At 62.7% G+C, this 54968-nt stretch carries 60 protein-coding genes (2 of these 60 only partly in view); 30 read left to right on the forward strand and 30 right to left on the reverse strand.

Features of this window, described 5'->3' with window-relative positions; translation table 11 throughout:
* Positions 1-296, reverse strand: partial view of a TonB-dependent receptor gene (locus AC0Z42_RS02665; protein ID WP_485466677.1) — the 5' portion only. It extends 2233 nt beyond the left edge of the window; 296 of the gene's 2529 nt are visible here — the first part of the coding sequence; its start codon is at positions 294-296; its stop codon lies off the left edge, out of view.
* Positions 297-583: 287 nt separating this feature from the next.
* Here AC0Z42_RS02665 and AC0Z42_RS02670 point away from each other — a divergent pair, with 287 nt between their 5' ends.
* The 6 genes from AC0Z42_RS02670 to AC0Z42_RS02695 all read left to right on the forward strand — a co-directional run bounded on the left by AC0Z42_RS02670 (position 584) and on the right by AC0Z42_RS02695 (position 7508).
* Positions 584-1468, forward strand: coding sequence for a GGDEF domain-containing protein (locus AC0Z42_RS02670; RefSeq protein ID WP_485466678.1), 885 nt, complete (start codon positions 584-586; stop codon positions 1466-1468).
* An 8-nt stretch (positions 1469-1476) separates the two neighbouring features.
* A complete protein-coding gene (locus AC0Z42_RS02675) occupies positions 1477-2502 on the forward strand; it encodes an AraC family transcriptional regulator (RefSeq protein ID WP_485466679.1) in 1026 nt (341 codons plus the stop codon).
* A 133-nt stretch (positions 2503-2635) separates the two neighbouring features.
* Positions 2636-4048, forward strand: a complete 1413-nt coding sequence (locus AC0Z42_RS02680) for a class I SAM-dependent methyltransferase (RefSeq protein ID WP_485466775.1) — start codon at positions 2636-2638, stop codon at positions 4046-4048.
* A complete protein-coding gene (locus AC0Z42_RS02685) occupies positions 4048-5403 on the forward strand; it encodes a sensor histidine kinase (RefSeq protein ID WP_485466776.1) in 1356 nt (451 codons plus the stop codon). The genes AC0Z42_RS02680 and AC0Z42_RS02685 overlap by 1 nt, the downstream gene beginning before the upstream one ends.
* On the forward strand, positions 5393-6502 hold the full coding sequence (locus AC0Z42_RS02690; RefSeq protein ID WP_485466680.1) for a response regulator: 1110 nt from the start codon (positions 5393-5395) through the stop codon (positions 6500-6502). The genes AC0Z42_RS02685 and AC0Z42_RS02690 overlap by 11 nt, the downstream gene beginning before the upstream one ends.
* A complete protein-coding gene (locus AC0Z42_RS02695) occupies positions 6495-7508 on the forward strand; it encodes a response regulator (RefSeq protein WP_485466681.1) in 1014 nt (337 codons plus the stop codon). Before AC0Z42_RS02690 ends, AC0Z42_RS02695 begins: the two co-directional genes overlap by 8 nt.
* 3 nt (positions 7509-7511) lie before the next feature.
* Here AC0Z42_RS02695 and AC0Z42_RS02700 read toward each other — a convergent pair whose 3' ends face one another.
* Positions 7512-8039 (reverse strand): SRPBCC family protein, encoded by a 528-nt coding sequence (locus AC0Z42_RS02700; protein ID WP_485466682.1) that lies wholly within the window; start codon positions 8037-8039, stop codon positions 7512-7514.
* Between the two features lie 140 nt (positions 8040-8179).
* Between AC0Z42_RS02700 and AC0Z42_RS02705 the strand changes: the two genes are divergently transcribed.
* From AC0Z42_RS02705 to AC0Z42_RS02715, 3 genes are read left to right on the forward strand one after another with little or no spacing between them, the layout of a single operon-like run.
* The gene (locus AC0Z42_RS02705) at positions 8180-8965 is read left to right on the forward strand and encodes a DNA/RNA non-specific endonuclease (RefSeq protein ID WP_485466683.1); all 786 of its coding nucleotides are present in this window, start codon (positions 8180-8182) and stop codon (positions 8963-8965) included.
* 18 nt (positions 8966-8983) lie between these two features.
* Positions 8984-9238 (forward strand): hypothetical protein, encoded by a 255-nt coding sequence (locus AC0Z42_RS02710; RefSeq protein ID WP_485466684.1) that lies wholly within the window; start codon positions 8984-8986, stop codon positions 9236-9238.
* An 8-nt stretch (positions 9239-9246) separates the two neighbouring features.
* The gene (locus AC0Z42_RS02715) at positions 9247-9582 is read left to right on the forward strand and encodes a hypothetical protein (RefSeq protein WP_485466685.1); all 336 of its coding nucleotides are present in this window, start codon (positions 9247-9249) and stop codon (positions 9580-9582) included.
* Here the strand turns inward: AC0Z42_RS02715 and AC0Z42_RS02720 are convergent.
* Together AC0Z42_RS02720 and AC0Z42_RS02725 are read right to left on the reverse strand one after the other, a co-directional pair.
* On the reverse strand, positions 9579-9971 hold the full coding sequence (locus tag AC0Z42_RS02720) for a hypothetical protein (RefSeq protein WP_485466686.1): 393 nt from the start codon (positions 9969-9971) through the stop codon (positions 9579-9581). The two genes, AC0Z42_RS02715 and AC0Z42_RS02720, sit on opposite strands and share 4 nt — an antisense overlap.
* 18 nt (positions 9972-9989) lie before the next feature.
* Positions 9990-11123, reverse strand: coding sequence for an FAD-dependent oxidoreductase (locus AC0Z42_RS02725; RefSeq protein WP_485466687.1), 1134 nt, complete (start codon positions 11121-11123; stop codon positions 9990-9992).
* A gap of 81 nt (positions 11124-11204) precedes the next feature.
* Here AC0Z42_RS02725 and AC0Z42_RS02730 point away from each other — a divergent pair, with 81 nt between their 5' ends.
* The 3 genes from AC0Z42_RS02730 (at position 11205) to AC0Z42_RS02740 (ending at position 13371) form a co-directional block, all read left to right on the forward strand.
* Positions 11205-11885, forward strand: a complete 681-nt coding sequence (locus AC0Z42_RS02730; protein ID WP_485466688.1) for a TetR/AcrR family transcriptional regulator — start codon at positions 11205-11207, stop codon at positions 11883-11885.
* A gap of 235 nt (positions 11886-12120) precedes the next feature.
* Positions 12121-12852: an MFS transporter gene (locus tag AC0Z42_RS02735; protein WP_485466689.1), complete on the forward strand. Its 732-nt coding sequence runs from the start codon at positions 12121-12123 to the stop codon at positions 12850-12852.
* 12 nt (positions 12853-12864) lie between these two features.
* Complete coding sequence (locus AC0Z42_RS02740; protein WP_485466777.1) at positions 12865-13371, forward strand: MFS transporter; 507 nt, start codon at positions 12865-12867, stop codon at positions 13369-13371.
* On the opposite strand, the gene AC0Z42_RS02745 is transcribed toward AC0Z42_RS02740, so the two are convergent.
* The 5 genes from AC0Z42_RS02745 to AC0Z42_RS02765 form a co-directional block, all read right to left on the reverse strand.
* On the reverse strand, positions 13334-16204 hold the full coding sequence (locus tag AC0Z42_RS02745) for a M16 family metallopeptidase (RefSeq protein WP_485466778.1): 2871 nt from the start codon (positions 16202-16204) through the stop codon (positions 13334-13336). The genes AC0Z42_RS02740 and AC0Z42_RS02745 overlap by 38 nt on opposite strands.
* A gap of 100 nt (positions 16205-16304) precedes the next feature.
* Positions 16305-16637 carry a hypothetical protein gene (locus AC0Z42_RS02750; RefSeq protein WP_485466690.1) on the reverse strand — a complete coding sequence of 111 codons (333 nt, stop codon included), beginning with the start codon at positions 16635-16637 and terminating at the stop codon, positions 16305-16307.
* Position 16638: 1 nt separating this feature from the next.
* Positions 16639-16926: a type II toxin-antitoxin system Phd/YefM family antitoxin gene (locus AC0Z42_RS02755; protein WP_485466691.1), complete on the reverse strand. Its 288-nt coding sequence runs from the start codon at positions 16924-16926 to the stop codon at positions 16639-16641.
* A 66-nt stretch (positions 16927-16992) separates the two neighbouring features.
* Positions 16993-17985, reverse strand: coding sequence for a sensor domain-containing diguanylate cyclase (locus AC0Z42_RS02760; protein ID WP_485466692.1), 993 nt, complete (start codon positions 17983-17985; stop codon positions 16993-16995).
* Between the two features lie 91 nt (positions 17986-18076).
* On the reverse strand, positions 18077-18916 hold the full coding sequence (locus tag AC0Z42_RS02765; protein ID WP_485466693.1) for a sensor histidine kinase: 840 nt from the start codon (positions 18914-18916) through the stop codon (positions 18077-18079).
* Between the two features lie 278 nt (positions 18917-19194).
* On the opposite strand from AC0Z42_RS02765, the gene queE reads away from it, so the two are divergent.
* From queE to AC0Z42_RS02805, 8 genes are all read left to right on the forward strand, one after another.
* Positions 19195-19830, forward strand: coding sequence for a 7-carboxy-7-deazaguanine synthase (gene queE, locus AC0Z42_RS02770; protein ID WP_485466694.1), 636 nt, complete (start codon positions 19195-19197; stop codon positions 19828-19830).
* A 10-nt stretch (positions 19831-19840) separates the two neighbouring features.
* Entirely contained in the window at positions 19841-20287 is a 447-nt protein-coding gene (gene queD / locus AC0Z42_RS02775) for a 6-carboxytetrahydropterin synthase QueD (RefSeq protein WP_071077189.1), read from the forward strand.
* Positions 20280-20792, forward strand: a complete 513-nt coding sequence (gene tadA / locus AC0Z42_RS02780; protein ID WP_485466695.1) for a tRNA adenosine(34) deaminase TadA — start codon at positions 20280-20282, stop codon at positions 20790-20792. Before queD ends, tadA begins: the two co-directional genes overlap by 8 nt.
* 211 nt (positions 20793-21003) lie before the next feature.
* A complete protein-coding gene (locus AC0Z42_RS02785; RefSeq protein ID WP_485466696.1) occupies positions 21004-23379 on the forward strand; it encodes a TonB-dependent hemoglobin/transferrin/lactoferrin family receptor in 2376 nt (791 codons plus the stop codon).
* Between the two features lie 34 nt (positions 23380-23413).
* Positions 23414-24577 (forward strand): hemin-degrading factor, encoded by a 1164-nt coding sequence (locus AC0Z42_RS02790; RefSeq protein WP_485466697.1) that lies wholly within the window; start codon positions 23414-23416, stop codon positions 24575-24577.
* A gap of 80 nt (positions 24578-24657) precedes the next feature.
* Entirely contained in the window at positions 24658-25575 is a 918-nt protein-coding gene (locus tag AC0Z42_RS02795; RefSeq protein ID WP_485466698.1) for an alpha/beta fold hydrolase, read from the forward strand.
* A 36-nt stretch (positions 25576-25611) separates the two neighbouring features.
* Positions 25612-26535: a muramoyltetrapeptide carboxypeptidase gene (gene ldcA / locus AC0Z42_RS02800; RefSeq protein WP_485466699.1), complete on the forward strand. Its 924-nt coding sequence runs from the start codon at positions 25612-25614 to the stop codon at positions 26533-26535.
* Entirely contained in the window at positions 26532-27704 is a 1173-nt protein-coding gene (locus tag AC0Z42_RS02805; protein ID WP_485466700.1) for a DUF418 domain-containing protein, read from the forward strand. The genes ldcA and AC0Z42_RS02805 overlap by 4 nt, the downstream gene beginning before the upstream one ends.
* Before the next feature lie 3 nt (positions 27705-27707).
* Here AC0Z42_RS02805 and AC0Z42_RS02810 read toward each other — a convergent pair whose 3' ends face one another.
* The gene (locus AC0Z42_RS02810) at positions 27708-28427 is read right to left on the reverse strand and encodes an SOS response-associated peptidase (RefSeq protein ID WP_485466701.1); all 720 of its coding nucleotides are present in this window, start codon (positions 28425-28427) and stop codon (positions 27708-27710) included.
* Between the two features lie 136 nt (positions 28428-28563).
* Between AC0Z42_RS02810 and AC0Z42_RS02815 the strand changes: the two genes are divergently transcribed.
* Positions 28564-28788 (forward strand): hypothetical protein, encoded by a 225-nt coding sequence (locus AC0Z42_RS02815; RefSeq protein ID WP_485466702.1) that lies wholly within the window; start codon positions 28564-28566, stop codon positions 28786-28788.
* Between the two features lie 184 nt (positions 28789-28972).
* Here AC0Z42_RS02815 and AC0Z42_RS02820 read toward each other — a convergent pair whose 3' ends face one another.
* From AC0Z42_RS02820 to AC0Z42_RS02845, 6 genes are all read right to left on the reverse strand, one after another.
* Complete coding sequence (locus AC0Z42_RS02820; RefSeq protein ID WP_485466703.1) at positions 28973-29179, reverse strand: hypothetical protein; 207 nt, start codon at positions 29177-29179, stop codon at positions 28973-28975.
* Positions 29180-29262: 83 nt separating this feature from the next.
* Complete coding sequence (locus tag AC0Z42_RS02825) at positions 29263-29481, reverse strand: DUF2158 domain-containing protein (protein ID WP_485466704.1); 219 nt, start codon at positions 29479-29481, stop codon at positions 29263-29265.
* Positions 29482-29586: 105 nt separating this feature from the next.
* On the reverse strand, positions 29587-30159 hold the full coding sequence (mntP, locus tag AC0Z42_RS02830; protein ID WP_485466705.1) for a manganese efflux pump MntP: 573 nt from the start codon (positions 30157-30159) through the stop codon (positions 29587-29589).
* A gap of 59 nt (positions 30160-30218) precedes the next feature.
* Positions 30219-31064, reverse strand: coding sequence for an undecaprenyl-diphosphate phosphatase (locus AC0Z42_RS02835; protein WP_485466706.1), 846 nt, complete (start codon positions 31062-31064; stop codon positions 30219-30221).
* 67 nt (positions 31065-31131) lie between these two features.
* The gene (locus AC0Z42_RS02840; RefSeq protein WP_485466707.1) at positions 31132-31983 is read right to left on the reverse strand and encodes an alpha/beta hydrolase; all 852 of its coding nucleotides are present in this window, start codon (positions 31981-31983) and stop codon (positions 31132-31134) included.
* A 39-nt stretch (positions 31984-32022) separates the two neighbouring features.
* Positions 32023-32388, reverse strand: a complete 366-nt coding sequence (locus AC0Z42_RS02845) for a hypothetical protein (protein ID WP_485466708.1) — start codon at positions 32386-32388, stop codon at positions 32023-32025.
* A gap of 166 nt (positions 32389-32554) precedes the next feature.
* On the opposite strand from AC0Z42_RS02845, the gene AC0Z42_RS02850 reads away from it, so the two are divergent.
* On the forward strand, positions 32555-32809 hold the full coding sequence (locus AC0Z42_RS02850; protein WP_485466709.1) for a hypothetical protein: 255 nt from the start codon (positions 32555-32557) through the stop codon (positions 32807-32809).
* 267 nt (positions 32810-33076) lie between these two features.
* Positions 33077-33460: a response regulator gene (locus AC0Z42_RS02855; RefSeq protein WP_485466710.1), complete on the forward strand. Its 384-nt coding sequence runs from the start codon at positions 33077-33079 to the stop codon at positions 33458-33460.
* Here the strand turns inward: AC0Z42_RS02855 and AC0Z42_RS02860 are convergent.
* Complete coding sequence (locus AC0Z42_RS02860; RefSeq protein WP_485466711.1) at positions 33429-35081, reverse strand: DUF6138 family protein; 1653 nt, start codon at positions 35079-35081, stop codon at positions 33429-33431. The two genes, AC0Z42_RS02855 and AC0Z42_RS02860, sit on opposite strands and share 32 nt — an antisense overlap.
* 235 nt (positions 35082-35316) lie before the next feature.
* Here AC0Z42_RS02860 and AC0Z42_RS02865 point away from each other — a divergent pair, with 235 nt between their 5' ends.
* Positions 35317-36009: a DUF3334 family protein gene (locus AC0Z42_RS02865; RefSeq protein ID WP_485466712.1), complete on the forward strand. Its 693-nt coding sequence runs from the start codon at positions 35317-35319 to the stop codon at positions 36007-36009.
* Positions 36010-36032: 23 nt separating this feature from the next.
* Here the strand turns inward: AC0Z42_RS02865 and AC0Z42_RS02870 are convergent, their stop codons facing one another.
* Positions 36033-36584, reverse strand: a complete 552-nt coding sequence (locus AC0Z42_RS02870) for a DUF2939 domain-containing protein (protein ID WP_485466713.1) — start codon at positions 36582-36584, stop codon at positions 36033-36035.
* 162 nt (positions 36585-36746) lie between these two features.
* On the opposite strand from AC0Z42_RS02870, the gene AC0Z42_RS02875 reads away from it, so the two are divergent.
* The 4 genes from AC0Z42_RS02875 to AC0Z42_RS02890 all read left to right on the forward strand — a co-directional run bounded on the left by AC0Z42_RS02875 (position 36747) and on the right by AC0Z42_RS02890 (position 41229).
* Complete coding sequence (locus AC0Z42_RS02875) at positions 36747-38345, forward strand: ABC-F family ATPase (RefSeq protein WP_485466714.1); 1599 nt, start codon at positions 36747-36749, stop codon at positions 38343-38345.
* A 111-nt stretch (positions 38346-38456) separates the two neighbouring features.
* Positions 38457-39590, forward strand: a complete 1134-nt coding sequence (gene nadA / locus AC0Z42_RS02880) for a quinolinate synthase NadA (RefSeq protein ID WP_485466715.1) — start codon at positions 38457-38459, stop codon at positions 39588-39590.
* Positions 39587-40453, forward strand: a complete 867-nt coding sequence (gene nadC, locus AC0Z42_RS02885) for a carboxylating nicotinate-nucleotide diphosphorylase (RefSeq protein WP_485466716.1) — start codon at positions 39587-39589, stop codon at positions 40451-40453. Before nadA ends, nadC begins: the two co-directional genes overlap by 4 nt.
* Positions 40453-41229: a substrate-binding periplasmic protein gene (locus tag AC0Z42_RS02890; protein ID WP_485466717.1), complete on the forward strand. Its 777-nt coding sequence runs from the start codon at positions 40453-40455 to the stop codon at positions 41227-41229. The genes nadC and AC0Z42_RS02890 overlap by 1 nt, the downstream gene beginning before the upstream one ends.
* A 3-nt stretch (positions 41230-41232) precedes the next feature.
* On the opposite strand, the gene ypfJ is transcribed toward AC0Z42_RS02890, so the two are convergent.
* Both ypfJ and AC0Z42_RS02900 read right to left on the reverse strand, forming a co-directional pair.
* Positions 41233-42129: a KPN_02809 family neutral zinc metallopeptidase gene (gene ypfJ, locus AC0Z42_RS02895; protein WP_485466718.1), complete on the reverse strand. Its 897-nt coding sequence runs from the start codon at positions 42127-42129 to the stop codon at positions 41233-41235.
* Between the two features lie 112 nt (positions 42130-42241).
* Positions 42242-44764 carry an excinuclease ABC subunit UvrA gene (locus AC0Z42_RS02900; RefSeq protein ID WP_485466719.1) on the reverse strand — a complete coding sequence of 841 codons (2523 nt, stop codon included), beginning with the start codon at positions 44762-44764 and terminating at the stop codon, positions 42242-42244.
* A gap of 103 nt (positions 44765-44867) precedes the next feature.
* Between AC0Z42_RS02900 and AC0Z42_RS02905 the strand changes: the two genes are divergently transcribed.
* Positions 44868-45215 (forward strand): nuclear transport factor 2 family protein, encoded by a 348-nt coding sequence (locus AC0Z42_RS02905; RefSeq protein WP_485466720.1) that lies wholly within the window; start codon positions 44868-44870, stop codon positions 45213-45215.
* 54 nt (positions 45216-45269) lie between these two features.
* Here AC0Z42_RS02905 and AC0Z42_RS02910 read toward each other — a convergent pair whose 3' ends face one another.
* The 6 genes from AC0Z42_RS02910 to AC0Z42_RS02935 all read right to left on the reverse strand — a co-directional run bounded on the left by AC0Z42_RS02910 (position 45270) and on the right by AC0Z42_RS02935 (position 49905).
* Positions 45270-46046, reverse strand: coding sequence for a peptidylprolyl isomerase (locus tag AC0Z42_RS02910; protein ID WP_485466721.1), 777 nt, complete (start codon positions 46044-46046; stop codon positions 45270-45272).
* 88 nt (positions 46047-46134) lie between these two features.
* Entirely contained in the window at positions 46135-46914 is a 780-nt protein-coding gene (locus AC0Z42_RS02915; protein WP_485466722.1) for a peptidylprolyl isomerase, read from the reverse strand.
* Positions 46915-47028: 114 nt separating this feature from the next.
* Complete coding sequence (locus tag AC0Z42_RS02920) at positions 47029-47322, reverse strand: BolA family protein (RefSeq protein ID WP_485466723.1); 294 nt, start codon at positions 47320-47322, stop codon at positions 47029-47031.
* Complete coding sequence (locus AC0Z42_RS02925) at positions 47319-47948, reverse strand: septation protein A (RefSeq protein ID WP_485466724.1); 630 nt, start codon at positions 47946-47948, stop codon at positions 47319-47321. The genes AC0Z42_RS02920 and AC0Z42_RS02925 overlap by 4 nt, the downstream gene beginning before the upstream one ends.
* Before the next feature lie 67 nt (positions 47949-48015).
* Positions 48016-48417 (reverse strand): peptide-methionine (R)-S-oxide reductase MsrB, encoded by a 402-nt coding sequence (gene msrB / locus AC0Z42_RS02930; RefSeq protein WP_485466725.1) that lies wholly within the window; start codon positions 48415-48417, stop codon positions 48016-48018.
* Between the two features lie 9 nt (positions 48418-48426).
* Positions 48427-49905: a protein adenylyltransferase SelO gene (locus AC0Z42_RS02935; protein WP_485466726.1), complete on the reverse strand. Its 1479-nt coding sequence runs from the start codon at positions 49903-49905 to the stop codon at positions 48427-48429.
* A gap of 189 nt (positions 49906-50094) precedes the next feature.
* Here AC0Z42_RS02935 and AC0Z42_RS02940 point away from each other — a divergent pair, with 189 nt between their 5' ends.
* Complete coding sequence (locus tag AC0Z42_RS02940; protein ID WP_485466727.1) at positions 50095-51741, forward strand: 3-(methylthio)propionyl-CoA ligase; 1647 nt, start codon at positions 50095-50097, stop codon at positions 51739-51741.
* A 115-nt stretch (positions 51742-51856) separates the two neighbouring features.
* Here AC0Z42_RS02940 and AC0Z42_RS02945 read toward each other — a convergent pair whose 3' ends face one another.
* The 4 genes from AC0Z42_RS02945 to AC0Z42_RS02960 all read right to left on the reverse strand — a co-directional run.
* Positions 51857-53359, reverse strand: a complete 1503-nt coding sequence (locus AC0Z42_RS02945; protein ID WP_485466728.1) for a chemotaxis protein CheW — start codon at positions 53357-53359, stop codon at positions 51857-51859.
* Complete coding sequence (locus AC0Z42_RS02950) at positions 53346-53879, reverse strand: chemotaxis protein CheD (protein ID WP_485466729.1); 534 nt, start codon at positions 53877-53879, stop codon at positions 53346-53348. Before AC0Z42_RS02950 ends, AC0Z42_RS02945 begins: the two co-directional genes overlap by 14 nt.
* Positions 53880-54704 carry a CheR family methyltransferase gene (locus AC0Z42_RS02955; protein WP_485466730.1) on the reverse strand — a complete coding sequence of 275 codons (825 nt, stop codon included), beginning with the start codon at positions 54702-54704 and terminating at the stop codon, positions 53880-53882.
* Between the two features lie 63 nt (positions 54705-54767).
* Positions 54768-54968 carry the end of a methyl-accepting chemotaxis protein gene (locus AC0Z42_RS02960; protein ID WP_485466731.1) on the reverse strand. Its footprint extends 1446 nt past the window's final position, so 201 of the gene's 1647 nt are visible here — the last part of the coding sequence; the start codon falls outside the window, past its right edge; it ends in the stop codon at positions 54768-54770.

The raw sequence follows: 54968 nt of genomic DNA on the forward strand, positions 1-54968 counted from the left end.
CCTTCGCCCTGGTCACGCTGCACGGAAACGCCGGGCAGGCGGGCCAGCGCCTCGGCCGCGTTCTTGTCGGGCAGGCCGCCGATATCGTCGCTGCTGATCACGCTGACGATATTGTCGGCCTTTTCCTGCGCCGCAATCGCGTTGCGCAGGCTGGAGCGCTGGCCACTGACGACTACTGTAGCGGACTCGTCCAAAGTTTGAGCCAGGGCTGGCGCGTTACAAGCGGCCATCACGGCCAGGGCCAGCGCGGACCGGCGCAGCGGGGTGGACATCGAAGAAGCAGTGCAGGTTTTCATGTGGGGCTCGGTAGGGTAAGAGGAAGGAACCGGGCGGATTCTAGGCAGCAAATATGACCGATGCATGACAGCGCTTGCCGCAAACCCGGGCTGGCGGCGGCTTTTGCGCATGGATGAGCTGAAATGACCCGGCCGGGCAGGGGCCGGGGTGGCGGCGCGCTGTTTTTGCAGCGACTTTCGCTCTTGCCGTGAGCCGTTTGCACCTGTGCCCACCGCGCCACGCGCATGTCATCGTGCTGTCATGGCTGGCCGGTATGGTGGTCGCACTTGTCAAAAAGGGTAACGCCATGCTGCAACTTCACCGCAACAGTCTGATCGCCGCCGTGCTGGCGCTGCCGGTCTTTTTCCTGCTGTATTCCACCCTGGGCGTGGCCAAGCCGTTTCACGCCTGGAAATGGATGGACATCGTCTGCGAAGGCGGCACGGCCGTGATGGCGGGCATCTGGTTTTTGTTCACCCTCAGCAGCCGGCCGCGCGGGCTGGTGACGCGCCTGCTGGCCGGCGGCCTGTGCGCCATCATGCTGGGCTCGTGGGCCGATTGTCTCGATGAATTTTTTGCCGTCGACAAGCAGGCGCTGTGGGACAACTGGCTCGAGGCGCTGATCCCGTTCGGCATGCTGCTGGTGACGGTGGGCATGTATTACTGGCGCCATGAACAGTTCCGCCTGAACGAACACCTGCAAAAACGCGAGCGATTGTTCCGCGATCACCGCGCGTTCGACCGCATCACCCAGCTGGCTGACGCCAGCTATCTGCGCACCCAGCTGCGGCTGGAACAGGAGCGCCGGCCCGGTGTCGATTGCGCGCTGGTGCTGCTCGATATCGACAAATTTCACTTGATCAACCGCGAACACGGCCATGCCGAAGGCGACCGCGTGCTGCAGGCGGTCGGCCATATGCTGCTGTTGAATTTGCGTAATGACGACCTGCTGTGCCGCTATGCAGGCGACCGTTTTGCCGTGCTGATGCCGGGCGTGGCGCGCGCCGATGCGGTCGAGGTAGCGCGCCACCTGTGTTATATGGTCGGCCAGATGCGCCATTTTGCCCGCGATGGCGAAGTGCGGCTGAGCTTGCGCCATGCCTGTTCGATGACTGATGGCGTGCCCGAAGTGGTGCTGGCCGAGCTGAGCCGCGCGGTGGAAACGCCGCTGCGCGCTGCGGCGCCTGCTTGAGCCGCCCGGTGAAGCTGACACAGGCCAATGACCCCGGCATTGCGGCGCGGCACCAGCCGGCGCTGGTGCTGGGCTATGCGCGCTCGCGCGATGCACCCGCCGCGCCGCTGCTGCGCGGCACCGGTCTGGGCAGTGCCGATGATGCCTTGGACGACAGCCTGCTGTCGGCCAGCCAATACCTGCAATTGCTGGGCAATGTGGCGCGCAGCCTGGCCAGCAGCGACACCAGTTTCATGCTGGGCCAGCAAATGCTGCCGGGGCACTATGGCGCCGCCAGCCATGCGCTGCTGCAGGCGCAGAATCTGCGCCAGGCCTTGGCCGTGCTGTGCGCCAGCCATACACGCTTGAGTCCGCTGCTGCAGCCGCGCCTGCGCGACGCCGGTGCCCTGCAGGTGCTGTACTGGACCGACGCCTTCGGCGCGCCGAGCCAGCTGCCGTTCCTGGTTGAAATGCACATGACGGCATTGAGCGCCATGTGCCGCTGGCTGGCCGGCGAGGCGCTGCCATGGCGCTACTGTTTCAACCGCGCGCGGCCGCGCCATGTCGAGCAGCACGAGGTGCACCTGGGCATGGAGCTACGCTTCGAATGCCAGCTCGACGCCATGCTGATCGATACGGCCTGGCTGGACCGGCCCTGGCCGCGCGGCAATGCCACCGCCGCCGCGCTGGCGCAGCGCGCCGCCAGCCTGGAAGCGGCGCCTGCACCCAGCCTGCTGGGCGGCCTGTACGACTACTTGCTGCGCGAACTGCGCCGCGCACCGACCCTGGAGCGCACCGCGCAAGATTTCGGCGTCAGCCCGGCCACTTTGAAGCGCCACCTGGCGCGCCACGGCAGCCACTTCCAGGCCGAGCTCGACCAAGTGCGTGCGCACCAGGCGATCTACCTGTTCCAGGCCCATGGCTACGATAACGATGCGGTGGCCGCCTACCTGGGGTTTCACGACGCCACCAATTTCCGCCGCTCTTTCAAGCGCTGGACCGGGCAGACGCCGCAATTGCTGCGCCACGCGCTCGGTTTGTTCGTATCGGGATAAGCGGCCGGCCTGTGCGTAAATAGGTTCCTGAGTGAACAATTGCCCTTCCGGCTACATCCATAGTACACTCGACAAGAGCCAGAAAAGGCGCTGGAAAACGGCCAGCCCGGCCACCAACCTGATAACCTCAATCGTGTATTCACAATCGCAAATCGATCCAGTCGTCAGTTTCCGCAATACCGAGGGTGAAGTGGTGCGCGGCACGATTTTCAACCTGCAGCGCAATTCGCTGGTGATGGAAATCTATAATCCCCATTCGATCGTGCAGGTAAGCGAAATGCTGGCCGAGCTGACCGTGCGCATGGGCGCCAGGAACGCCTACGTTGGCAAGGCGGTGGTCATCAGCAGCGTCAATACGGGCCTGACCGCGATCGTTTCGGTGACCTTGATCGATGAATGGCGCGAGCTCAGCGAAGTGGTGGTGATCAAGGGCGCCATCGGCCGCGAATCGTCGGCCTTTATCGCGGGCTGGAGCGAACGCTCGCGCATCGGCCGCGACTACCAGATCGTCGTCAACGAGATGCGCGCGTTTTTGTCGGAAGTGGCGCGCTGGGTCGAGCAGGTCGACCTGTCCGATTCGCTGCCGAAAGAAAATGGCCGCCTGCGCAACGATATTTTCGATGAGCTGGCGCAGCCGCTGATGGCGCAGACCCAGCTTTACTTGCGCCAGCTGGAAGCGGCCGCCGCGCAAGTGCCCGACGAACATGCGCCGGCCCACCGCGCCTTTGCCCAGGCCGCCCTGCATCCCTTGATACTGCGTGCGCCGTTCGTGTATCGCACCTTTACCAAGCCGCTTGGCTATGCGGGCGACTACCAGATGGTCAACCAGCTGCTGGGCGATCCGCGCCAGGGTCCCAGCACGTATTTCCAGATCGTCAATGCGGCATTTTTGCAGGCGGCAGTGGCCACCGCGCACCGCAACCGCATCGACATCCTGACCGATTTCCTGGCGCAAAAAGCGGCCGAGGCGCGCGCCGCTGGCCGCGTGTTTCGCGTGCTCAACGTCGGCTGCGGACCGGCCGTCGAGGTGCAGCGCTTTCTCGACACCTGCCTTGACGCGCAGTGGCTGTCGTTCGAACTGGTCGATTTCAGCGGCGAGACGCTGGACTGGACCCGCGCGCGCCTGGACGCCATCATGCAGCGCACCGGCCGCCCGACCATCGTCGACTACGTGCACGATTCGGTGCACAACCTGCTCAAGCGCCGCCACGGCACCGCGCGGACGCAGGCGCAGGCGCAGCAGGGCAGGGGCGGCGATTTCGACGCCGTGTATTGCGCCGGCCTGTTCGATTATTTGTCCGACAAGGTCTGCGCGCGCCTGCTGCTGCACTTTGCCTCGCGCGTGAGGCCGGGCGGAAGCCTGCTGGTGACCAACGTGCATGAAGACAATCCCGGCAAGTTCGGCATGGAGCATTTGCTGGAGTGGCACCTGATCTACCGCAATGAAGCCACCTTGTCGGCCCTGCTGCCCGGGCATGCGGCCGAGCGGCATATCTATGTCGACGCCACCGGCGTGAATGTGTTTGCGCAAGTGAGCATGCCGTGATGGACCGGCCAGGCCTGCATGCCGGCTACACGGCCGTGTTGCGCGACTTCCGGCTGGAATTCAGCCGTGGCGGGGCGTATACCGGCATCGTGCTGATCCTGCTGGGCATGGGCCTGGACTCGGCACTGTATCCGGACATGCAGCGCTCTTTCACGGGCGCACGGGTGCTGGTGGCGGCGCTGATCTTTTGCGTGGCGCTGGCCATGCGCACGCGCTGGGCGCAGGAGCGCATCGCCTGGATGACGTTTGTCTGGCTGTTGCTGCCGCAACTGATGATCGCCTGGATGATCGCCATGACCGAAGGCGCCGCTTCCATCTATTACGTCGGCATGACCCTGGCGATCTATTCCTCGGGCATCGTGCTGGCCTTCGGCCTGTGGCAGAACATGGTGTTCGGCGCCATTTCCTGCCTGCTGTACCTGGCCGCCTGCGCCTGGCATGCGGGCTCAGCACCCTTGTCGCCGGAATTCGTCGTCAATTGCCTGTTCCTGGTGATGTCGGCCAGCATCAGCGCCGTCTTTACCTACTTTAACGAGCGCGCGCGCTTCATGCTGTTCCAGCTGAAGGCCGAAGTGGCGCAAAAAAATTTGCAGCTGGAAAAAACCAACAAGGACCTGGCCGATATCAAGGGCCAGATGCTGCAGCAGGAAAAGATGGCAGCCATCGGCACCCTGGCCGCCGGCCTGCTGCATGAAGTCAACAACCCTGTCAATTTCTGCATGATGGCGATCGATGTCGCCATGGAAGAGCCGGCCGCGCGGCAAAGCGCCCTGATTACCGAATGCCTGGTCGACGCCAAGCAGGGCATGCAGCGGGTGCAGCACATCGTCTCCGACCTGAAGACCTTTGCCTACCGCAAGAGCGGCGACCAGCTCGAACGTGGCCACTTCCACTTCCAGCGCGCGCTCGAGTCCGCCATCCGGCTGGTTGGCCATGAAACCAAGAACGTCGATATCAGCCATGCGCTACCCGAGGACACGCTGGTGCGCGGCGACGAGGCGGCGATTGTCGGCGTGCTGATCAACCTCCTGGGCAATGCCGTGCTGTCGATGCGCAAGCGCAATCTGCCGCCGTTTGAAATTCGCATCAGTGCGCAGTGGCTCGATGACCGCCTGCATGTGAGCGTGCGCGACAACGGCCCCGGCATCGAGCCGGAAAACCTGGCGCGCGTGTTCGAACCATTTTTTACCACCCGCGAGGTGGGCCAGGGGCTGGGCCTGGGCCTGAGCATCAGTTACGGCGTGATCAAGCGCCATGGCGGCACCTTGTCGGCCGAGAGCGTGTTCGGTTCCTGGGCCAGCATGAATTTCGACTTGCAGCGCTCCGACTGGGAGGGCCGCCAGCATGGAAGCTGATAGCCGCGCGACGGTGCTGTATGTGGACGATGAAGAACTGGCGCGCAAGTATTTTGCCCATCTGGCCGCTGCGCGCTACCGTGTGCTGACGGCGGCCAGCGTGGACGACGCGCTGGCGCTGCTGGCTGAAAGCGGTGATCACATCGACGTGCTGGTGACCGACTACCGCATGCCGTGCCGTCCCGGCAGCGAGCTGCTGTCCGAAGTCGGGCGCGATCATCCGCACATCGTGTGCATGCTTGTCACCGCCTATGCCGACAAGCAGGTGCTGCTCGAACTGATTAATGCCGGTTCGCTGTTCCGCCTGCTGGAAAAGCCGCTGGAGACAAACGAACTGCTGCGCGCGCTTGAACTGGCGGTGCAGGCCGGGCGCGCACGCGCGGCGCGGCGCCAGGGCCTGAGCGCGATAGACGAATCGCTGGCGTTTCTTGCGCATGAACTCAATACGCCGCTGGCGGCGGTGGCCAATTTTGCACGCGGCATCGAACGGCGCGCCACCGCGCTGCATGGCGAGGAAGCTGAAATCGCCGAAGCGGCGGCGCTGATGCATGACAACGCGCGCTACTGCCTGGCGGTGCTGGCCAGCTTCGTCGACACCGTGCGCCTGGCGGGCGGCGGGCAGGGCATGCAGCAGCGCCAGCGTAGCAGCGGCGCCAGCGCGCGGCAACTGCTGGCCGGCTTGCTCGACAGCTACCCGATGACGCCGCGCCAGCGCGCCTGCATCGTGCTCGAAGAGGGCGGCGATTTCGCCATTGCCGAGTCGCCCCACTGCGTGTCGCTGATTTTGTCGTCGGTGCTGGGCCATGCCTTGCGTGCGCTCGGCAGCCATGCCAGCCCGGCCATCGTGCTGGCAATGGCGGGTGACAGCATCAGCGTGCGCCATAATGCTGACGCCGGCACTGTGGTGCCCGGCCTGGACAGGCGCCTGCTGCGCGACCCGCTGGCCACCGTTGGCCAGCAAGAGCCGGGCTGGGACCTGATGTTTTGCAAACGCATGATGCAATCGTTCGGCGGTACCATCGATATCGCCACCGAGCATGGCAGTTGCACCACCGTCACCCTGAATTTTCCAGTCCATATAAGGAACGAGCATGATTGACGCCTCCCTGCCTTTGACCGCCCGGCGCGCGCCGGCGCAAGCCTTGCCGACGATACTGTACGTCGATGACGAGGCCAATGCCCTCAAATATTTCCAGCGCGCCATGTCGCCGCTGGCCCATGTACTGACCGCCATGTCGGTCGAGGAGGGCAAGCGCGTGCTCGACGAACACGCGGACCAGATCGCCGTGCTGGTGTCCGACCAGCGCATGCCTGGCGCCTACGGCAATGAATTGCTGTCGTATGCCTGGGACCGCTATCCGCATATCGTGCGCATCCTCACCACCGCGTATTCCGAAATCGAGCACACCGTGGAGGCCGTCAACCAGGGCCAGATCCACCGTTATATCCAGAAGCCGTGGGATATCGCGGCGCTGCGCATGGAATTGAAGCAGGCGCTGGCGCTGGCCCAGCTGCGCAACGAGCACGCTCAGTTGCTGCGTGAAAAGCTGCTGGTGCGCCAGCGCCAGGCTGTCGCCAACCGCATCGGCTGCCTGTACAGCCTGTGCGCCAGCCTGGCCGGTCCGGAACAGCAATTGCCGGTGGAGGCGTACCTGTCGGCCGCGCTGACGGCCGGCGTGACTGCGCCCGAACCGGACTGGCTGCTGATGGATTATGCCGACCTGGTCGCTTCGGAAGCGTTCCGCAGCACCGCTTTCGGCGCCGATGTGCGGCGCGCACTCGACGCCCTGGAACAGGCCCATCCCGGACGCGGCGTGGAGCAGACCATCGACCTGCTGCTGCCGGTGTTTGGCGCGGCGGTGCGCGATGCGGGCGGCAGCGTGCTGTTCCTCGACAGCCGCTTGCTGACGGAATTCCTGGAAACGCCGACCGGCAAGCCGGTCTCGTCGGCACACGCTTTCTGGCTGGCCAGCCTGCTATGGCTGGCGCGGCGCGGCTGGTCGCTGCAGATCGACGCCAGCGAGCAGGGCCTGCAGGGCAAGGTGATGCAGGCCGAACCGGCGCTCACGCCCGATCACCTGGCGGCGTGGATCGAGCAGTTCTGACGCTTATTGTTCGGCCACCGCTTTCAGGTTCGCCAGGCCCTTGTCGAAATCCTTGCCGATCATGGTGTCCATGCTGACAAACACATTCATCACCTTGCTGACATAAGGGCTGGGGCCGGTCATGGTCCAGTTGACCCGCGTGCCGTCGCCCTCTGGCGCCAGGGTAAAGGTGGTGGTGTTGTGGCTGACGTAGGGCTGCAGGAAGTCGAGCTTGATCACGGTGCGTTCGGGAGCGGCCGCGTCGGTGATTTCCATGCGCCCGGCACCGACCTTGTCATTGCCTTGCCACGCATATTGGGCGCCCTGGCCGCTGGCCGGGCCGCTGTAGGTACGCGCCATGCCGGGATCGAGCTTTTCCCACGGCGACCACGCTTGCCACTGGCGAAAATCGGTCAGCAGCGCGGCGATCTTCGGCGGCGCCGCCTTGATGCTCGCTTCGCGCTGCACCGTGAAGGTGTCCGGCTTGGTGGTAGCAAAGCCGAGTACGCCAGCGACAAAAATGACGATCAGCAGCAAGGTTTTCTTGATCATATGCTCTCCGGATATTGAACAGGGATACGAACAAATCGGTTCAATCTTAGCAGATGCACGCACGGGCGCACGTGTCGTTTGTCGGGCACGGCAGACGTCCGCTAGAATGCTGCTTTGCAAGAACTTGAAACCAGGGAATCATGATTCAACGTACCATCGCCAGGCTCGGCCTGGCGTGCGGCCTGCTGGCGACAGCGCTGGCCGCGAACCCCGCCTGGGCCGCCGCTTGCCCCGCACATTACGTCGATGGCCGGCCGCCCGAAATCACCAACCCCAAGCTCGATGTATCGACCACCGAGCTGTGCTACACAGTCTTCGGCGTCATGCATTCCGGTATCACGCGCACGCCGCTTTGGTCGGCCGAGCACCTGACGGCCAGCAATGTGGAAGCAGCACAAGACCTGTCGCGTGAAAACTCGTTCCATGCCGAACGCCAGTTGCCCGCCGGCCAGCGCGCCGAACTGGCAGACTATGCGCGCAGCGGTTTCGACCGTGGCCATATGGCGCCGAACGGCGACATGCCGGACCGGCGCAGCCAGCAGGACAGCTTTACCCTGGCCAATATGGTGCCGCAAGACGCGCGCAACAATCGCTATGTGTGGGCCGGCATCGAAGGCGCGGTGCGCAAGATGGCCAAGAAAGAGGGCGCGCTGTATGTGATCACGGGGCCGGCCTTTATCGGTGGCAATTTGCGCAAGGTCGGCCGCGTGCTCGTGCCCAGCCACTTGTACAAGGCCGTCTACAGTCCGCGCCAGGGCGCCGGCGCCGCCTACTTCATCGCCAATACCGACACCAAGGACTACGAAGTGCTGAGCATCGCCCAACTGGAAGACAAGCTTGGCATCAATCTGTTACCGTCGCTGACGCGCCAGCAGAAGCTGCGCATGCTGAGCTTGCCCAAGATCAACAGCAAAAAATTCAAATAATTCAAACAAGGACAACCCATGTGCGCAAAAAAATTCGTCCCGTATGCCAATGAAAGCGACGTGCTCAATATCGGCACGCTCAGCGTGGAAAACCGCCTCGACCGCATCAGCCTGGCCGGCGATCTCGACCTGACTCTCGACCAGGCAGGCCTGGCGCTGGCCAGACAATTGCAAAAGCTGCTGGCCGAGGTGGTGGCGGAACTGGAAAAGCGCGAGCTGCCCAAGCAGTTGCCGCCGCCTGAAGTGACGTCGGTCGCCAATCCGTTCGAGTGACGCCGGCGATGGATGGCGCCCAATTCGCAGCGCACTGCGATGAGCTGAGGACAGAGCTGGTCAAGAGTTTCACGAACCCCGCGTCAGGCAGCGAAGTTGCCGCCAGGATCGCCGCACTGGGTCTCGATGAGGAGCAGGCGCGGCAACTGACCGGCATCGTCGACACGGTAGTGCGCGACACCGTCTACACACTGCTGCTGGCGCTGGACGGCGCTGCCAGCCTGGGCAGTTGCCAGCAGCAGTTCACGGTGACGGACGAGGACGGCAACGTCATCGAGGATATCGAAGCGGCGGCATGGGAGTGTTTCCATGGCGAGGCCGTTTCCGGCGGAACGCCTGGCTAGAAATCAAACCAGGCCGATATGATCATTCCATCCGTATTCGGGTCGGGCTGCGCCGTTCGCAGGCAGCGTCGCAGATCGTCGTAGCCATCAAAGCGCGCCAGCTCCTGGCGTGCGTCGTTCAGCAGCACGATGTCGGCGCCTGGGGTTGCCGCGTCGAGACACAGCAGATCGTGAAAATCGCCCGCAAGCGGGATCAGCTTGCCGGCAATCTCCCAATCGGCCAGCAAGGCGTGGGCGTTCGCTACTTCCTGCGGCGTGAGAAAAGGCGCGGGCAGGGCGAACCGGATGTCGCCCAGGCACAGTTCCTGGTCGGCAGGAATGGCCAGCAGTTGTGCTAGCCATGGCGGCGGTTCAATCTTCCAGAGTTGTAATGCGTGCGAGTAATCCATGGCCCATTATGCATCAAATCAGTCATGCTCTTGGAGCATGGCAATCAGTCCCGCTGCCGCATGCTCGCCGGTGAGCAGCCTGTGCATTTTATCGCCCTCCATGGCTGCCTGTGCGCTGCGGGCGAACATGGCGTGCTCATAACTTGCCAATGCCGCCTCGACATCGTCCGGCTGGGCGACCAGGGCCAGGCCCAGCTCGGCGCCATCGAGCATCGCCAGGTTGGCGCCTTCGCCATTCGGCGCGGCCAGGTGGGCCGCGTCGCCGAGCAGGGTGACGCCGCGCGCCCGCTGCCAGCGGTGCTCGGCGGGCAGGGCGTACAGGGGGCGCAACAGTGGCGCGGTGTCGCTGTCAGTAATCAGGGCCGTCAATGCCGGCGCCCAGCCATCGAACTCGCTTGCAATACGCGCGCCGGCCGCTGCCTGGTCCGTAAAATCGATATCGGCAAACCATGCCAGCGGCCTGGCCAGCATGACATAGGCGTGCAAGGTCTCGCCGCGTTCGCGATGCGCCATGATCGACTTGCCCTGTGCCGGCGCGCACATCTGCCCGTCGCCAACGAGTTGCGCGCTGGCCGGATGCCGCACCCTGGCATCGTGCAGCCACGTTTCCACATACGAGGTACCGATGTAGCCAGGCGTGTCGCCTGAAAGCAAGGGCCGCACCCGCGACCATGCGCCGTCGGCACCCACCAGTAGTGACGTTTCAAGCGTGGCGCCATGCTCAAACGCGACTGCGTGACGGCCATTGCCCAGCGAAGCGACACTGCTGACCTTGTGATTCCATTGCACGCTACCGGCCGGTAAAGAGTCGAGCAACATTTGCCGCAGCTCGCCGCGCTGCACTTCCGGGCGGCCACCCGAACCATCATCGGGCTGCTCAAACAGCAGCGTGCCATCGCAGTCCAGCACGCGCATCGCCTGCCGGCCTTCCAGGACCAGGGCTTGAAATTGTTCCATCAGGCCCGCCGCCTGCAGGGCCAACTGGCCGTTGTAGTCGTGGATGTCGAGCATGCCGCCCTGCGCGCGCGAAGTGGCGCCGGCTTCCGCTTCGTAGACTGTGGCGGCAACGCCGTGCAGATGCAGCACGCGGGCCAGCACGAGGCCGCCCAGGCCTGCGCCGATAATGGTGACTGTGGTGGCCGGTTTTTTCATGGTGATTTTTCCTGGTTGAATATGGTTTGGAACGTCGTTCCAATATATTGGAATGGAATTCCATTTGTGTCAAGATGCGGCATGACTGAAAAAACACCACGCCGTCCCCGCCGCGACGATGCGCTGTCGCGCGAGCGCATCATTGCCGCCTCGATCGAGTTGCTCGACAGCGGAGGCGAGGCCGCGTTGACCTTCCGCACCCTGTCCGACAAGCTGGCCACCGGGCCGGGCGCGATTTATGGGCATATCGCCAACAAGCACGACCTGCTGGTGGCGGCCTGCGACGCCATCGTCTCGCGCACGGTTGCGCTGGGCGCGGCTGGCGCGACGCCCGCACAGACCGTGCGCACGGTGGCGCTGGCCATGTTCGACGCGATGGACGCCCATCCCTGGATCGGTGCCGCGCTGAGCTGGACGGCGGGGCAATTGACGATGGTGCGCATCATCGAATGCCTGGGCCAGCAAGTGCGCGCGCTGGGTGTCTCACCGGAGAAACACTGGGCAACCATCTCGGCCTTGCTGAACTTCATACTGGGCGTCGGCGGCCAGAACGCCGCCAACGCCCAGGCCGCCCGTGCACGCGGCGCCGAGCGGGCGGAGGTGCTGGGCGCGGTGGCCAACAGCTGGTCGCAGCTCGATGCGCAAGCCTATCCCTTCGTGCGCAGTGTCGCGGCGCAGATGAGCGCGCACGACGACCGTGCTGATTTTCTGGTGGGAATCGACCTGATCCTGCAAGGCATGGTGGCGGGCGCCGGCCACTGACATCGGATCTGTCTGGCAATTCTTTTCCGCATGCTCTAGAATGCCCAGGTCGGAAAAGGCAGATTTGGTCATAGGTAAGCCCAAATCCTTTCATTGGCTCCCATGAAAGTACTGTTCCTTGCTTCGCGCATGAGTCCCCTCGACGAATCTGGATGCTGTTTCAGCATCCATGGTTCGTCCGTGTGGTTCTCATGTTGATGAACTGCTCCGGTCGGACCATGACCAGGAGCAATTCATGCATTATTCCCAAAGAGCGCGCGCGTTTGCCGTTCGCCTGTCTGGCCGCAGCGGCGTGGTGCTGCTGTCGGTATTTCTCAATTTCGCCGGCTTTACCCTGATTATTCCCGTGCTGCCGTTTCTGGTCGCGCGTTACGTTTCCAGCGCCGATGTCGCCTTCTGGGTCGCGCTGATCCTGGCCGCGCATGCGCTGTGTTCGTTTGTTGCCGCGCCCGTGCTTGGCGCACTGAGCGACCGCCATGGCCGGCGCCCGGTACTGCTGCTGTCGCTATGCGGCTCGGCCGCAGGTTTTGCCGTGTTCGGCATTGGCGGCGCGCTGTGGGTGCTGGTACTGGGCCGTGTGATGGAAGGCCTGACAGCCGGCAGCATTTCAACCCTGTACGCGTATGTCGCCGATACGCATGCGCCGGCGCAGCGTGGCCCTGCATTCGGCATGCTGGGCGTGGCCGGTGGCTTCGGTTTCATGCTGGGGCCGGTGCTGGGCGGCTTGCTGGGACAATTGTCGCTGTCCGCGCCGCTGTATGGCGCCAGTGCGCTGGCGCTGGTGAACGCCTTGCTGGTCCAGTGCTGCTTGCCGGAAAGCCTGCCGCCCGACCAGCGCCGCGCGCGCTCGCAAGCCGGCCGTTTCAACGCGATCTCCCAGTTGGCTGCCGTCCTGCGTGAGCGCAAGTTGCGCCGGCTGTTCGGCGTGGTGTTCTGCTTTGCCTTTGGCAGCGTGCTGCTGCAATAGAACCTGGCGGTGATGCTGAATGACCTGCTGGCTTTGCAGCCTGCCGCCATCGGTTTCGTGCTGGCCGGTATTGGCGTCATGGATATCATCAGCCAGGGCCTGGTGGCAACCCGGCTGTTGCCGCGCTTTGGCGAACGGCGCGTGGCCCGTGCCGGCCTCCTGGTCAATGCGGGCGGACTGGCGCTGCTGGCGGCCCTGGCGGTGTTCCCCGTGTTGCCTTTGCTACTGTGCGGCATCGCCATGTTCACCTTTGGCGATGGGCTGTTCCAGCCGTCGGCCAGCGCGCTGATCGCCGACGCGGCGCCAGGCGGGCGCCAGGGCGAAGTGCAGGGCGCGAACCAGGCGCAGCAGTCGATTGCGCGCATGGCCGGCCCGCTGGCTGGCGCCTGGCTGTATGGCCTGCATGCAGGCCTGCCGTATGCGGTGGCAGCCATCAGCGTGTTACTGGCTGCCACCGCATTGCGGCGGCCTGCAGCCGACCTTACTTGTCAAACACCTGTGCCGCCGGTGTCACAGTGACCGCCTCTGGCCTGATGCCGAGCTTCATGGCGCCGATCACCTTGTCCTCATCGAGCAAGGCTTGCGGCTTGTTGCCGTCGTATTTGATCGGCGAAAAGGCATCGCTGACCAGCTTTTCCTTCAGGCCAGCCGCATCCTTGGCCACCATCACCACCGACAGGTTCTGCGCCGACAAATGCTGCTTGATGGCGCGGTTGACATCAAGCACCGTCAGCTTCGACAGGCCGTCACGCATCAGCTTGGTGAATTCCGGCGTGCCATACCATTGGGAGTCGAGCGCATAACCGAGCTGCTGGTCCTGGGTCGAGGTCATGACGAACACGTTTTTCATCAGGTAGCCGCGGGTGGTCTCGAATTGCTCCTGCGTCAGGCCCTTGTCGACCAGCTTGCCCAGTTCCGTCAGGGCCACGCGCAGGGCGAAGTGGGCGTTTTCCGGGGCGACCGGGCGGATCCAGATTTCAAACAGCTGCGCCTTGCGGCCCAGGTTGGGGCTCGGGAAGAACTGGTTCATGCCGCGTGGGAACGCTTCGATATACGCGTAGTCGCCATAGTTCATGCCGCGAATTTCACGGATGCGCTGGTACAGGTAGGAATTCGAGGCGCGGTGTTCGCCGAGCCAGGTTTTCGCCAGCCACAGGGCCGGGAAGTCCGGGTGCGTGCGCGTCACGTCGAGCGGCAGGCCAAAGGAAATGGCGGTGGCGCGCGTGTTTTTCTCGATGATCTCCACTTGCAGGCCTTGCTCCTTGTGGCCCACCGGTTTGACGCTGGCCGGCAAGCCAGGGCCACCCGGGAGCTGCGCCAGCGCCTGCGTCAGCGAGGCCGTCATGCTGTCGGACACATCGCCAGAGATACCGACCTTGACCGCGCCTTGCGCGTAAGCGCTTTTCCAGAACTGCTTGACGTCGTCCAGGGTGATGGCGTCGATGCCGGCCACGGTGCCCAGCACCGGGTGGCCGTATGGCGTACCCGCATAGACATTCGTCTGCAGGCGTTCCTTGGCGAACTCTTCCTCGTTGTTGTCCTTCAGGTCGAGCAGCAGCGCGTTCTTTTGCGCGTCCTTCAGGCGGCGGAAGTCGTCTTCGCGGAAACCGGGAGACAGCAGTTGCGGCAGGGCGATCTGGTTGAACTGAGCCCAGTTGTCCTTGTGAATCGAGCCTGTAAACGTCGTCATTTCCTTGTCGGTCTGCTGGCTGAAGCTGCCTGCCAGCGGGAACAGGGCCTGGTTGATCTCGTCGATCTTGCGCTCGCCCGAACCGCCGGACGCGACCATCGCGGCGGTCAGCGCGGCCAGGCCTTCCTTGCCCTGCGGGTCCTGTGCCGAACCAACCGTAAACAGCAGCTTGTAGCGAATTTGCGGCAAGTTTGATTTTTGCACCAGCATGTCGAATTTCGCCGTTGGTGCTGCGGGCAGCAGGCTGGCCAGGGCAGGCGTGGTGGCGATCGCGGCCGGCATGGCCTGGTTTGACAGGGTGGTCACCACCAAACCTTCGTCCGTCAGGTATTTGCGCGCGGCCGCTTGCAGGTCGGCGGGCGTGAGCGAGTCGATCAGGCGGTAGTACTGGTTGATGGTGGCATAAGACCGGTCGAAATGCACGAAGGAGGCCAGGGTGCCGGCGATCTGCTCGGTATTGTCGAGCGAGCGGATCAAACCATATTTTTCGGCCGACTTGGCATCCTGCAGGTCTTTGTCGCTGACTGGCGTGTCGCGCAATTGCGCCACGGTTTTCAGGATCGCGTCGCGCACGTAGACGGCGTCGGCGATGTTTTTCACGCGCGCGCCGATCACGGCCAGCGTCGGGTCGACCCGTTCCGGCGTCATGTCGAACAGTTGATCGACCTTCTGTTCGTTCTGCACCAGGCGCTTGTACAGCGGCGAGGTACGGCCGAACGACAGCGACAGCAGGGTCGCCAGCGCGGCCTGGTCCTTGTTCTGCACCGAAAACGCGGGTGCGTGGAAGCCCACCGCCACCCAGGGCAGGGTCGGCGTCGGCCAGGCTACATGGCTGTAGATGGGGCCGTGCGGCGCCGGTTCTGCTGGCACGGCCGCCTGCTGCTTGCCGCGCTGCCAGCTGCTCCAGTATTTTTCCACCAGCGCAATGGCTTTTTGCGGCTCGACGTCGCCGGCGATAATGATGGTGGTGCGCTCGGGCCTGTACCAGCGGTCGAAGAACAGTTTCGAATACGCATACTGGTTCGGCATGTCTTCGATGTCCTTGATGAAGCCCATCGTCGTATGCTTGTAGGTATGCGTGGTGTAGGCGATGTCGCGCATCACTTCGAACAGCTTCGAGACCGGATTGGCGCTGTTCTTGTTGTACTCGCCCAGCACGGCGCGCGATTCGGTCTTGAACGCGTCTTCCGGATAATCGAGGTGCTGGAAGCGGTCGGCCTCCACCTTCAGCACGGTTTCCAGGTCATCCTTGGCAAACGTGGTGTGGTAGTTGGTCAGGTCGTCGCTGGTATAGGCATTCTGGCGCGCGCCGGCCCTGGTAATGATCTCCTGGTATTGCTCGGGCGGATAAGCCTTGGTGCCACGGAACATCATATGCTCGAAAAAATGCGCAAAGCCCGATTTGCCTGGCTCGACTTCATTGCGCGAACCGGTCTGCACGGGAATCTGCAGCGAGACGATATTCGGAAAACCGGTCGGCACGACGATGATTTTCAGGCCATTGGCCAGGGTCTTTTCAGTTGCCTTGAACGGCAGCAAATCGGTCTTGCCGGCGGCGGCGCTTTTGGCGGCAACTGGCTTGACAGGTGGCGTGGCGGCGGTTTGCTGGGCCAGCGCGGAAGATGCCATGGCCGATAAGGCCAGGGCAAAGGCAGGGATCATTCTGGACACGGACTCTCCTTCTTTCTCGTTGTAATGAAAGTGCAAGGCAGCAGCATAGAATAATCGGGCTGTCGTGCATAGGGGAGTGGCGGCGGGGGCCTTAAGATACTGGGCGCAGGATGCGGTTGGTGAGGTGATCGAGGAAATTGCGCTGGGTGGGCAGGAACATGCGGATGTAAATCGTCGCGCTGGTCTTGTCGTGGTGATAAATCACACGTGCCTGCTCGCACAGCCGTTGCTGTATCAACAGCCCGACCTGGCGCGCTTCGGCGATGGGCGTGCCGCTGTCCGGAAACTCTTTCAGATCGGCCAGCAAGGCCTTGAACGCGGCCTTGAAGTGGGCATGGGCCGGCGCGCCATGGTGAGCCTTGAAGTCGCTGCACAGTTCCTTGAAGTCCAGTTCGGCACTTTTCAGAATGACGATGCGCGTCATCTCAATCCCGGCCGAGCTGGGCCAGGAAATCTTCTTCCGTCACCACGTCGCCACGCGCGATCTCGGCGTTGCCGATGGCGATCAGCTTCATGAATGCGTGCTGCTCGCGCAATTGCCGCAAATGGCGCTTGTTTTCCTGGTAGGCGTGCATCGACAGCACCACCATCTTGGCTTCGCCGTTTTGCGTGATGATGATGGGATCATGCTGGCCGCCATCGAAACCGCTGACGATTTCGGCTGTATTGGCTTTCAAATACGAGATGGGTTTGATGCGTTCGGTGGCTTCCATGCTGGCTCCCCTGATAACGATGCGTTGACAGGACCAAATATACACCAAATTTGGTCTTGTGGCGTGTCAGCAGCTTGCCACTTCCGGCAAGCTGATGCGATTGCGTCCCAGATGCTTGGCCCGGTACAGCGCGCTGTCGGCCGTATGGATCAGCTGCGCCAGCGTCGTGGCGGGGCCGGGCAGTGCGGTGGCGGCGCCGATGCTGACGGTCACGCATGGCGCGCCAGCAGGTTCGCGCGGCAGTTGCAGCCGTTCCACGCGGTGGCGTATGCGCTCGGCGACGATGGCGGCGCCTTTCAATGACTGGTTCGGCAGGATCACGGCGAACTCTTCGCCACCGTAGCGCGCCACCAGGTCATTGCTGCGCATTTCGCTGGCTACCGCGCCGGCCACCTTGCGCAGGCACTCGTCGCCCTTCATGTGGCCGTGGCTGTCGTTGTATTGCTTGAAGTTGTCGACGTCGACCATCAGCAGCGACAGCGGCAGCTGCTGACGCCGGGCACGCTGCCATTCCGCGTGCACGGTATCGTCGAAACAGCGGCGGTTGGCCAGGCCCGTCAGGCTGTCATGCATGGCGAGGCGTTCCAGCGTGGCCTGGGCGCGCTTTTCATCGGTGATGTCGCGCAGGGTTTCCACCACCGCGATGATCTCGCCCTGCTTGCCGTAGATCGGGCTGGCGTCTACCGCCAGGTAGCGGCGCCGGCCCGTGCGCGGCATGTCGCACCAGTTTTCGGCGCACAGGTTCTCGCCGGTGCTGCTGTGGCAGGGCTGCGGGCCGTATTGCGCGCGCAGCGTGCTGCCGCGTCCGGCCAGCAGCAGGTCGGCCAGGGTGGGCCGCTGCTGTGCGTGGAAGCTGCGCCAGTGCTGGTTGCCGCCCAGCACTTCGGCGGCCGGCACGCCCGTCAGCTGTTCGCAGGCACGGTTCCAGATCATCACCTTGCCGTGGGCGTCGAGTACAAAGGTCGGCACGACCAGCATTTCCATCATCTTGACGGCAAAATCATGCGATGCGACATGAACAGGTGGTGCCGCGTGCATGCTTGCGTGGGTGTCCGGCATGAGTGCTTCCTTGCGAGAGGTGGTGAGCGGGAGTGGGACAGAGGTTCATGATGCAATGCGGCCGGCAATAGTTATTGATAAATGGCAACAATCAATCGACTCGCGCCGTCGCCTTGCCATGCTGCGCCGCCAGCGGCAGCGACAACTGCAAGCTGGTGCCGCCGCCCGGGCTGCTGGCAATGCGCAGAGCGCCGCCGGCCTCGTGCAGGCGCTCTTCCATGCCGGCCAGGCCACAGCCCTGGCGCGCCGCCGCGTCCGCCATGCCGATGCCGTTATCAACGATGCTCAAATACAGCTGGGCGCCCTGGCAATGCAGGCGCACATCCACGCGCGTTGCCTGCGCATGGCGCGCAATATTGGCCAGCGCTTCCTGCAGCGCGCGGTACAGCACGGTTTCATGCCGATCGAGGCTGGCCTGGGCTTCGTCAGCAAGCACGAAAGCATGCTTGGCAGTGATGCCGCTGGCCCGTGTAAAATCGGCCAGCAGATGCCGCATGGCGGCCAGCACGCCGTGTTCCAGCGCGGGCGGGCGCAGGCCCGCGACCACGCAGCGCAATGCCGCGATGCCATGCTCGATATTGCTGGCCATCAGCTGCAAGGTGCGCGACAGCCGTGGCTTGGCGCCGTCATCGCTCGCTTGCAAGCTCGCGACGTCCATCTTGAGCGTCAGCAGATGCTGGCCCAGGTCGTCGTGCACATCGCGCCCCAGGCTGCGCCGCTCCTGGGCGCGGATCTGCCGCCGCTCGCCGTCGAGCCGGCGGATGCGCCCTTGCGCGCCCTGCAGTAATTGCTGCGCTTGCAAGCGCAACGCCCGTTCAGCCTGCAGTTGTGCGTGCTGGCGGCGCAAGCGCCACAGCAGCAGCAGGGCGATCAGGCCCAGCAGGGCGGCGCAGGTACTGAGCAGGTTGACGGTGTAGGTGGCGACAGGCATGTATTTCCCCGAGCGCAAAATTGTTTTCCATTCGGCAATTTCATTATCTGAAAATACAGTTGCTAGGTCTGGCAGAGTTTGTGCAAACGCAAACACTGCGACGATTACGGCCGCGCAAGGTGGCCGTTGTTGTTTCCCTGCCCGCTCTGGCAAGCACGGCTTTTGCACGGGAAGCGCCGCGCCAGCATATAATAGAGGGTTGTCAATCGGCTTTTGCGGCCCAGGCCAGGTTTTGCCCGCCCATGCGCGAGGGCGCCGGCCAGCTCTTAGGAAATACAGTGACTTATAGCATCAAAGAGATTTTTTACACCCTGCAGGGCGAAGGTGCGCATGCGGGCCGTCCCGCCGTGTTCTGCCGCTTTTCGGGCTGCAACCTGTGGACCGGCCGCGAAAGCGACCGCGCCAGCGCCGTGTGCCAGTTCTGCGATACCGATTTTGTCGGTACCGATGGCGAACTGGGCGGCAAGTTCAGGACGCCCCAGGAACTGGCCGCGCTGATCGACAGCCTGTGGCCAAGCACGTACACGGCCAGCAAATATGTAGTGTTTACGGGCGGCGAGCCGCTGCTGCAGCTCGATACCGCGCTGATCGATGCCATGCACGCGGTCGGCTTTACCATCGCCATCGAAACCAATGGCACTTTGCCGGTCCCCGAAGGCGTGGACTGGATCTGCGTCAGCCCGAAGATGGGTTCCACTTTGGTGGTGCACAAGGGTAACGAGATCAAGGTGGTAATCCCGCAATTCCAGCAAGACCTGGCGGCCTACGAACAGCTCGATTTCGAGAACTTCTATGTGCAAGCCATGGACGGCCTGCTGGCCGCGCAAAACATGAAGCTGGCCATCGAGACGTGCAAAAGCAATCCGAAATGGAAGCTGAGCCTGCAAACCCATAAACTCCTGCAAATACCTTGATAGAAACATTATGCTGACGATTACACGCAAGCTTGAATTTGACGCGGGCCACCGCATTCCCGACCATAAAAGCCAGTGCCGCAATCTGCACGGCCATCGCTACACGGTGGAAATCACCCTGGTCGGCAAGGTCATCGAAGCGGAAGGCAATTCCGACAACGGCATGATCATGGACTTTTCCGACGTCAAGACGCTGGCCAAGCAGCACCTGGTCGATGTCTGGGATCACGCCTTCCTGGTGTATGAAAAGGATGTGGCCGTGCGCGACTTCCTGGCCAGCCTGCCCGACCACAAGACGGTGGTCATCGACCGCATTCCCACCGTGGAAAACCTGGCGCGCATCGCCTTCGAGATCCTGAAAGCGGCGTTTACCGACCATTTCGGCACTGGCCTGCACCTGCACAAGCTGGTGCTGCATGAAACCCCGAATTGCTGGGCAGAAGTGACCGATGACTGACACGCCGGGTCCTGACGCGGATCAACACTTCATGCGCCTGGCTTTGGACCAGGCGCAGCATGCCTGGGACTTGGGCGAAGTGCCGGTCGGCGCCGTCGTCGTCAAGGATGGCGAGGTGATTGCGGTGGGTTACAACCAGCCCATCGGCAAACACGATCCGACCGCGCACGCCGAAGTCAATGCCTTGCGCGCGGCGTCGGAAAAGCTGGGCAACTACAGGCTGCCGGGCTGCGAACTGTATGTAACGCTGGAACCGTGCGTGATGTGCTCGGGCGCCATGCTGCATGCGAGGTTGTCGCGCGTGGTGTTTGGCGCATCGGATCCGAAAACCGGCGCCTGCGGTTCGGTCGTCAACCTGTTCGAACAGCCGGCCCTCAATCACCAGACCGACATTGCCGGTGGCGTGATGGCGGAAGAGTGCGGCGCCTACCTGCGGGCATTCTTTGTCGAACGCCGCCGGGCCCAGGCCGAGGCGCGCAAGCTGGCCAATAGCTTGGCCGGCTGAAAGAGTGCAGGGCGGCTCGCCGTGGCCACTCTGTATCAATATGCCTTGATAACTGTTGCAAAATAACATCTGGATAGATGATATTGTCATTCTAAAATGAGAATGATTCGTGTTACAGTATTGCTTCTCCTTCTCCTTCGCCAGCGAACTGCCCGCGCACCCATGATGCGCCCCGGACCAGAGCCAGCCTTCACTCTGACACCGGACCATCATGACTATTGTTCTACTGCCGCGTAGCGCTGCGCCTGTCGTATCCCCATTCCTTCCCGCCCGCCGGCCCAACCTGGTGCTGCGCGCCGCCTTGCTGGGCCTGTTTGCCGCGCCGCTGCTGACGGCGCATGCGCAGACCACGGCGCCGGTGGCCGTGAATGCCGGCACGGCGGCGCAGGAGCCATCGAAACTGCCGACCTTTCCGGAAATCGTCGTCAATTCGCGCCAGGAATACGAGCGCCGCGCCGGCACCAGGACCGTGATCCGCAGCGAAGACCTGGAACGCCAGAACGTGACGGAAATGGGCGGCATCGTGCGCTACCAGCCGTTGATCAGCGCGCCGGTGGCCAACTCGGGCGGCGGCAATGTATGGGATGGCGCCGGCAATACGGGCTACAACATCCGTGGCCTGGAAGGCAACCGGGTCAGCCTGGACGTCGACGGCATTGCGCTGCCAGACGCGGCGCCGAAACCGGACGGCTCGACCCTGAACGCCTTCGGCACCGGCCGCGATTATTTTGATCCTGAAACTTTCCGCGAAGTGCGCATCGAGTCGGGCACCACCGCGGTCAGCGGCGCCAGCCCGGGCCTCGGTGGCGGCGTCAGCTTCATGACCAAGTCGCCGGAAGACTACCTGGGCGAAGGGCAGGACACGTATATCGGCTACAAGTTCGGCCGCACCACCGCCAACCGCAGCAATGCCCATACGCTCACCGGCGCGGCAAAGATCGGCGCGACCCTGCAGGGCCTGGCCGTTTATGTGCGCCGCGATGGCGATGCCACCGACAGCGCCGGCAGCACGCCGGAAAATCCCGACGACTGGCACTCGGACGCCTTGCTGTCGAAGCTGGTGTGGGCCTTGCCGGGCGAACAGAAGCTAGACCTGACGATCGACATGTTCGAGCGCAAGAACCAGCGCGACGTCAACAACAAGATCACCGCCGCGAGTTACCCCGACGGCATTTTCCAGGATTCGACCACGCGCCGCACCCGGGTCAGCCTCGGTCACGACGTGGTGCTCAGGGACCTGGCCCTGTTCGAGCGTTTGACGTCCAAGGTCTATGTGCAGAATTCGAAGATCGAGGACCACACCGACGCACGCTATATCTCGCAGCGGGTGCTGTACCAGCGCGCCATCGACACCAGCTTCAAGAATGACACCATCGGTTTGACGACGGAGGCGTTGAAACAATTCAACGAAGACCATGCACTGGTCTACGGCCTGCAGATCGAACAGGGCCAGGCGCGCCGTCCGTGGCTGGAAGACCGCATCGTGGTGGCCACCGGCGTGCACCAGATCACGCGCAAGAACCGCATGGCCGACATGGACAGCAGCAAGCTGGCGCTGTATGTGCGCGACGACTACAGCTTCAGCCAGGGTGGCAAGAAGGCCGTGCTGACTCCTGGCCTGCGTGTCGAACGGCGTACTTTGGAGCCGAAGAATCTGCAGAACTATGTGATTGCCGTGCCCGCCGCGGCGAAAGAAATCCGCAAGGAAAGCGATACCACGCTCACGCCGAGCCTGGCGCTGTCGGTCGAAGTGCTGCCGCAGATTGACGCCTACGCCACATTTTCCCGCGGCACGCGATTGCCGACGGCGGCCGAGCGCACCGGCACTTATGATTCGTTCAGCTATACCGGCACCGGCACCGGCTACGCCGTGCTGGGCAATCCCAACTTGCGCAAGGAAACCAGCAATGCGTACGAGCTGGGTTTCAAGGGTGATGTGGTGAAGGGCCTGGCGCTGCATCTGTCCGCCTACCGCACCGATTACAAGGATATGGTCGAGTACGTGGGACAGGCGCCGGACCCGGTCAATTACCCGACCATCGTGCAAGGACTGTTCCGTCCTGAAAATATCGGCAATGCCCGCACCTGGGGTGGCGAGCTGGCGTTGCGCGCGCAGCTGGGCACGTTTGCGCCAGGCCTGCAAGGCTACCGAGTCGACCTGGCCACCGGCGTGGCCAAGGGCCGCGCCACCAATACCGGCACCGGCCTGCGCGACGGCTTGGCCTCGGTGGCGCCGGCCAAGACCGCGTTGACTTTCGGCTACGACCATGCGAACCAGCTGTTCGGCCTTGCCCTGACGGCCGTGCATGCGGACAGCAAGCAGGCGCCGAATGACGTGATTTCCGGCGTGACGACGGCCCGCTACAAGGTGCCGGCGTATACCATTTTCGACCTGTCAACGTACTGGAACGTACACAGGAACGCGAAGATCATCGTTGGCGTGTACAACCTGACGGACCGCAAATACTGGGACTACGCTGCCGCGCGCACTCTGGCAGCCGGCACGTCGGCGGCCAACCTCAGCGAAATCGAGCGCTATGCCAAGCCGGGCCGTAACGTGGCGGCCAGCCTGTCGGTCAACTACTGATTTTTCACTTTCACTACTTTTTAACGACACTCCCATGAAGCTAAAGAAAATCGTTCTATCCCTGCTGGGCGGCCTGGCCATGGCACATGCCGTCGCCGCCACGGCGCCGGCCAACCTGGCCGAACGTTGGTCCACCTTGCGCACCGAGCAGCCCAAGCTGCAGATCCGCGATGCGGCGCGCGCCCTGGGTGCGTCGGAAGCGCAACTGCTGGCGACCAATCTCGGCAACGGCGTTACGCGCCTGCAGGCCGATGGCAACCAAGCGCGCGAAATCATGCGCGCCGCGCTGGACCTGGGCCTGGTGCAGGCGATCACGCGCAATGAAAACGGCGTGATCGAAACCACCGGCACCGCCAGCCGCCTGAAACAGCCGGGCGACAAGCCGGAGCAGGGTGACTTGAAACAGGACGCGGAACAGGAAGCGCGCCAGCGCAATATCGCCGGTGGCTACCTGGGCGGCGCGATTGACCTGCGCTTTCATTTTGAAAACTGGAAATATGCGTTTGCCGTGGCCCAGCCGGGCCGCGACGGCAAGCTGTCGCGGAGCCTGCAGTTCTTTGACGCCCAGGGCGATGCCATTCATAAACTGTATGCGCGCAGCGAAGCGGGCGTGGCCGTGTTCGACCAGCTGGTGGCCACATTCCGCGCGCCGCGGCAGGACAGCCAGCTGAACCTGCTGGCCGCCGTGCCGAAGGCGGTGGAAAAACCCGATGCCGAGATCGACCTCAAGGAATTCCAGCTGGCCTGGAAAGAAATGACGGACGTGCACCAGTTTGCGCAAATCCTGCGTGAATTTCACCTGACACGCGAACAGGCGCTGCGCCTGGCGCCGGCCGGCATGGTCGAGAGAATTACGCCGGAAGCGCTGCGCACCCTGCTGGAGACTGCGGCGAAAGACAAGGTCGCCATCATGGTCTTCCTCGGCAACCAGGGCCTGACGCAAATCTACAGCGGAAAAATCGGGAAAACCATGGTCGGCGGCGGCTACTACAATGTGCTGGACCCGGACTTCAATCTGCATATCCGCGATACGGCCCTGCGCAGCGGCTGGGTCGTCAAGCGCGGCGGCGTTACTTCGATCGAGTTTTTCGACCAGGAAGGCACGCAGGTGCTGACCTTCTTTGGCGTGCGCGAGCGTGGCCAGTCGCAGCCGCAAGCCTGGAACGAATTGGCCGCCAGCTTGCCGCGCGCACAGTAAAACCGCTACAGCCATAAAATGCTATGCTGATTCCACGGCTGCGGCGCTGGTGCTCGCGGCCGGTCAATCGAAAGGCAAACATGGCAACCACCCGGGCCAACGGCCTCGATATCGCTTACGAAAGCCATGGCGATCCGCAAGACCCTTGCGTGCTGCTCATTATGGGCCTGGGCATGCAGCTGGTCGCCTGGCCAGACGCCTTTATCGACGGCATCGTCGAACAGGGTTTTCACGTGGTCCGCTTCGACAACCGCGATGTCGGGCTGTCGAGCAAGATGACGCACGCCGGCAAGCCCAGCCTGCCACTGGCCTACCTGAAAAGCAAACTGGGCTGGCCGCTGAAAAGTTCCTACACCCTCGACGACATGGCCAACGATGCGCTGGGCCTGCTGTCGGCCCTGGGCATCACCCAGGCGCATGTGATCGGCGTGTCGATGGGCGGCATGATCGCGCAGGTGATGGCGGCGCGCGCGCCGCAGCAGGTGCTGAGCCTGGTGTCCATCATGTCGAGCAGCAGCCGGCGCGGCCTGCCCGGCCCGACCAAAGTGGCGCGCAATGCCCTGATGCGCCGCCCGAAGGCCGGCGCCAGCCAGGCCGAACTGGTGGCGCATATGGCGGCCACCGTGCGCGCCTTGGGCAGCCCGGCCTATCCGGTGGCCGACAAAGTGTTGCACCCGCGTATAGCGCTGGCGCTGTCGCGCGCCAATTGCCCCGATGGCGTGGTGCGCCAGATGGTGGCCATCGGCGCTTCCGGCGACCGGGTGGCCTTGCTGCCCACCATTGCTTGCCCGACACTGGTGATCCATGGGGCGGCTGATCCCCTGATACCGGTCGCCTGCGGCATCGATACGGCGGCCCTGATCCCGGGCGCGCGGCTGGCAGTGATCGAAGGCATGGGCCACGACCTGCCGCCGCAGCTGATCGAGCGCATCCTCGCCTTGATCGATGTACATCTGCACGGTAATATGGCGCCGCAGATGCGCTCGCAGCCAGCCTGAGCATCACCTTTCCACTCTTGGCCCGGAACCAGCAACTTGATCACTCCTGAAATCGGCATCGCCATCGTGGCGCCCGGCGGCTACGCGCCCGACGACGCGGCACTGGCAGGCGGCATTGCCCGCCTGCAGGCGCAAGGCGCCACTGTCCATAATTACTACGATCCGGCGCACAAATTCCAGCGCTTCGGCGGCACGGAAGCGGGGCGCCTGGCGCAACTGCATGCGGCCGCGCACGATCCCGCAGTGCAGGTGGTGCTGGCCCTGCGCGGCAGCTATGGCATCAGCCGCATCCTGCCCGAGATCGATTTCCAGGCCATGGCCGACAGCGGCAAATTGTTTGTCGGCTACAGCGATTTCACCGCCTTTCACATGGGCCTGATGGCCAAAACCGGCCGCGCCAGCTTTGCCGGCCCCATGATCTGCGATGATTTTATCCGTGACGAGCCGGAACAGTTCACCCTGGACCAGCTGTGGAGTTGTCTCGCCGGCCCCACGCACACCGTGACCGGCGTATCGAACGGCAATCCGCAGGTCGATGTCAACGGCAAGTTGTGGGGCGGTAACCTGGCCATGCTGTTGCATCTGCTGGGCACGCCGTATTTCCCCGAGATTGACGGCGGTATCCTGTTCCTCGAAGACGTCAACGAGCACCCTTACCGGGTCGAACGCATGCTGCTGCAACTGCTGCATGCAGGCGTGATAGGGCGCCAGCAAGCCGTGCTGCTGGGCGACTTTTCAGGCTATAAACTGGGGCCGATGGAGAATGGCTACGATTTCGACGCCATGCTGGCCTATGTGCGTCAGCGCCTGCCCGTGCCGGTGCTGACAGGCCTGGAATTTGGCCATATCCGCCGCCGCGTCACTTTGCCGTTTGGCGGCCATGCACGCCTGACATCGAACGAGGCCGGCTTTACCTTGCAGATCGGCGACTACCCGACCCTGGCGCGCGCCGGCCGATGAAGGCCAGGCAGGGCAGGCTGGCGCAACTCGATGTGCTGCGCGGCATCGCCGTGTTTGGCATATTGCTGGTCAATATCTGGGGCTTTGCCTGGGGCACTTTGTCCTTGCGCTACGGTACCTTGCCTGCCGCCGCGCCATGGCTGGACCAGGCCGCCATTTTCCTGGTGGCGGCGTTTGCCGAGTTCAAGTTCTATCCCATCTTTGCATTTTTGTTCGGCGCCGGCTTTGCGCTGCATACGCGTTCGCTGCGCCAGCAGCTCGGCAGCTGGCCGGCGGCGCAAGCGGCGTACAAGCGGCGGCTGCGCTGGCTGCTGTTGATCGGCGTGTTGCACGGCCTGCTGGTGTGGAGCGGCGACGTACTCAGTTCCTATGCGCTGGCCGGCATGGTGATCCTGTCGCTGGCGCCGGCCAGGCTGGCCCGCATTCGCACCCTGGCCTGGCTGCTGGCGGGCGGATTTTTGCTGTTCATGTGCCTGCTGTACCCGCTCGGCCCCGCCAGCGACGCAGCAGCCACGGCACATTCCTTGCAGGAGTTTGCAGGCCGTTATGTCGTCTACACGCAAGGCAGCGCGCTGGCGATCGCAGCGTTGCGCATGCGCGACTACGGCATGCAGATGCTGTTCGTGATCGTGATGCTGCCGCATATTATTATCTTTTTCCTGCTCGGTATTGTGTCGGTGCGCCTGGGCTGGCTGACGCAGCCGGCGCGCCATCGCCACGTGTGGCGCCGCGTCTGCACAGTGGGCATCGGCATCGGCTTGCCGTTCAACCTGCTGGCGGCCACGGCGAACCTGTGGCAAACCGTCGATCCCTACCAGACGCAGTTCAACACCATGCTGCTGGAATTGCTGCTGTATGCGGGCGGTCCGCTGCTGGCGGCCGGCTATGTCGCGGCGCTGATGCTGGCCGGCCCGGCCATCATGGCGGCGCTGGCGCGCTGGCTGGCGCCGGTCGGGCGCATGGCGCTGAGCAATTACCTGACGCAGTCGATCGTGGGCACGTTTTTGTTACAGGGCTGGGGGCTGGCCTGGGCTGCGCAACTGCGGCCGGTCGGGATGCTGGGCCTGACCCTGGCCATCATGGCCGTGCAGGTCCTGATCAGCCGCTGGTGGCTGGCGCGGTTCAGTCAGGGACCGGTAGAAGCGCTGTGGCGCCGCCTGGCGCGCTGAGCATTATTCGCCGCTCCAGTCAAACGAGGTCTGTTCCGCTGGTGGTGCCGGCGTCCTTTTGGCGCGCGCGCTCGGTATCAGCGGATTGTCGACCGCATGCCAGGCGAACAGTTCAGTGTCGAGCATGCAGGTGCGCGCCAGGTGCAGCGCTTCGTCCGGCGTCAGTTCCGGCGCCAGCCAGCGCCATGCGTCTTCGCGGCTGACAGCGACTGGCCGCCGGTCATGGATATCGACCATGCCGCCCAGGCTGTCGGCCGTCACCAGCACGAAACCCGATTCCTCGCGGTGGTGCTTGAACGGGCCGAAATGGGCCAATGCCAGCAGGAACAACGGTGCGCGGTCCTTGCGGTGGATATGCCACGGCTGCTTCGAGCCCTTTTCACCGGTCCATTCATACCAGCCATGCACGCAGACGATGCCGCGTCCGTTGCGCAGCAGCGGCTTCCAGTAGCTGCCGGCCAGTTTTTCCAGGCGGGCGTTGATGGCGATCGGGATTTTTTTCCTGCCAGGCGCCGGCTCGGCAGCCGTGGCCCAGGCAGGGCGGTAGCCCCAGAACACATCGTCGACACGGCGTACGCCATTGTCGACATGCATCACGGGGCGGTAAGTGCCGGGAGACACATTCAGGTGCGGCTCGGCCTCGCTGTCAAAGACCGCGTCGGTCCAGCCGAAGCTGGAAGCCTGCACCCTTGCCGTGTCATTTTGATCAAATCGTCCACACATGGCGAAATCATACCTGATTCAGTAGTGGGGCGCGTGCACATGCGGGTAACGTGAGCAACCGCACAGACCGCCATGCTGCGCTGCGGCACAATGGCCTCAAGTCAGGTGGCTGACGTTTTTTTTAGCGGAGGAAATTATGATGTCGTTGGAAAATCCCACCATCCACAAAGGATTCACCATCAGTGCAACCGCCTCCCAGCGCCGCGACGGCCGCTGGGTCGGCTCGTTTGTCAGCCAGAATCTTGCCTGCGGCGCGTATGAGGACACCTGCGATTATGATGATTGCAGCAACGAAAAAGAAGCCCAGCAGGTGGCCTTGTCGATCGGCTGGCGCCTGGCGGACAGCGCGCCCCTTCGTTGATGCTGTTGCAGCGGTGATGCTTGCGCCGGAAGGCGCATGGCAGGCACACGACTGAAGTTGGCAATGCCACCGGCAGCTTGAGCGCAGGCGCGGTGGCGATCAAATCACTGGCGGTAAATTCACCTGTTCCATCGGACTCTTCAAGCGGCGTATCGGCGCGGCGTCACAGGCGCTGAAATTGCCGCTAGCCAGCCCGGATCGCGCGGATCTGCAGCGCCGTTTCTTCGATTTCGCGGTAGGCCTCCTGCACATAGCCGGACACCGGATGACCATCGAGCCAGGCAAAATACGCGGCTTCGTCGTCGGTGACGGCAAACGGCACGTGGCGGTCCCGGATCGACTCGGCCGTTTCCCTTACCAGGGACGCAAACAGCAGTTCCAGTGTTTCCATGACAGCCTCCTCGCGGCGATTCAATACACAGCCATGAATCTAGCACGGGTGAGAAGGCCGCTGTGTGCGTTCGCGTACCTAACTCAGTCTTCGCGCGTATAGCGCCGCCGCTCATAGCGCACGATCTCGAGCGCGTATTCGGGATACGCCTGTTCGAACAAAAAATGGTCTTTTTCGTAGACGCAGAATACCGCCAGCGGCTTGTCGTCCTGCGAGAAGTAATTGACGTCGACGCAGACCACCGTCATGTCGGGGCCGCCGCACTTGACCCGTACAACATCACCTTCATTGAACTGGCTCATGGTTGCTGCTTTCAGGGCGCGAGGACAGGCCTGCCAAGCGTTGCGGCAGTGTCGTCATCATAAGCGAAACCGGTGCTGCTGAACAGGAGAAGCCTGCCTTACCGCTCACGCGGCCGGGTGGCCCAGGTGCTCGTACAGGATCAGGCAGCCAATCACGATCAGTATCAGGCCGCCGACCAGTTCGGCGCGCCGGCCAGCCACCGTGCCCAGCACGCGGCCCAGCATCACGCCGATGGTGACCATCACGAAGGTGGAAAAGCCGATGGCGGCGGCCGTGACGAGGATATTGGCGCCCAGCAAGGCCAGCCCCGCGCCCACCACCATGGCGTCGATGCTGGTGGCAAAACCGGTGACGGCCAGTACCCAGAAAGAATGGCTGCGCGCCGGCGCTTCTTCTTCATCGGCGTCGGACAGTGCATTGCGTATCATCAGTACGCCGATGACGCCCAGCAGGCTGAAGGCCAGCCAGTGGTCCCAGGCAGCCACGTAAGGCGCGGCCACGCGGCCCAGGGCCCAGCCGATCAGCGGCGTGATCGATTCGATCACGCCGAAAATCAGGCCGGTGCGCAGCGCTTCGCGCCATTGCGGCTTGTGCAGCGCAGCGCCCTTGCCGACGGCGGCGGCAAAGGCGTCGGTCGACATGGCGAGCGAGAGGGCGGCGGTGGCGGCAAAATTCATCGTTGGCTTTCAGTAATACCTGGCTGGGATGGACGGGCGCAAATCGGCCCGCCGCGATTTTACCCTACCAGCAGCACCACCGCCGAGGCCGCGATGCAATAGAAGCCGAACAGATGCCAGCGTCCCTGTTCCAGCCAGCTCGACAGCCAGCGCAGCGCCAGCAAGCCGGCCACGAAGGACAAACACATGCCCAGCAGGCTGGGCGCCAGCAAATGCATCAGAGGCGCGCCATGGCCCACCGCGCCAGCGTGGACGGCCTGGTAGAAGCGCCAGCCTTCCTTGACGATCACCGCCGGCGTCAGCACCACCGCCAGCGCAAAGCTGAATTCCTCGGCGCGCCGCTGCGGCACGCCAACGGCAATCGCCGTTGAAATGGTGGCGCCGGAGCGTGAAAAGCCGCGAAAGGGCAGGCACAGGCCCTGCACCGCGCCGACCAGCATGGCGCGCGGCAAGGTCAGGGCGCCATCGTGGCGCGCTTGCAGGCGCGACGACACCATGATCAGCACGCCGGCGGCGGCCAGCGCGGCGGCCATCAACTTCGCGTTGCCGAAAAGGTGTTCGATCTCGAAGCCTGGCGTGCCGGCCATCACCACATGCGTGATCAGCTTCAGCAGGCCATAGCCGACGATGCCGGTCATCAGGGTTGCCGCCGCCAGCAGCAGCACATTGCTGCGCAGCGCCGTGGCCGAGCTGAAATAGGTCTTGCGCCATGATGCCCAGAAATACACGATGACGGCGAACATGGTGCCGGTATGCAGCATCACCAGCAGCATGGTCAGCTCGGGCGAGGTGGGATCGAGCCCCATCAGTTTTTCCGCCATGATGACGTGGGCGGAGCTCGATACGGGCAGCAGCTCGGCAAAGCCCTGGACGACGGAAAGGATCAACAGCTGCAATAAGGTCATGGAAGTGTTTGCGGGGGACGGGCCTGCATTTTACTGGCGCGCTTCACTCCGTGATCTGCGGCGACGATTACAGTTTGTCCATCTTCGGCGCAAACACGGCGCGAAACGCTTTCAGGGCGGCAGGGTGGTAGATGGTACCGTGGCTTTCCTGCGGCATGCTTTCCACGTGCCAGTCCAGCGCCTTCGGCGCGGATTGCGCCAGCACCTTGGCCAGGCGCTGCACTTCGCTGGCGATGCCCGCTTCGCTGCTGCTGGCAATATACAGGCTATGCCTGGCATTGCCCTGCCTGGCCAGCAGGCCGGCCGCCTGGCCGGCAAGAAAGCCGCGGTTCCACCACAGGCTGGGGTCGAACGCCAGGTAATGGTCGAACAACTGCGGTTCGAGCAGCAAGGTCTCGACGACAAACAGGCCCGCCAGTGACTCGCCGACGATGGCCGTTTCGCCCGTGCCACGGTAGCGCTGGCGCACTTGCGGCATCAGTTCGTTGCGGATAAAGCTGCGGTAGGCAGCCGCACCACCGACCACCGGGGCGATGGCGCGGTCTTTGGCATCAACGGTGGGTCCGGTCAGGTCGCGCCGGCGCTCGGTGTTTTCGATGCCGACCAGCCGGAACGGACGCATGGTGCCATTCGCCACCGACACCTGCAGCAGGCCGGCGATATGCAGGAAATCCTCGGCGAGGCCGCCGTCGGGCATGTACAGCACCGGCAGCGGCGCGTCCGGCGGCGTATCCCAGGCACGCGCCGCGTACACATTGATATGGCGCGTTTCGCCCAGTACCGTCGAGGCAATGGCGAAGCTCTCGCCGATGACCAAGGGCGTGGCGGCCGATGGCGCTGCTTCCAGCGCCGTGACGGCAGGCGCCGCCAGGCAGAGCAAGGCGCTGAACAGCAGGTGGAAAGGGCGGAAGCGTGGCATGGGGTCTCGACAGTTCAAATGACAGAAAGAATGGATAGTTCAGCGTTGTTTCGCCGCCGCCTGGCGCAGCGCCCTGGCTTCTTGCTTGTTGGGCACATGCGGGCGCTTGGCCAGCTCTGCCTTGAGGGCGGCTATCGCCGCGCCGAACTCCTGCTGCGCCTGTGCCTCGGTGGCGCCAGCATAATGCAGCAAGTTCGACTGCGCGGCGCGCAGCCGGCGCAGCCGGGCCAGCAATTGGCGCACGTGCAGCCCGGGCAGGTTTTGGGCCAGCATGTCGGCAGCCAGGGCGCCTGGCGCATGGCCCGGTTCCAGCAGGCGCAACAGGGCCAGGCGCCGGGCGGCATCCTGCTCTGGCGAAGTATCAAAAATTGGTATTTGAGTAATATTGCTTTTGGCGCTATTCATCTGTCGCATTGTAGCTGCAGAAACTGGCCAGGTCGATCACGCATGCAAACACTTCTTTATGTACGGTAGCAGACGGTAGCGGCGCAACGAGCCGATTAGGCTGGAATGATGCCTCTCCCATTTCACCGCCTGCCGCAGTGCGCTGCATGGCGGCAAAGGACGTTCCATGCCATATGAAATCCTCCGCAACAGCGTGGCGCTTGATCGAGCCGACGGCGCCGTCACCTTTCACCTGGCCGCGTTTGGCGCCGACAAGATCTGTCGCGTGACCTCCACCGCGCTGCTCAGCCTCGGAGGCGGCCATCGCGACGCCTTGTCTGTCTTTGAAACACACCGCCTGCGGATCGCCCAAAGGGCGTTCGCCTACCTGAGCCGCGACCTGTTGGCCAGCAGCGTGGTACTGCGCGCGCTCGATTTCTAGCGCGGCTAGACGACGGCATCAGTGGCGGCGGTTTCAGCTACATAAGGGCAGCGTCAGCTCCTACAATGCAGAAATGAAAGATTGTTAAAATATGCAAACAATCTTTGATATGACGCATCAGCAGGAGGGAAAAGCATGTATAATTTCAACGAAGCAACCTTATTCTTTCAGTCACCATCCCTGGCTGGAAACCAACCTGCCGCCTCGAACCTGCTGGCATACAAGCGTTGACCCTTGCCGGACAGCGCGTATTTACAGCAGGCTACAATGGCAAACCAACTTTCATCCTTGCGTGTCATGGTCGTCGACGACAATCGCGACGCTGCGGATCTGATCGCCGAATTCCTGAACATGTGCGGGCACGAGACGCTGCCCATCTATGGCGGCGCCGAGGCGATCAAGGCCGCTGACGCCTTCCAGCCCGACGTCATGCTGCTTGACTTGGGCATGCCGGAAATTACCGGTTTTGATGTGGTATCGACCCTGCGCCAGGCGCCGCGCTTCAGGCATACGCGCATGATCGCGCTGACCGCCTGGGGCGATGCCCACACGCGCGAGCGCACCCAGGTCATCGGCTTTGACCATCACCTGGTCAAGCCGGCCAGCCTGGATGACATCCTCAACGTCGTGTCACCGCGCCAAGCGCCGTAAGGCTGGCCAGCAGCTCCTGGCGCCGGCCCTGCGCCTTGCGCGCCAGCGCGGCCAGTTTCTCCGGCTTGCCCCAGATTGCCTGCAGCACATGTGCCACCTCATGCGCCTGCAGGCCTTGCAGCTGGCGGTGCAGCAGTTCCAGCATGGCGTCATCCTCGAATGCCGGTGCCATCTTCAGTTTGAGATTGTCGGTGCAGTGGCGCAGGCACGTGATCAAAGCCGCAAGCGAGGTTTCGCTCACGCCGTAGCGTGCGGCAAAGGCCGCCGTAAAACTGTCCTGCACGCTTTGATGCTCTTCATCGACGGCCCCCATATAGTGTTCCAGCAAGGAAAACCAGTGTGGCTCGGCCAGCGCCAGGCCGAAGACGGCGTAGCTGCCCGGCATGCAATTTCTTTCATCTTCGGTATCGGCATAGAACTCATATTTCGCAATCGCCGCGCGGGCATAGCGCGCCAGCTGCGGATGCAGTTCCGGCCAGGCCAGGGCATTGGCGAAAAAGCGGTGCGTATCGGACTTGGCCAGCCCTTTTACCGGCAGGTAATTCCTGGCCGTCGATTTCAGCTTGATCTGATAGCTTTTTGGAAAACCGTTTTCCAGCAGATGGGTCACGAAATCGAGCGCCTGGGCATAGGCTGCGGCGCCTTCTTCCTTGATCACGATATGGATAGTGGCGAACACATCGTTCGCGTTGCAGCTGACCTGGCCGGTTGCCAGGGCGATGGCGTCCTGCGCAAAACTGCCGCTGCCCTCGGTCAGCATGCGCGCCGCGCGTTCGCTGCCCAGTTGCGTGGCCAGTTGGATGAACTGCAGGCCAGCCGGCTTGGCGTAGCCGGGCTCGTGGCGCAATATCATCACGGCAATATACAGCAGCAGGTCGATCTGGCCATCGCCGGCGCTGTCCTGCGCACCTGGCTTGATGGCGTATTCGTTTGGCTGGTACTCCGAGCGCCGCACCTCGAAATAGCGGGGCAGGAAGCAATCCTCGGCCCAGCTGGTGCCAGCGCGGATGAGATTGCCGCGATGCTCGGCCAGCGCCGCCTTGCGGCCGGGGCGCAGCTGCTGCATGTGCTCGAATTGCGCGATGGTCCAGGCTGCGTCCAGGGCAGGGAACAGCCTTGGATCGAGCAGGTGCCGGCTGAGGAAAAACGATTCCAGCGGCTTGCCGTCATAGCTGCCGGCGCGCAGCTTGCTGTCGATATACGTGTTGATGCGCGCCAGCAGCGCTTGCCGCTTGGCTTCGTCGAGCAGTTCGAGCACCAGCCATTCCCGCTGGCCTTCGGTGGTAGGAATGGTGGCGCGCAAGCGGAAATGATAGTCCAGCAGCGCCGGGTCGGCGCTGGCCAGGGCTTGCCGGAAGGCCAGTGCCAGCGCGGGCACGATAGCGTCCCCCACTTGCGCCGGCGTCAGGAATGGCGCATGCGCCGATGGCGGCTCCTGGCCGAAACCCAGGTCCACGTCCAGGCTGGTGCGGCCCGGCTGGTAGTCGAGCAGCAGCTCGTTGAACACGCCGATCTGCAAGGTGGTGCGCGCCACGGTCTTGCCCGGCTCCCTGCGCGCCTGTTCGTCGAACCACGTTTGCATGGCGGCCTGCATCTCTTGCAATGCCTGATCTTGATTCATCGCTGTCTTTCATTTTGTTGCCTGTAAAACAGATGATGCCTGAAATTGGTGACCAGACCTGTTCCGCCAGACACCAGCGCGGCGCGGGAAAGGACGATTTCCCGACACATCGTCAAGTAAATGCAGGTATGGCTGGACGGACATGGCGCACACCGGTATTCTGCCCATCTGATACATATTTCTACATAGAAATACGATTATAAAAAGCACGGATAAAAAGTACGAGAGGTTGCCCATGAGCGCAGAAAAGGATGTTGTGTACGGTACAGAAGATTTGTTGATGAGTTTGTGCAACTCGGTGGTCCGGGTGCTGAACGTCGCAACGCAAAGCAGGGTCAATTATTCCGGCATGGTGCAGCGCATCACCAAGACCGGCCTGAAGCCCGATATCGGTTGCTTCGTCATGTTTGACGGCGGCTTCACGGGCCTGGTGGTGCTCAATTTCGCAGCCGACACGGCGATGGAAATCTACGAGCGCTACATGTTGCACATGGGCATGCCAAAGTCGGAACTGGCGGCGTTTTACACCTCCGATGAAGTGTCGAACATTATGGGCGAGCTGATGAACCAGATCGTCGGCGACTTTACCGGCAAGGTGCGGCGCGAACTGCAAACCAATATCACGCAGAGCCAGCCAAAAATGCTGGTGCTCAACAAGCAGGTCATGCTCAGCGTCGATACGCCGCTGGACCGCCCTGAAATGCGCCGCGTGACGTTCTATACCGAAAAGAACAATATTTTCTACCTGGAACTGGCGATCGACCGTACCGAGTTCATCAAGCTGCACGATTTCGACTCGCAGGAAGTCGACACCGACTCGCTGATGGACTCCGAATTCGCGAACAAGGCCAGGGATGCGACCCCCGCACCGGCGCCCGCTGCCGCGGACGACGACAACGAAGACCTGCTGAAGTCGCTGGGCATGTAGCAACGGGCCGTGACCCGCCGCTATTACCTGGTGGCGGCCATGGCCTTCGATATTTCCAGGCCACTCAGTTTCCAGTTCCACAAGCCATGGCGGCGCAAGACCAGGCCGCCGCCATCGTCCTGATTGCTTGTCGGACGGATCACGAAGCGGTCCCAACCCGCATACGCCGCGACGTAACGCCCCTTGGCTTCGGCCCTGGGCGCTTGCGCCGTATCGGCGCCGTCGACCTTTTCCTCGCTGCTGACCACGCTCCTGTTGACCAGCGCCACCACGCCGACCGGCGAGACCATCGCGTCCACCATTTTGTTCGTCATGCTGCTGGCAAAGGCCTGGCCCATGGCGGCAAACGGATTGTCGGCGCCGACAGTGGCCTTGACGCTCTCGGCCATGGCGCCATTGATCTGCTGCTTGACGTTTTCACGCAGGGCAGGGAAGTCGACATGTTCTGCCAGCGCGGTGGCGTCGCGCTCTGCCAGTGCGGCTTTCATCTGGTACAGGGTGTAATAGGGTGAAGCATAGGTCACGGCGCCCAGGGCAATGACGGCGATGGCGGTGGCGACGAGGATTTTTTTCACGGGATGTCTGTCAGGGTGAGTTGAGATTACGGCATCGACAGTGTAGCGAGATGCTGCAGGACTGTCATGGCTTTTTGCCCGGGAATACTGCGTGGCAGGTACTGTATAATGGAGAGAAAGTATTCAACACCCTGTTTTCACTGGATAAAGACCCGATACCACATGCTCAGTACAGCTAATATCACGATGCAGTTTGGCGCCAAGCCATTGTTTGAGAATATCTCCGTCAAGTTCGGCGACGGCAACCGCTATGGCCTGATTGGCGCCAATGGCTGCGGCAAGTCGACGTTCATGAAAATCCTCGGCGGCGACCTGGAACCGTCGGGCGGCAATGTCATGCTCGATACCAATGAGCGCCTCGGCAAGTTGCGCCAGGACCAGTTCGCGTTCGAAGAGATGCGCGTGCTTGACGTGGTGATGATGGGCCATACGGAAATGTGGGCCGCGATGCAGGAACGCGACGCCATCTATGCGAACCTCGAAGCGACCGACGACGACTACATGAAGGCCGCCGAGCTGGAAGGCAAGGTCTCGGAATATGACGGCTATACAGCCGAATCGCGCGCCGGCGAGCTGCTGCTGGGCGCCGGTGTTGCCATCGACCTGCACCAGGGTCCGATGAGCAATGTGTCGCCAGGCTGGAAGCTGCGCGTGCTGCTGGCGCAGGCGCTGTTCTCGAATCCTGATATTTTGCTGCTCGACGAGCCCACCAACAATCTGGACATCAACACGATTCGCTGGCTGGAAGACGTGCTCAACGAGCGCAACTCGACCATGATCATCATTTCCCACGATCGCCACTTCCTGAACCAGGTTTGCACACACGTGGCCGACATGGACTATGGGACCCTGAAGGTTTACCCGGGCAACTACGACGAATACATGTTCGCCTCGACCCAGGCGCGTAACCAGCAGCTGGCCAACAACGCGAAAGCGAAAGACAAGGTTGCCGAGCTGCAGGAATTCGTGCGCCGCTTCGCCGCCAACAAATCGAAAGCCCGCCAGGCCACTTCCCGCGCCAAGCAGATCGAGAAGATCAAGGTCGACGACATCAAGCCATCGTCGCGCGCCTATCCGTTCGTGCGTTTCGACGGCGAGAAAAAGCTGCACCGCCTGGCGGTGGAAGTGGAAAACATCTCGAAAGCATTCGACCGCCAGCTGTTCAAGAATTTCTCGATCATGGTCGAAGCGGGCGAACGCATCGCCATCATCGGCGCCAACGGCGCCGGCAAGACCACCATGCTGCGCTGTATCGCGGGCGACCTGGCCGGCTTGCAGCCAGATCAAGGCCGCGTGAAATGGGCGGAAAACGCCAACGTCGGCTACATGCCGCAAGACCCGACCGAAGACTTCGCCAAGGACACCAACCTGACCGACTGGATCGGGCAATGGACCAAAGAGGGCGACGACGACCAGGCCGTGCGCTCGATCCTGGGCCGCCTGCTGTTCGGTGGCGACGATGTGAAAAAGGCCGTCAAGGTGCTGTCCGGTGGTGAAAAAGGCCGCATGATGTACGGCAAGCTGATGCTGGGCCGCCACAACGTGCTGCTGCTTGACGAGCCGACCAACCACATGGACATGGAATCGATCGAATCCTTGAACATTGCGCTGGAAAAATACGCCGGCACCCTGATCTTCGTGTCGCACGACCGCGAATTCGTCTCCTCGCTGGCGAACCGCATCATCGAGATCAAGGAAGACGGGATTGTCGATTACAGCGGCAATTACGAGGATTACCTGAAGAGCCAAGGCATCGATTAATTCGATGGCTTGCCGGATGGCGCACGCAGCGCCTCCGGCATGCAGTGTCGCAGGCTGGGCAATCGGCCTGCCGATATGCCATCGTGTATTCTCACCCAGCTACCCTACGCCATGCAAACTCTAGCCATCAAATCCGTCGAGTACGAACATCCGCAAGACGGCGCCAGCTGTACCGCCCACGCCTGGGCGCGTACGCCAGCCACGCCTTCCCCGTCTGAAAAAACCGAACTGATTGCCCGCATCAAGCGCCTGCTGGTCGAGCGCGAAGCGGTGCTGGTCGCCCACTATTATGTCGACGCCGACCTGCAGGACCTGGCCGAAGAAACCGGCGGCTGCGTTTCCGACTCGCTGGAAATGGCGCGCTTCGGGCGCGACCATCCTGCAAAAACGCTGGTGGTAGCCGGCGTGCGCTTCATGGGCGAAACGGCGAAGATCCTGAGCCCGGAAAAAACCGTGCTGATGCCCGACCTGGACGCCACCTGTTCGCTCGACCTCGGTTGCCCGGTCGATGAATTCACGGCCTTTTGCGACCAGCATCCCGACCGCACGGTGGTGGTGTATGCCAATACCAGCGCGGCGGTCAAGGCGCGCGCCGACTGGATGGTAACGTCCTCGATCGGCCTCGATATCGTCGCCCACCTGCATGCGCAGGGCAAGAAAATCCTGTGGGCGCCCGACAAGCACCTGGGCTCCTACATTCAGAAAGAAACCGGCGCCGACATGCTCCTGTGGCAGGGTTCCTGCCTGGTGCACGACGAATTCAAGGGCATCGAACTCGACCTGCTGAAGGAAGAGTATCCACAGGCCAAGGTGCTGGTGCACCCGGAGTCGCCGGCCAATGTGGTCGCGCTGGCCGACATGGTGGGCTCGACCTCGCAAATGATTGCCGCCGCGCAAACGATGGACAGCGACACCTTTATTGTTGCCACCGACAATGGCATTTTGCACAAGATGCGCGCCGCAGCGCCCGGCAAGCGCTTTATCGAAGCGCCCACGGCCGGCAACAGCGCTACCTGCAAAAGCTGCGCGCATTGCCCATGGATGGCCATGAACGGCCTGCGCAACCTGGCCGAGACGCTTGAAAACATGCAGAACGAAATTCATGTCGATCCGCAAGTGGGCCAGCTGGCCGTGCGTTCGATCAACCGCATGCTCGACTTTGCCGCCGCCAAAAAGGCCGGCGTGCAGCCAGGCGCCGACCTGGCCAAGGAAGCTCAACTGTTTCAAGGAATTGGTCCCGCATGAGTACTCTCGTAAATTCTTTTGCCCCGTTTGACGCCGCCCTGGCGCGCGCCTTTGAAGCCAACCTGCTGGCCGCGCTGATGGAAGACGTGGGCCAGTGCGACCTGACTGGCGAGCTGGTGCCGCCCGACGAGATCGTTACCGCGCGCGTGATCGTGCGCGAAGCGGCCGTGCTGTGCGGCGCGCCATGGTTCCAGGGCATCATGCATAGCCTGGACCGCAACATGATCATCGACTGGCATTACGCCGAGGGCGACCTGATGACGGCCGACAGCGTGGTGTGCAGCATCGAGGCGCCGGCGCGCGCCTTGCTGACGGCCGAACGCAGCGCGCTGAACTTTTTGCAGCTGCTGTCGGCCGTGGCGACTGTCACGCGCCAGTACGTCGACGTGATCGCCGGCACCAAAGCGGCGATCCTGGACACGCGCAAGACCCTGCCTGGCCTGCGCCTGGCACAAAAATATGCGGTGCGCGTGGGCGGCGGGCAGAACCAGCGCCTGGCCCTGTACGATGGCATCCTGATCAAGGAAAACCATATCGCGGCCGCCGGCGGCATACGCCAGGCACTCGACAATGCGCGCACGCTGGACGCCGGCGTGCCGGTACAGATCGAGGTGGAAACGCTGGCCCAGCTGCAGGAAGCACTGGATGCCGGCGCCGTGTCGGTGCTGCTGGATAATTTCAGCAACGACATGATGCGCGAGGCGGTGGCGCTGACCGCCGGGCGCGCGCTGCTCGAAGCGTCGGGCGGCATCAATTTTGACACCGTGCGCGCGATCGCCGAAACCGGCGTCGACCGTATCTCGATCGGCAGCCTGACCAAGGATATACGGGCCACCGATTACTCGCTGCGCATCGTCGGCTGATGAACCGGGCAGGGCAGCGCCGCTGGCGCCGGCACCTGCCTGGACTGGCCCTGTTGCCGGTCCTGTTCGCGCCATTGCCGGCGCAGGCGCGTGAACTGCTGGCCGTGGGCGCGCAGTTCGAACGCGTGTTCGACTACCAGAGCAATGGCCAATACCAGGGCCTGGGCGCCGAACTGGTACGTATTCTGGCGGCGCGCACCGGCAATACCGTGCGCTTTCGCATGGTGCCGTGGGCGCGTGCGCAAGCCATGCTGGCCCAGGGCCAGGCCGATATCCTTATCGGCCCGTACAAGGCGCCCGAGCGTTTTGCCAGCATGGCCTTTTCCGAGAAGCCGTTTTACCAGGACCAGATCGTCTTTTATACGCGCCAGGACGCCGGTTTCAGCTGGGACGGCAACTATGCGACATTAAAAAATCGCCGCCTGGTGATGCTCAATGGCTGGGCCTACGGCTCCGACCTGGAACGGGCGCGGCCCACCTTGCACGTCAGCGTGGCCAACAACGTGGAAAATGGCTTGCGGATGCTGGTGCATAACCATGTCGACCTGTTCGTCACCAACCGGCGCAATACCGAACCCGTGGTGGCCCGCCTGGACATGGGCCGGCAAGTCAGGATATTGCCGCGCGTGCTGGAGGTACAGAACGGCTACCTGGCTTTTCCCCGCTCGCCGGAATTCGACCGCCTGCGCCTGCAGTTCGACCAGGAATTCAATGCCCTGGTCGAGAGCGGCGAATTGAAGCGCCTGGGCCGGCGCTTCGAGGTCACCATCCCCTAGGCTTTAGAGTTGCTTCGCTTCAAACGTATTGCACTGCGAAATCCGGCCCGATTCGATGCCCTTGCTGAACCAGCGCACACGCTGCTCGGAAGTGCCGTGGGTAAACGAATCGGGCACCACATGGCCTTGCGCCTGGCGCTGCAGCGCGTCGTCGCCGATCGCCGTGGCCGCCTTCAGGGCCGCTTCCACGTCACCCTGTTCCAGGATCTTGCGCTCGGCATTGGCGTGATAGGCCCACACGCCGGCAAAGCAGTCAGCCTGCAGTTCCAGGCGCACCGACATGGCGTTGGCCTGGCGCTCGGTGGCCGTGCGGCGCGCATTGTCGACCTTTTCGGACAGGCCCAACAGGTTCTGTACATGGTGGCCCACTTCATGCGCAATGACATATGCCTGCGCAAATTCGCCCGACACCTTGAAACGCTGCTGCATCAAGTTGAAAAAATCGAGATCGAGATAGACTTTCTGGTCGCCGGGGCAATAGAAGGGCCCGGTAGCGCTCTGGCCGGTGCCGCAGGCGGTCGGCGTGCTGCCTGAAAACAGCACCAGCTTGGGCCGCACATAGCTGCCGCCTTCGGCCTTGAACAGGGTGGTCCAGGTATCTTCCGTATCGGCCAGCACAGTTTTCACGAAGCGCGACATCTCGTCGTCCACCGGCGGCTGCCGGGTTTGCTGCGTCGGTGCCTGCGTCTGGGTGGTGACCTGGCCGCCACCGCCGCCGCTCAGCAGGCTGAGGATGGTCATCGGATTGACGCCCAGCACCCAGCCGCCGACCAGCGCGATGACGATGGTGCCGATGCCGATCGAGCGCCCGCCGAAACCAAAGCCGCCACCACCGCCCCCGCCGCCTTCGCCACGGCGATCCTCCACATTGTCGCTCTCGCGGTTGCCTTCCCATTTCATGATGTTTGCTCCTGTTACCCGGGTATTTGTTGATGCCGCGCACAATGTGCCGACACGTTTTGTGATTCCAAGTTGATATTATCCCAGCAAATGCTGGCCGGCAGTGTTCCGCTCAAGCGAGGGCTCTGGCCAGGTATGGCGCCGTGCGGCTGCCCCTGGCTTTTGCCACCGCTGCTGGCGGCCCGCTGGCCACCACCAGGCCGCCATCGTCGCCCGCGCAGGGGCCGATATCGATGACCCAGTCGCTGGCCGCCAGCACCCGCATGTCGTGCTCCACCGCAATGACTGTATTGCCGGCCGCCACCAGGGTGTCGAGCTGGGCCACCAGGCGGTCGATGTCGGCCGGGTGCAGGCCGGTGGTCGGCTCATCGAGGATATACAGGGTGTTGCCGTGGCTGCTACGCTGCAGTTCGGTGGCCAGTTTCACCCGCTGCGCCTCGCCGCCCGACAATTCGGTGGCCGACTGGCCCAGCCGCAAATAGCCCAGGCCCACCTCGGCCAGCACCGACAGCGGCCGCTCCAGCGCGGCTTCACCGGCGAAAAAGTCCAGCGCATCGTCCACCGTCAGGCGCAGCACTTGCGCGATATTCTTGCCGCGGTACTCGACTTTCAATGTGTCCGCGTTATAACGCGCGCCGTGGCAAACGGGGCAGGGCGCATACACGCTGGGCAGGAACAGCAATTCGACCATCACTTGCCCTTCGCCTTCGCAGGTGGCGCAGCGGCCCTTGCTGACATTGAACGAAAAACGTCCCGCGTCGAAATGGCGTTTCTTCGCTGCCGGGGTGGCTGCAAACAGCTTGCGCACATGGTCGAACAGGCCCGTATAGGTGGCCAGGTTCGAGCGCGGCGTGCGGCCGATCGGCTTCTGGTCGACCGTGACGAGACGGCGCACATGCTCCAGCCCGCTTGCAATGCGCCCGCCCGTGGGCAGCACTACGGGCGCCAGCGGCGAGTCGTCATCGGATTCGGCGCTGACGGCCTGGCCCAGCTGGTTGGACACCAGTTCCACCAGCGCCTGGCTGACCAGGGTCGATTTGCCCGAACCGGACACGCCCGACACGCTGCACAGCACGCCCAGTGGAAACCGTGCATCGAGTCCACGCAGGTTGTTGCGCGTGACGCCTTCCACCGCCAGCCAGCCGGCGGGCGTGCGCGGGGTGCGCTGCGCCGGCTTGCCTTCGTCGAACAGATAGCGGCGCGTCTGCGACTGTTTGACGTCGCGCAAGCCCTCCGGCGCGCCACTGTAGAGAATCTGGCCGCCGTGCTCGCCTGCCTGCGGCCCCACGTCGACTATCCAGTCCGCCTGCGCGATCACGTCCAGGTCATGCTCCACCACGAAAAGGGAATTGCCCGAGGCCTTCAGGCGCGCCAGCGAACGCAGCAGCGCTTCGGTGTCGGCCGGATGCAGGCCCGCCGACGGCTCGTCCAGCACATACACGACGCCAAACAGGTTCGAGCGCACCTGCGTGGCCAGGCGCAGGCGCTGCAATTCGCCTGGCGACAGCGTGGGCGTACCGCGGTCCAAGCTCAGGTAACCGAGGCCCAGATCCAGCAGCACCTCGAGCCGGCCCGCCAGGTCCTGCGCGATGCGCTGGGTGACGATGGCTTTTTCCGGATGCGCGCGGCTGTCGCTTATGGTGGCCTTGCCCGTGACATAAGGGGCGAACAGCGCTGCCAGCCTTGCCAGGCTCAGGCGCGACAGCTCGGCGATATCGAGGCCGGCAAAGCGTACCGACAGCGATTCCTGGCGCAGGCGCTTGCCCTTGCAGGCCGGGCAGTCGGCGCCCAGCATATATTGCGCCACGCGCTTTTTCATCTGCGCGCTGGGACTGGTGGCAAAGGTTTGCAGCACGTATTTGCGCGCGCCCGTAAACGTGCCCATGTAGCTCGGCGGCAGCTTGGCCTTGAGGGCTGCCTTGGTCTCCTTCGGCGTCAAACCCGCATATACCGGTACCACCGGCTGCTCATCGGTAAACAGGATCCAGTCGCGCACTTTTTGCGGCAGTTCGCGCCACGGCGTATCGACGTCATGCCCCAGGGTGGTCAATATGTCGCGCAGATTCTGGCCATGCCAGGCGGTGGGCCAGGCGGCAATCGCGCGTTCGCGGATGGTGAGCGTGTCGTCCGGCACCATTGAATGCTCGGTGACTTCATACACGCGGCCCAGGCCATGGCATTGCGGGCAGGCGCCTTCGGCAGTATTGGGCGAAAACGACTCCGCATACAGCAGCGGCTGGTCCTTGGGATAGTCGCCGGCGCGCGAATACAGCATGCGCAGCAGGTTGGCGACTGTCGTGACGCTGCCCACCGACGAGCGCGTGGTGGGTGCGCCGCGCTGCTGCTGCAGGGCCACGGCCGGCGGCAGGCCGTCGATGCTGTCCACTTCCGGTACCGCCATCTGGTGGAACAGCCGGCGCGCATATGGCGAGACCGATTCAAGATAGCGCCGCTGCGCTTCGGCGTACAGGGTGCCAAAGGCCAGCGAGGACTTGCCGGAGCCGGACACGCCGGTGAAAACCACCAGCGCATCGCGCGGGATATCGACGTCGACATTCTTCAGGTTATGCTCGCGCGCACCGCGCACGCTGACGTGGCCGGGCAGGGGGGCGGATGGTGAGATCGTTCGGGACATGAAAGCTGGCCTCGTCATTGTAAAAGGCCAGTCTGGCAGTGGCGAACAGGCTTGTCCGTTCCCCCACGCACATTATAGAATTTGCCATTCCTACAGGAGAACCATGAATACTTTCACTCCCACCGACATCGTGCAAGCCCAGCTCGACGCCTACAATGCCCACGACGTGGATGCGCTGCTTGCCATCTACGCCGATAACGTCCAGCAGTTCCAGCATCCCGACACCTTGCTGGCCGAAGGCAGCGCGCAGATCGCCGCCCGTTTTACGGCCCGCTTTGCCGCCAGCCGTCCGCAGGCCAAGCTGCTCAACCGCATCGCCTGCGGCAAGCTGGTGATCGATCATGAGATCGTCACCAGCGTCACGGACCAGGGTGCGACCGAACAGGAACTGGTGGCGACCTATGAAGTGGTCGATGGCCGCATTGCGCGGGCCTGGTTCAGTTTCGCATAAGCACTTACCATAAAAAAAGCGCTCCGAAGAGCGCTTTTTGCGAGCAGGGTCAAATTACTGAACCTTGGCTTTTTTCATCAGTTCGTCGCGGTAGGCGGCGAGTTTTTTCTGTTGAATCGATTCAGAGACCTGGCCTTTGACTTCTTCCAGTGCCGGCAGCTTGGTCGGACGGGTTTCTTCCAGCTTGATCACGTGGAAGCCGAATTGCGACTGCACCGGCGTTTGCGTGACCTGGCCTGGCTTCAGGGCCACCAGGGCGTCAGCGAATGGCTTGACGTAGGAGTTCGGGCTGGCCCAGTCCAGGTCGCCGCCATTGGCTGCGGAGCCGTCTTTCGAGACCTTGGCCAGTTCTTCGAACTTGGCGCCGCCCTTGAGCTTGGCGATGATGTCTTTCGCTTCGGCTTCGGTTGCTACCAGGATATGGCGCGCATGGTATTCCTTGTCGCCGGCCTGTGCCTTGAACTTGTCGTACTCGGCCTTGATTTCAGCATCCTTGACCGGGTTTTTCTTGACGTAGTCGGCCAGCAGGGCATTGATGATGATGCTCTGGCGTGCGTTGTCGAGCTGGGCCTTGATTTCAGGGCGGGTGCCATAGCCTTGCTTGTCGGCTTCCTGGATCAGCACTTCGCGGCCGATCAGGTCTTTCTTGATGGCTTCGCGCAGTTGCGGCGAATCTGGTTGCTTGCCCTGGGCGACGACTTGCTTGACGACCTGGTCGACGCGCGATGCCGGAATGGCCTTGCCATTGACGGTGGCGACGTTTTGCGCGAAAGCTGGCACGGCAGCAACGGCAACCAAAGCAAGAATCAGGCGGGCTGGCTTCAAAATCATGTTTATTCCTATAAAAATACAATAACGATGTTAGTTCAAACGCACAATACACGACCGGCGCCGAAAGGGGCGCCGGGGTGGTTGGTTCTTATTGAACCTTCGCTTTTTTGATCATGTCTTCCTGGTAAGCCTGCAGTTTTTTCTGCTGCAGCGCTTCGGAGATCTGTGGCTTGACTTCTTCCAGGGTCGGCAGTTTTGCCGCGCGGGTGTCGTCGAGCTTGATCACGTGGAAGCCGTTAGGCGTTTGCACCGGGGTGTCCGTGACCTGGCCTTTTTGAAGTTTCACGAAGGCGTCCGAGAACACTTTCGGGAAGGACGAAGGCGCTGCCCAGTCCAGGTCGCCGCCGTTGTCGGCCGAACCCGCATCTTTCGATTGCTTGGCCAGGTCTTCGAACTTGGCGCCGCCCTTGAGCTTGGCGATCACGTCTTTCGCTTCGGCTTCCGTGCCGACCAGGATGTGGCGCACATGATATTCCTTGTCGCCGGTCTGGGCCACGAAACGATCGTACTCGGCCTTGATATCGGCGTCGCTGACCGGATTCTTTTTCAGGTAGTCACCGACCAGGGCATTGATGACGATAGCCTGGCGTGCGTTCTCGATTTGCAGTTTGACAGCCGCATCTTTACCGAAACCCTTGCTTTCCGCTTCCTGCATCAGCACTTCACGGCCGATCAGGTCTTTCTTGATCGCCTCGCGCAATTGCGGCGAATCCGGCTGCTGGCCTTGGGCGACGACTTGCTTGACGACTGCATCAACGCGCGACGATGGGATAGCCTTGCCATTTACAACGGCAACATTTTGCGCAAAAACAGGTACAGCGGCTACGGCGAGTAGTGCGATCAGCAAGCGGGCTGGCTTAAAAGTCATTATTAAATCCTGTTAGGGAAAGTTTCGTAAAAAACGCATCAAAATTTTTGTGTTTATCGCGTTTGCTGCAGCGTCATGCCGGATCACCGGCCTACGCCAAAAACGCCATCCATATCATGCTTCGGAGGGCGCCAATGCGACAATAGCCAATGCATGGATCTCATTATGCATCATATCGTGCACGGAATCATACACCAGACGATGGCGCATGACGAGCCTGAGCCCTTCAAATTTGCTGGAAATAATGCGTACATTGTAGTGGCCTCCGCCAGAGGCGGCGCCGGCATGGCCGCGGTGGCTGGCCGAGTCGTCTTCAAGCACGCATTCCACAGGCGACAGCGCCGCTTCCAGGCGGGCGCGGATGCGTTCCATGCGCGTCGCCGGCGAGTTGTTCAGTTCGGTACTCATGCGTCTTCCTTGATATGTTTGGACAGGAACAGGGTTTGCGCGACGATAAAGGCAAAGAAGATGCCGGTGGCGCCAAACGCCTTGAAGCTGACCCAGGCCGCCATGTCGCCCTTGTACAGCACGAAGGCCACGAACAGGTTCAGTGCGCCGATGGCGCCGAAGAAAATGATCCAGGCCGCCAGCAGCTGGTTCCACACGGCATCGGGCAATTGCACTTGCGCTTCCATGGTCTTGCGGATCAGGTTTTTCCTGAAGCCCACATGGGCGATCAACAGGGCCAGGCCGGACAGCCAGTAGATCAGGGTCGGCTTCCATTTCAGGAAGAAATCGTCGTGCAGGTAGATGCTGGCGCCGCCGAACACCACGAAGATGAACAGCGACAGCCACAGCATGCCGTCGACCTTGCGTCCGCGCAGCAGCAGATAGCTGACCTGGCAGGCGGTGGCGACGATGCCGACCAGGGTCGCCAGTACCCACGGCGCCTGTTCGGGCTGGATCACGCCGCCGGAAACGATGCCGGACAAATACTGCTGCACGAAGTCGTGCGTCGCCGTTTCATACATGCCGCCCAGTTTGAAGGCGGTGAAGAAGGCGATCAGCGGGAAGAGGTCGAAGAGAAATTTCATGACAAGACTTTACTATGGTCAACAAAAAAGCGCCTTAGGAATGGCTTAGGCCATCCCCGTGCTTTGCTCAAGGCTGCGGATCGAAGCGCAAGGAGGCGGAATTGATGCAATAGCGCAGCCCTGTCGGCGGCGGACCGTCCGGAAATACGTGGCCCAGGTGGGCGTCGCAGACGGCGCAAATGATTTCGGTGCGCACCATGCCATGGGTGCGGTCGACGATTTCCTTCACATTGGCCGGATCGAGCGCCTGGAAATAGCTGGGCCAGCCGCAGCCGGAGTCGAACTTGGTATCGGAGGCGAACAGCGGCGTATTGCAGCACACGCAGGTATAGATGCCGTGTTCATGGTGATCCCAGAACTTGCCCGTGAAGGCGCGTTCGGTGGCCGCATGGCGCGTCACCTGGTATTCCATGGTGTCGAGCATGGCACGCCATTCGGCGTCGGTTTTTTGTACTTTGCTGGTGGTCATGTTGACTCCTTAGGAAGAGCAGCTTACTTCAAGATGGCTGGCCCAGTCGGGCGGCAGGGCCGCATAGTGCTGGTGTTCGGGCTGTTCGTCAAATGGCTTTTGCAAAACCGCCAGCAATTGCGCCACTTCCGAGTAGTCGTGCTGCTGCGCCTTGTCGATGGCGACCTGGGCCAGATAATTGCGAAGCACGTATTTGGGGTTGACCTGATCCATTGCAAGCTTTCGCAACAAATCGTCGCTCTGTTCCAGCACCAGGCGCGCGCGGTACTGCAGAGCCCAGCCATCGAACGCCGGGCGATCGATGAACATGTCGCGCAGCTCGGTGTCATGCTCGGGCGCGCCGACCTGCAGATTGCCCAGGGCACGGAAGAAATTGGTAAAGTCCACATGGTTGGCCTGCATCACGGCAAACATCGCGTCGAACAACTGGCTGTCGCCGTCTTGTTCCGTACGCAGGCCCAGCTTGGCGCGCAGCAATTCGTTCATTTTGGACGCAAACGCCGGCTCGTAGCTGTCGAGCGCCGCCTGTGCCAGGGAAACTTCGCCGATCAGCGGCAGCAGCGCCTGGCCCAGCGCGTAGCAGTTCCAGTGCCCCACCTGCGGCTGATTCGCATACGAATAGCGGCCCTGGCTGTCGGTATGGTTGCAGATATGCTCGGCGTCAAACGCTTCCATGAAGCCGAACGGGCCGTAGTCGAGCGTGAGGCCCAGGATCGACATATTGTCGGTATTCATCACGCCATGCATGAAGCCGACCGCCTGCCAGTGCGCGATCATGTGCGCCGTGTGCACGCAGACTTCCTGCAGCAGCGCCTGGTACGGGTTGCCATGCGCGCGCAGTGCCGGGTAAAAACTGTCGATCACATAATCGGCAAGGATTTTCAATTCATCGGGTTTCTTGCGCGAGAACCAGTGTTCGAACGAGCCGAAGCGCACGAAACTGGGCGCCATGCGGGTGACGACGGCGGCCGTCTCCACCGTTTCGCGCATGATGCCCTGCTGCGAGCCCATGATGGCCAGCGCGCGCGAGGTGGGAATGCCGAGCGCGGCCATTGCTTCCGAACACAGGAATTCGCGGATCGACGAGCGCAGCACGGCGCGCCCGTCGCCCATGCGCGAATACGGCGTGGCGCCGGCGCCTTTCAATTGCAACTCCATCGGGCCAGCGGGCGTGGCAATATCGCCCAGCAAAATGGCGCGGCCGTCGCCCAGCTGGCCGGCCCACACGCCGAACTGGTGGCCCGAATACACGGCGGCCAGTGGCTGCGACTGCTGGGCAACAGTATTGCCGCTCAATAGTTCCACGAAATCGGCTTCGGCCAGGCGCGCCGCATCGAGGCCGATGATGCTGGCCGCTGGCGCGCTGGCGGCGACAAAATACGGCGCAGGCAGCGGGGTCGGCATCAAACGCGTGTAGAACGCGGGCGGCAGGGCCGCAAAGCCATTGTTCAGGGGCAGGGTCGATGCGCTAATGGGTGTTCCAGTCATGTTGAGCTCGCAGGCAGTTGCAATAGGCGAAACGGCGATTTTACCGCAGCGCGTGGTTCTCTGCGGCGCGCTGCAAAACGGAACCGCGCATTCCATGTTGCGGCGCAATATCGAAATGCGTTGACCTGAATAGCACGAGCGGTCAAAACTGGGCGGAGTTAGTTAAACCTTAAGAGTCGAGGAGACGCGATGTCGGTATTTCAGGTCAGTCCGGTGATGGGCCAGATGATGAATCAGCCCCTGTTGATTTCCAGCATAATCGAATTCGCATCGCGCCACCATGGCGCCAGCGAGATCGTCTCGCGGCGGGTGGAAGGCGACATGCATCGCTATACTTATCGCGATTGCCACCAGCGCGCGCGGCGCCTGGCCAATGCCCTGCATGGTCTCGGTGTCGGCATGGGCGACCGCGTGGCCACCCTCGCCTGGAACGGCTACCGTCATCTGGAAGCGTATTACGCCGTGTCCGGCTCGGGCGCCGTGCTGCATACCATCAACCCGCGCCTGTTTCCCGACCAGATCGCCTATATTTCCAATCATGCCGAAGACCAGGTGCTGCTGTTCGACCTGACTTTTTTGCCGGTGGTGGAAAAAATCGCCGCCAGCTGCCAGTTCGTGCGCCATTTCGTGCTGATGTGCGACCGCGACCGCATGCCGGAAAGCACCACCATCCCCGATTTGCTGTGCTACGAGGACCTGATCGCCAGCCATTCCGACCAGTACGAATGGCCGCTGTTTGACGAAAACGCCGCCGCCACCCTGTGCTACACCTCGGGTACCACCGGCAACCCCAAGGGCGCGCTGTATTCGCACCGCTCGACCGTCTTGCATGCCTACGCCTCGGCCATGCCCAGCGGCCTGAACGTGCGCGCCTCGGACACGGTGTTGCCGGTGGTGCCGATGTTCCATGTGAACGCCTGGGGCCTGCCGTATTCCGTTCCCCTGTCCGGCGCGCGCCTGGTGTTTCCCGGCGCGGCGCTCGACGGCAAGTCGCTGTACGAATTGTTCGAAGCGGAAAAAGTGACGTTTTCAGCTGGCGTGCCAACTGTCTGGCTGGGCCTGCTCAACCATGTGCTGCAGAACCAGCTGACGTTTTCCACCTTCCGCCGCACCGTGATCGGCGGCGCGGCCTGTCCGCCGGCGATGATGGATACCCTGATCGACCAGTTCGGCGTGGAAGTGATCCACGCCTGGGGCATGACGGAAATGTCGCCGCTGGGCACTACCGGCGGCCTGCTGGCCAGGCACCTCGACTTGCCGAAAGACCAGCAGCGCAAGATATTGCAAAAGCAGGGCCATGCGATCTATGGCGTGGACATGAAGATCGTCGATGACGATGGCAAGGAGCTGCCGTGGGATGGCAGCAGCTACGGTCATTTGATGGTGAAAGGACCGTGGATCATTTCATCGTATTACAAGGACGAGGGCGGCGACGTGCTGCAGGACGGCTGGTTCCCGACCGGCGACGTGGCCACTATCGACGCCGATGGCTATATGCAGATCACCGACCGCAGCAAGGATGTGATCAAGTCGGGCGGCGAGTGGATCGGCACGATCGACCTGGAAAACCTGGCCATGGCGCACCCGGCCGTGCTGCAGGCGGCCTGCATCGGCCTGTTCCACCCGAAATGGGACGAGCGCCCGGTGCTGGTGGTGGTGCAGCGGCCCGGCATGACGGTCTCGCGCGCCGAGCTGCTGCAGTTTTTCGATGGCAAGATCGCCAAATGGTGGACCCCGGACGACGTGCTGTTTGTCGACGCGTTGCCGATGGGGGCGACCGGCAAGATCCAGAAGAACAAGCTGCGGGAGCAGTTCAAGGGGCATAGCTTGGTTTGATAACCCGTGCATTCAAGGCATGTAGGTCGGATTAGGTCCGCAGGACCGTAATCCGACGCCATTGTTGGCGCGGCCGGTGGTGGTGTCGGATTACGCGCTTGCGCGCTAATCCGACCTACGCTGCCTCCTGCCCCAGCTTGTCCAGCAGCCGGTCACAGCGAAACACGCTCAAGGTCTGCCGCTGTTCCGCCGTGCCGATATCGATCATCTCTTCCATTTCGCTGCGCAGGTCGTCCTGGTTGCCATTGCGGATCAGTTGCGGCGCCGAAAAGCGCTGGCTGTCGGAAATCGTCATGATGTTGTTCACGGCGTCGACCAGGAAGCCGTAGCGTTCCTCGCCCCGCTCGATGATAAGGATCTTGGCATTGCTTTCGTCGGCCAGCGGCGCCATGCCGTACAGCTGGCGCAGGTCGACGATGCTGATCATTTGCTGGCGCAAATTCAATATGCCGCGCATGAAGGAGGGCAGGCCGGGCGGCCTGGTGATGGCGCTGCTGACATCGATGATTTCACGTACCTGCTTGATTTCAATGGCAAACGGATTTTCCACCGTAAAAGTGATGTAGACCTGGCGCTGCGCCTTGCGCGTGGCGGCGGCCTCTTCCTTGGTCGGATACAGCCGCGCATGGCCCTGCTGCATCTCTACAATTTCGGCGTGCGACAGGATTTCACGGTGGTCAAGCACGATGATGTCGCCCACGCCGTCTTTCGAGATGCAGCCGGCAAACATGGCGGCGCGCGCGCGGCTCAATAGCGGTATCGGCAGCACCTCGTCGCTAAAGTAATGGACGATGCTGTCGACCGAATCGACCAGGAAACCCACGGTGGCGTCATCCAGGCGCACCACGATCACGCGCTGTTCCAGCGACGCCCCGACGCTGGTGCCAGGCGCCTGCAGCAGGGCGGCAAAGTCGACCACCGCCACCTGGCTGCCGCGAAAATGCATGCGGCCCAGGCACAGCGCGCTGTTCAGTATGGAGCTGTGCAGCTCGGGCACGCGGATGATTTCCTGGATCGCCGCCATGTCAAAGGCAAACGCCGAGCCGGCCGCATGAAAGCTCACGCACTGGCGCCGTTCGCGCTGCGCCAGCAGGCGCGCGGCCTGCTGGCCGTTGGCTGCCTGGCGCGCCAGCACTTGCGGCACGTTTTCGATGCGCACCAGGGCCTGCGGATCGAGTATCTGCAGCAGCCGAGCGCCGTCGTCCAGCAAGATGGTGCCGGCGACTACGGCATGCGCATCGCCGGCCGCATACTGCAGGGCCGAGCGCTGGGCTGGCTGCACGCGCATGATCTCCCCCGTGTCCTGGAACACGATGCCGATCAGCACCTGCTGGAAGTCGAGGATGGCGACCTTGTCGGCGGCAGCAGCAGCGGGCGCACCGGGCCGGAACAGGCGGCCCAGGTTGACCACCGGAATCACGCTGCCGCGCAGGGTGAACATGCCTTCCAGGTAGGCGGGCGAGAGCGGCAGCACCGTCATCTTCGCCGGATAATTGACCACCTCGCGGATGCAGCTGGCGGGCAGGGCGAACTCGTCGCCGCCCAGCCAGAAGGAGCCAAACAGTTCGCTGCTGGCCTGGCGGGCCTGCGCCACCACATTGGCTTCATGCATGTCCATGATGGACTCCCGCATAAGGGTTGACGGCCCGGCCCGGCCGCTGCCCGGAGGCGGCCACATCGGTGACGGCGTAGCTGTGGTCGGCGCAATCGATCAGCAACTGGCGCCCCTGCTGCCCGCCCAGGGCGCAAAAACCCACGTTCAGGCCGCAGCGCTCCAGGTACTTTTGTGCCGCCTCGACGTTTTGCCGGCCCACTTGCAGCCGTGCATTGCGCGCGCCAAACATGCTGGCGCCGCCCGCCAGCACCACCTCGATATCGGGGTAATCGGCTACCCGCACGCCCATCAGGCGCAGCAGCGACGGCACGGCCTGGTTTACATAGCGCGCACCCAGGCTGCCATCGAGCCTTGGCGCTTCCGGCAGCAAGCAATGGGCCAGGCCGCAGCGCCCGCCTTTTTTCCAGAGAAAGCCGATGCCGATGCAGGAACCCAGCAGGGCCTGCAGCTGGTCGTCATGTGCGCCCACGCTCAGCTGGCCCATGCCGACCTGCTTGCGCGGCGTATCGATCGTCAGATTCATCTAGGCCTCGCCTGTCTTGTAAATCATGGGAAACTCGAATTGATAGCCGGTGCCGAGGCGGGCGATCGTTTCCGATTCGCCCAAAATCAGCCGGCCATCGTCCTTCAGGCTGTGGCGTGCCTGGCGCAGCACGGTTTCCTGGTGCTCGGCGTCGAAATAAATCAGCACATTGCGCAGGAACACCACATCGAATTGCTGGGCCGGACGCAACGGTTCGAGCAGGTTGTGCAGCGCAAAGCTGACGTGTTGCCGCAGCTCGTCGTTGACCTGCACGCCATACGGCGAGGCCATGAAGTATTTGCGCAGCAGCTCGGGGTGTGACAGCCGGATGCGTTCGACCGAACGGCCGCTGTACTGGCCGGTGCGCGCGGCGTTCAATATCTGCTGCGAAATGTCGCTGGCCAGGATCTGGTAGCGGAAATCCGGCTGCAGCAACCTGAATTCTTCGCACGCCATGGCGATCGAATACAGCTCTTCGCCGCTGGCGGCAGCAGCCGACCATACTTTCAGGCAGCCGCCCGGATGCTGGCGCGCCCAGGCTGGCAAATAGCGCTCGCCAAAATACTCCCAGATTTGCGGCGTGCGGAAAAACAGCGTGTCGTTGGTGGTCACCAGGTCGATGAAATGGGCGACTTCCTCGCGGTCGCTGCGGACGCGGTCCAGGTAAGCCTGGTAGCTGTGCAAGGAGAGCGCCTGCAGGCGCGGCTGCAGGCGCCGCTCGAGCAGAATGCTCTTGCGCGGCGTCATGGCGATGCCCGTATGCTGGCGCACCATGGCGATCAGGCTGGTGAGAACTTCCGGTGTCAGTGTGGCGGTGTGGCTCATTGCAATGCGGCTCCTAGACAACGAAACCGGAGACGGTCTGGTTCAGGCTGCCGGCGCGGTCGTTCAGGGCATCGGTGGAACGGGCGATGCTGTCGACATTGGCGGCCGATTTTTCCGTTTCCTCGGCGATATACTGGATCGCGGTCGATACTCGCGCGCCGTCAGCAGCTGTTCGTTGGCGGCCTTGGAGATATCGGAAATGGCCAGCGTGGTCTTGCCCACGCCCGAAACGATCTTGTCGAAGGCGTCGCTGGCCTGGCGCGA

Source organism: Janthinobacterium sp. 1L-D-8-B-C4, from assembly GCF_057291295.1.

Bases quoted from the DNA above. Each gene is read 5' to 3' on its own strand.
- AC0Z42_RS02670 (WP_485466678.1), top strand. From the start codon at position 584: ATGCTGCAACTTCACCGCAACAGTCTGATCGCCGCCGTGCTGGCGCTG.
- AC0Z42_RS02685 (WP_485466776.1), top strand. From the start codon at position 4,048: ATGGACCGGCCAGGCCTGCATGCCGGCTACACGGCCGTGTTGCGCGAC.
- AC0Z42_RS02690 (WP_485466680.1), top strand. From the start codon at position 5,393: ATGGAAGCTGATAGCCGCGCGACGGTGCTGTATGTGGACGATGAAGAA.
- AC0Z42_RS02695 (WP_485466681.1), top strand. From the start codon at position 6,495: ATGATTGACGCCTCCCTGCCTTTGACCGCCCGGCGCGCGCCGGCGCAA.
- AC0Z42_RS02700 (WP_485466682.1), bottom strand. From the start codon at position 8,039: ATGATCAAGAAAACCTTGCTGCTGATCGTCATTTTTGTCGCTGGCGTA.
- AC0Z42_RS02705 (WP_485466683.1), top strand. From the start codon at position 8,180: ATGATTCAACGTACCATCGCCAGGCTCGGCCTGGCGTGCGGCCTGCTG.
- AC0Z42_RS02710 (WP_485466684.1), top strand. From the start codon at position 8,984: ATGTGCGCAAAAAAATTCGTCCCGTATGCCAATGAAAGCGACGTGCTC.
- AC0Z42_RS02715 (WP_485466685.1), top strand. From the start codon at position 9,247: ATGGATGGCGCCCAATTCGCAGCGCACTGCGATGAGCTGAGGACAGAG.
- AC0Z42_RS02720 (WP_485466686.1), bottom strand. From the start codon at position 9,971: ATGGATTACTCGCACGCATTACAACTCTGGAAGATTGAACCGCCGCCA.
- AC0Z42_RS02725 (WP_485466687.1), bottom strand. From the start codon at position 11,123: ATGAAAAAACCGGCCACCACAGTCACCATTATCGGCGCAGGCCTGGGC.
- AC0Z42_RS02730 (WP_485466688.1), top strand. From the start codon at position 11,205: ATGACTGAAAAAACACCACGCCGTCCCCGCCGCGACGATGCGCTGTCG.
- AC0Z42_RS02735 (WP_485466689.1), top strand. From the start codon at position 12,121: ATGCATTATTCCCAAAGAGCGCGCGCGTTTGCCGTTCGCCTGTCTGGC.
- AC0Z42_RS02740 (WP_485466777.1), top strand. From the start codon at position 12,865: ATGCTGAATGACCTGCTGGCTTTGCAGCCTGCCGCCATCGGTTTCGTG.
- AC0Z42_RS02745 (WP_485466778.1), bottom strand. From the start codon at position 16,204: ATGATCCCTGCCTTTGCCCTGGCCTTATCGGCCATGGCATCTTCCGCG.
- AC0Z42_RS02750 (WP_485466690.1), bottom strand. From the start codon at position 16,637: ATGACGCGCATCGTCATTCTGAAAAGTGCCGAACTGGACTTCAAGGAA.
- AC0Z42_RS02755 (WP_485466691.1), bottom strand. From the start codon at position 16,926: ATGGAAGCCACCGAACGCATCAAACCCATCTCGTATTTGAAAGCCAAT.
- AC0Z42_RS02760 (WP_485466692.1), bottom strand. From the start codon at position 17,985: ATGCCGGACACCCACGCAAGCATGCACGCGGCACCACCTGTTCATGTC.
- AC0Z42_RS02765 (WP_485466693.1), bottom strand. From the start codon at position 18,916: ATGCCTGTCGCCACCTACACCGTCAACCTGCTCAGTACCTGCGCCGCC.
- queD (WP_071077189.1), top strand. From the start codon at position 19,841: ATGCTGACGATTACACGCAAGCTTGAATTTGACGCGGGCCACCGCATT.
- tadA (WP_485466695.1), top strand. From the start codon at position 20,280: ATGACTGACACGCCGGGTCCTGACGCGGATCAACACTTCATGCGCCTG.
- AC0Z42_RS02785 (WP_485466696.1), top strand. From the start codon at position 21,004: ATGACTATTGTTCTACTGCCGCGTAGCGCTGCGCCTGTCGTATCCCCA.
- AC0Z42_RS02790 (WP_485466697.1), top strand. From the start codon at position 23,414: ATGAAGCTAAAGAAAATCGTTCTATCCCTGCTGGGCGGCCTGGCCATG.
- AC0Z42_RS02795 (WP_485466698.1), top strand. From the start codon at position 24,658: ATGGCAACCACCCGGGCCAACGGCCTCGATATCGCTTACGAAAGCCAT.
- AC0Z42_RS02805 (WP_485466700.1), top strand. From the start codon at position 26,532: ATGAAGGCCAGGCAGGGCAGGCTGGCGCAACTCGATGTGCTGCGCGGC.
- AC0Z42_RS02810 (WP_485466701.1), bottom strand. From the start codon at position 28,427: ATGTGTGGACGATTTGATCAAAATGACACGGCAAGGGTGCAGGCTTCC.
- AC0Z42_RS02815 (WP_485466702.1), top strand. From the start codon at position 28,564: ATGATGTCGTTGGAAAATCCCACCATCCACAAAGGATTCACCATCAGT.
- AC0Z42_RS02820 (WP_485466703.1), bottom strand. From the start codon at position 29,179: ATGGAAACACTGGAACTGCTGTTTGCGTCCCTGGTAAGGGAAACGGCC.
- AC0Z42_RS02825 (WP_485466704.1), bottom strand. From the start codon at position 29,481: ATGAGCCAGTTCAATGAAGGTGATGTTGTACGGGTCAAGTGCGGCGGC.
- mntP (WP_485466705.1), bottom strand. From the start codon at position 30,159: ATGAATTTTGCCGCCACCGCCGCCCTCTCGCTCGCCATGTCGACCGAC.
- AC0Z42_RS02835 (WP_485466706.1), bottom strand. From the start codon at position 31,064: ATGACCTTATTGCAGCTGTTGATCCTTTCCGTCGTCCAGGGCTTTGCC.
- AC0Z42_RS02840 (WP_485466707.1), bottom strand. From the start codon at position 31,983: ATGCCACGCTTCCGCCCTTTCCACCTGCTGTTCAGCGCCTTGCTCTGC.
- AC0Z42_RS02845 (WP_485466708.1), bottom strand. From the start codon at position 32,388: ATGAATAGCGCCAAAAGCAATATTACTCAAATACCAATTTTTGATACT.
- AC0Z42_RS02850 (WP_485466709.1), top strand. From the start codon at position 32,555: ATGCCATATGAAATCCTCCGCAACAGCGTGGCGCTTGATCGAGCCGAC.
- AC0Z42_RS02855 (WP_485466710.1), top strand. From the start codon at position 33,077: ATGGCAAACCAACTTTCATCCTTGCGTGTCATGGTCGTCGACGACAAT.
- AC0Z42_RS02860 (WP_485466711.1), bottom strand. From the start codon at position 35,081: ATGAATCAAGATCAGGCATTGCAAGAGATGCAGGCCGCCATGCAAACG.
- AC0Z42_RS02865 (WP_485466712.1), top strand. From the start codon at position 35,317: ATGAGCGCAGAAAAGGATGTTGTGTACGGTACAGAAGATTTGTTGATG.
- AC0Z42_RS02875 (WP_485466714.1), top strand. From the start codon at position 36,747: ATGCTCAGTACAGCTAATATCACGATGCAGTTTGGCGCCAAGCCATTG.
- nadA (WP_485466715.1), top strand. From the start codon at position 38,457: ATGCAAACTCTAGCCATCAAATCCGTCGAGTACGAACATCCGCAAGAC.
- nadC (WP_485466716.1), top strand. From the start codon at position 39,587: ATGAGTACTCTCGTAAATTCTTTTGCCCCGTTTGACGCCGCCCTGGCG.
- AC0Z42_RS02890 (WP_485466717.1), top strand. From the start codon at position 40,453: ATGAACCGGGCAGGGCAGCGCCGCTGGCGCCGGCACCTGCCTGGACTG.
- ypfJ (WP_485466718.1), bottom strand. From the start codon at position 42,129: ATGAAATGGGAAGGCAACCGCGAGAGCGACAATGTGGAGGATCGCCGT.
- AC0Z42_RS02900 (WP_485466719.1), bottom strand. From the start codon at position 44,764: ATGTCCCGAACGATCTCACCATCCGCCCCCCTGCCCGGCCACGTCAGC.
- AC0Z42_RS02905 (WP_485466720.1), top strand. From the start codon at position 44,868: ATGAATACTTTCACTCCCACCGACATCGTGCAAGCCCAGCTCGACGCC.
- AC0Z42_RS02910 (WP_485466721.1), bottom strand. From the start codon at position 46,046: ATGATTTTGAAGCCAGCCCGCCTGATTCTTGCTTTGGTTGCCGTTGCT.
- AC0Z42_RS02915 (WP_485466722.1), bottom strand. From the start codon at position 46,914: ATGACTTTTAAGCCAGCCCGCTTGCTGATCGCACTACTCGCCGTAGCC.
- AC0Z42_RS02920 (WP_485466723.1), bottom strand. From the start codon at position 47,322: ATGAGTACCGAACTGAACAACTCGCCGGCGACGCGCATGGAACGCATC.
- AC0Z42_RS02925 (WP_485466724.1), bottom strand. From the start codon at position 47,948: ATGAAATTTCTCTTCGACCTCTTCCCGCTGATCGCCTTCTTCACCGCC.
- msrB (WP_485466725.1), bottom strand. From the start codon at position 48,417: ATGACCACCAGCAAAGTACAAAAAACCGACGCCGAATGGCGTGCCATG.
- AC0Z42_RS02935 (WP_485466726.1), bottom strand. From the start codon at position 49,905: ATGACTGGAACACCCATTAGCGCATCGACCCTGCCCCTGAACAATGGC.
- AC0Z42_RS02940 (WP_485466727.1), top strand. From the start codon at position 50,095: ATGTCGGTATTTCAGGTCAGTCCGGTGATGGGCCAGATGATGAATCAG.
- AC0Z42_RS02945 (WP_485466728.1), bottom strand. From the start codon at position 53,359: ATGGACATGCATGAAGCCAATGTGGTGGCGCAGGCCCGCCAGGCCAGC.
- AC0Z42_RS02950 (WP_485466729.1), bottom strand. From the start codon at position 53,879: ATGAATCTGACGATCGATACGCCGCGCAAGCAGGTCGGCATGGGCCAG.
- AC0Z42_RS02955 (WP_485466730.1), bottom strand. From the start codon at position 54,704: ATGAGCCACACCGCCACACTGACACCGGAAGTTCTCACCAGCCTGATC.